55 protein-coding genes and 1 tRNA gene (1 of these 56 running past the window's edge) are annotated in these 57,671 nt (G+C 29.3%); 13 read left to right on the top strand and 43 right to left on the bottom strand.

Annotated features, from left to right (window positions below):
- The 5 genes from B5E92_RS15370 to B5E92_RS06435 form a co-directional block, all read right to left on the bottom strand.
- A partial coding sequence (locus B5E92_RS15370) for an RAMP superfamily CRISPR-associated protein (RefSeq protein ID WP_239406415.1) occupies nt 1–303 on the bottom strand: 303 nt, incomplete at its 3' end.
- A 17-nt stretch (nt 304–320) separates the two neighbouring features.
- On the bottom strand, nt 321–731 hold the full coding sequence (csm2, locus tag B5E92_RS06420; protein ID WP_158095199.1) for a type III-A CRISPR-associated protein Csm2: 411 nt from the start codon (nt 729–731) through the stop codon (nt 321–323).
- Nucleotides 731–3,082, bottom strand: coding sequence for a type III-A CRISPR-associated protein Cas10/Csm1 (gene cas10, locus B5E92_RS06425; RefSeq protein ID WP_087300355.1), 2,352 nt, complete (start codon nt 3,080–3,082; stop codon nt 731–733). The genes csm2 and cas10 overlap by 1 nt, the downstream gene beginning before the upstream one ends.
- A gap of 8 nt (nt 3,083–3,090) precedes the next feature.
- The gene (gene csm6 / locus B5E92_RS06430; protein WP_087300357.1) at nt 3,091–4,440 is read right to left on the bottom strand and encodes a type III-A CRISPR-associated CARF protein Csm6; all 1,350 of its coding nucleotides are present in this window, start codon (nt 4,438–4,440) and stop codon (nt 3,091–3,093) included.
- Between the two features lie 213 nt (nt 4,441–4,653).
- A complete protein-coding gene (locus B5E92_RS06435; protein ID WP_087300359.1) occupies nt 4,654–6,246 on the bottom strand; it encodes an ABC-F family ATP-binding cassette domain-containing protein in 1,593 nt (530 codons plus the stop codon).
- 157 nt (nt 6,247–6,403) lie between these two features.
- Between B5E92_RS06435 and B5E92_RS06440 the strand changes: the two genes are divergently transcribed.
- From B5E92_RS06440 to B5E92_RS06455, 4 genes are all read left to right on the top strand, one after another.
- On the top strand, nt 6,404–6,535 hold the full coding sequence (locus B5E92_RS06440; RefSeq protein ID WP_087300361.1) for a spore coat associated protein CotJA: 132 nt from the start codon (nt 6,404–6,406) through the stop codon (nt 6,533–6,535).
- On the top strand, nt 6,535–6,816 hold the full coding sequence (locus B5E92_RS06445; RefSeq protein ID WP_087300363.1) for a spore coat protein CotJB: 282 nt from the start codon (nt 6,535–6,537) through the stop codon (nt 6,814–6,816). Before B5E92_RS06440 ends, B5E92_RS06445 begins: the two co-directional genes overlap by 1 nt.
- Nucleotides 6,780–7,397 carry a manganese catalase family protein gene (locus tag B5E92_RS06450; RefSeq protein ID WP_087300365.1) on the top strand — a complete coding sequence of 206 codons (618 nt, stop codon included), beginning with the start codon at nt 6,780–6,782 and terminating at the stop codon, nt 7,395–7,397. The genes B5E92_RS06445 and B5E92_RS06450 overlap by 37 nt, the downstream gene beginning before the upstream one ends.
- 118 nt (nt 7,398–7,515) lie before the next feature.
- Nucleotides 7,516–7,589, top strand: a tRNA-Trp gene (locus tag B5E92_RS06455).
- A gap of 123 nt (nt 7,590–7,712) precedes the next feature.
- Here B5E92_RS06455 and B5E92_RS06460 read toward each other — a convergent pair.
- The 7 genes from B5E92_RS06460 to B5E92_RS06485 all read right to left on the bottom strand — a co-directional run bounded on the left by B5E92_RS06460 (nt 7,713) and on the right by B5E92_RS06485 (nt 13,067).
- Complete coding sequence (locus tag B5E92_RS06460) at nt 7,713–8,405, bottom strand: zinc ribbon domain-containing protein (RefSeq protein WP_087300367.1); 693 nt, start codon at nt 8,403–8,405, stop codon at nt 7,713–7,715.
- 15 nt (nt 8,406–8,420) lie between these two features.
- A complete protein-coding gene (locus B5E92_RS06465) occupies nt 8,421–8,747 on the bottom strand; it encodes a hypothetical protein (protein ID WP_087300369.1) in 327 nt (108 codons plus the stop codon).
- A 22-nt stretch (nt 8,748–8,769) separates the two neighbouring features.
- Nucleotides 8,770–8,904 (bottom strand): hypothetical protein, encoded by a 135-nt coding sequence (locus B5E92_RS15900; protein ID WP_255376199.1) that lies wholly within the window; start codon nt 8,902–8,904, stop codon nt 8,770–8,772.
- Complete coding sequence (locus B5E92_RS06470; protein WP_087300371.1) at nt 8,904–10,871, bottom strand: serine/threonine-protein kinase; 1,968 nt, start codon at nt 10,869–10,871, stop codon at nt 8,904–8,906. Before B5E92_RS06470 ends, B5E92_RS15900 begins: the two co-directional genes overlap by 1 nt.
- Before the next feature lies 1 nt (nt 10,872).
- Nucleotides 10,873–11,391 carry an FHA domain-containing protein gene (locus B5E92_RS06475; RefSeq protein ID WP_087300373.1) on the bottom strand — a complete coding sequence of 173 codons (519 nt, stop codon included), beginning with the start codon at nt 11,389–11,391 and terminating at the stop codon, nt 10,873–10,875.
- 160 nt (nt 11,392–11,551) lie between these two features.
- Nucleotides 11,552–12,247 carry a zinc ribbon domain-containing protein gene (locus B5E92_RS06480; RefSeq protein ID WP_158095200.1) on the bottom strand — a complete coding sequence of 232 codons (696 nt, stop codon included), beginning with the start codon at nt 12,245–12,247 and terminating at the stop codon, nt 11,552–11,554.
- Nucleotides 12,248–12,281: 34 nt separating this feature from the next.
- The gene (locus B5E92_RS06485) at nt 12,282–13,067 is read right to left on the bottom strand and encodes a YARHG domain-containing protein (RefSeq protein ID WP_087300377.1); all 786 of its coding nucleotides are present in this window, start codon (nt 13,065–13,067) and stop codon (nt 12,282–12,284) included.
- A 212-nt stretch (nt 13,068–13,279) separates the two neighbouring features.
- On the opposite strand from B5E92_RS06485, the gene B5E92_RS06490 reads away from it, so the two are divergent.
- Entirely contained in the window at nt 13,280–13,846 is a 567-nt protein-coding gene (locus B5E92_RS06490; protein WP_087300379.1) for a zinc ribbon domain-containing protein, read from the top strand.
- Nucleotides 13,847–14,014: 168 nt separating this feature from the next.
- Nucleotides 14,015–14,566: a zinc-ribbon domain-containing protein gene (locus B5E92_RS06495; RefSeq protein WP_087300381.1), complete on the top strand. Its 552-nt coding sequence runs from the start codon at nt 14,015–14,017 to the stop codon at nt 14,564–14,566.
- A gap of 40 nt (nt 14,567–14,606) precedes the next feature.
- Here B5E92_RS06495 and B5E92_RS06500 read toward each other — a convergent pair whose 3' ends face one another.
- A complete protein-coding gene (locus B5E92_RS06500; RefSeq protein WP_087300383.1) occupies nt 14,607–15,479 on the bottom strand; it encodes an NADase-type glycan-binding domain-containing protein in 873 nt (290 codons plus the stop codon).
- Between the two features lie 133 nt (nt 15,480–15,612).
- Between B5E92_RS06500 and B5E92_RS06505 the strand changes: the two genes are divergently transcribed.
- Nucleotides 15,613–17,388: an ABC-F family ATP-binding cassette domain-containing protein gene (locus tag B5E92_RS06505; protein WP_087300385.1), complete on the top strand. Its 1,776-nt coding sequence runs from the start codon at nt 15,613–15,615 to the stop codon at nt 17,386–17,388.
- Between the two features lie 17 nt (nt 17,389–17,405).
- Here B5E92_RS06505 and B5E92_RS06510 read toward each other — a convergent pair whose 3' ends face one another.
- From B5E92_RS06510 to ftsE, 3 genes are read right to left on the bottom strand one after another with little or no spacing between them, the layout of a single operon-like run.
- Nucleotides 17,406–18,092: a GNAT family N-acetyltransferase gene (locus tag B5E92_RS06510; RefSeq protein WP_087300387.1), complete on the bottom strand. Its 687-nt coding sequence runs from the start codon at nt 18,090–18,092 to the stop codon at nt 17,406–17,408.
- Nucleotides 18,093–18,150: 58 nt separating this feature from the next.
- Nucleotides 18,151–19,062, bottom strand: coding sequence for a permease-like cell division protein FtsX (gene ftsX, locus B5E92_RS06515; RefSeq protein WP_087300389.1), 912 nt, complete (start codon nt 19,060–19,062; stop codon nt 18,151–18,153).
- The gene (gene ftsE / locus B5E92_RS06520; RefSeq protein WP_087300391.1) at nt 19,062–19,745 is read right to left on the bottom strand and encodes a cell division ATP-binding protein FtsE; all 684 of its coding nucleotides are present in this window, start codon (nt 19,743–19,745) and stop codon (nt 19,062–19,064) included. The genes ftsX and ftsE overlap by 1 nt, the downstream gene beginning before the upstream one ends.
- A gap of 180 nt (nt 19,746–19,925) precedes the next feature.
- Here ftsE and B5E92_RS06525 point away from each other — a divergent pair, with 180 nt between their 5' ends.
- Entirely contained in the window at nt 19,926–20,129 is a 204-nt protein-coding gene (locus tag B5E92_RS06525; protein ID WP_087300393.1) for a hypothetical protein, read from the top strand.
- A gap of 108 nt (nt 20,130–20,237) precedes the next feature.
- On the opposite strand, the gene B5E92_RS06530 is transcribed toward B5E92_RS06525, so the two are convergent.
- The 4 genes from B5E92_RS06530 to B5E92_RS06545 all read right to left on the bottom strand — a co-directional run bounded on the left by B5E92_RS06530 (nt 20,238) and on the right by B5E92_RS06545 (nt 25,223).
- Nucleotides 20,238–21,095, bottom strand: coding sequence for a YitT family protein (locus B5E92_RS06530; RefSeq protein ID WP_087300395.1), 858 nt, complete (start codon nt 21,093–21,095; stop codon nt 20,238–20,240).
- Between the two features lie 10 nt (nt 21,096–21,105).
- Nucleotides 21,106–22,203: a peptide chain release factor 2 gene (gene prfB, locus B5E92_RS06535; protein ID WP_087300397.1), complete on the bottom strand. Its 1,098-nt coding sequence runs from the start codon at nt 22,201–22,203 to the stop codon at nt 21,106–21,108.
- Nucleotides 22,203–24,836: a preprotein translocase subunit SecA gene (gene secA / locus B5E92_RS06540; RefSeq protein WP_087300399.1), complete on the bottom strand. Its 2,634-nt coding sequence runs from the start codon at nt 24,834–24,836 to the stop codon at nt 22,203–22,205. The genes prfB and secA overlap by 1 nt, the downstream gene beginning before the upstream one ends.
- A gap of 189 nt (nt 24,837–25,025) precedes the next feature.
- On the bottom strand, nt 25,026–25,223 hold the full coding sequence (locus tag B5E92_RS06545; RefSeq protein WP_087300401.1) for a cold-shock protein: 198 nt from the start codon (nt 25,221–25,223) through the stop codon (nt 25,026–25,028).
- Nucleotides 25,224–25,492: 269 nt separating this feature from the next.
- On the opposite strand from B5E92_RS06545, the gene B5E92_RS06550 reads away from it, so the two are divergent.
- Together B5E92_RS06550 and B5E92_RS06555 are read left to right on the top strand one after the other, a co-directional pair.
- Nucleotides 25,493–26,596 (top strand): helicase-related protein, encoded by a 1,104-nt coding sequence (locus B5E92_RS06550; RefSeq protein ID WP_087300403.1) that lies wholly within the window; start codon nt 25,493–25,495, stop codon nt 26,594–26,596.
- The gene (locus B5E92_RS06555; RefSeq protein WP_087300405.1) at nt 26,563–27,192 is read left to right on the top strand and encodes a ComF family protein; all 630 of its coding nucleotides are present in this window, start codon (nt 26,563–26,565) and stop codon (nt 27,190–27,192) included. The genes B5E92_RS06550 and B5E92_RS06555 overlap by 34 nt, the downstream gene beginning before the upstream one ends.
- A 68-nt stretch (nt 27,193–27,260) precedes the next feature.
- Here the strand turns inward: B5E92_RS06555 and B5E92_RS06560 are convergent, their stop codons facing one another.
- Nucleotides 27,261–27,716 (bottom strand): MarR family winged helix-turn-helix transcriptional regulator, encoded by a 456-nt coding sequence (locus B5E92_RS06560; RefSeq protein ID WP_087300407.1) that lies wholly within the window; start codon nt 27,714–27,716, stop codon nt 27,261–27,263.
- A gap of 123 nt (nt 27,717–27,839) precedes the next feature.
- On the opposite strand from B5E92_RS06560, the gene B5E92_RS06565 reads away from it, so the two are divergent.
- A complete protein-coding gene (locus tag B5E92_RS06565) occupies nt 27,840–29,387 on the top strand; it encodes a ClC family H(+)/Cl(-) exchange transporter (RefSeq protein WP_087300409.1) in 1,548 nt (515 codons plus the stop codon).
- 74 nt (nt 29,388–29,461) lie between these two features.
- Here the strand turns inward: B5E92_RS06565 and B5E92_RS06570 are convergent, their stop codons facing one another.
- Nucleotides 29,462–29,908, bottom strand: coding sequence for an S-ribosylhomocysteine lyase (locus tag B5E92_RS06570; RefSeq protein WP_087300411.1), 447 nt, complete (start codon nt 29,906–29,908; stop codon nt 29,462–29,464).
- Complete coding sequence (locus B5E92_RS06575; RefSeq protein ID WP_087300413.1) at nt 29,896–30,777, bottom strand: DegV family protein; 882 nt, start codon at nt 30,775–30,777, stop codon at nt 29,896–29,898. Before B5E92_RS06575 ends, B5E92_RS06570 begins: the two co-directional genes overlap by 13 nt.
- A 93-nt stretch (nt 30,778–30,870) precedes the next feature.
- Between B5E92_RS06575 and B5E92_RS06580 the strand changes: the two genes are divergently transcribed.
- The gene (locus B5E92_RS06580; protein ID WP_087300415.1) at nt 30,871–31,473 is read left to right on the top strand and encodes a YigZ family protein; all 603 of its coding nucleotides are present in this window, start codon (nt 30,871–30,873) and stop codon (nt 31,471–31,473) included.
- 46 nt (nt 31,474–31,519) lie between these two features.
- A complete protein-coding gene (locus B5E92_RS06585; RefSeq protein ID WP_087300417.1) occupies nt 31,520–31,978 on the top strand; it encodes a dUTP diphosphatase in 459 nt (152 codons plus the stop codon).
- Nucleotides 31,979–32,031: 53 nt separating this feature from the next.
- Here the strand turns inward: B5E92_RS06585 and B5E92_RS06590 are convergent, their stop codons facing one another.
- From B5E92_RS06590 to B5E92_RS06680, 20 genes are all read right to left on the bottom strand, one after another.
- Entirely contained in the window at nt 32,032–33,426 is a 1,395-nt protein-coding gene (locus B5E92_RS06590; protein ID WP_087300419.1) for a CotH kinase family protein, read from the bottom strand.
- 3 nt (nt 33,427–33,429) lie between these two features.
- Complete coding sequence (locus B5E92_RS06595) at nt 33,430–34,101, bottom strand: DUF4956 domain-containing protein (protein WP_087300421.1); 672 nt, start codon at nt 34,099–34,101, stop codon at nt 33,430–33,432.
- Nucleotides 34,102–34,111: 10 nt separating this feature from the next.
- A complete protein-coding gene (locus B5E92_RS06600) occupies nt 34,112–34,807 on the bottom strand; it encodes a polyphosphate polymerase domain-containing protein (protein WP_204245244.1) in 696 nt (231 codons plus the stop codon).
- Nucleotides 34,808–34,852: 45 nt separating this feature from the next.
- On the bottom strand, nt 34,853–35,839 hold the full coding sequence (locus B5E92_RS06605; protein WP_087300423.1) for a PepSY domain-containing protein: 987 nt from the start codon (nt 35,837–35,839) through the stop codon (nt 34,853–34,855).
- A gap of 3 nt (nt 35,840–35,842) precedes the next feature.
- Nucleotides 35,843–36,364, bottom strand: a complete 522-nt coding sequence (locus tag B5E92_RS06610; protein ID WP_087300425.1) for an RNA polymerase sigma factor — start codon at nt 36,362–36,364, stop codon at nt 35,843–35,845.
- A gap of 275 nt (nt 36,365–36,639) precedes the next feature.
- Complete coding sequence (locus B5E92_RS06615; protein WP_087300427.1) at nt 36,640–37,782, bottom strand: PepSY domain-containing protein; 1,143 nt, start codon at nt 37,780–37,782, stop codon at nt 36,640–36,642.
- Nucleotides 37,783–38,021: 239 nt separating this feature from the next.
- Complete coding sequence (gene mfd, locus B5E92_RS06620) at nt 38,022–41,453, bottom strand: transcription-repair coupling factor (RefSeq protein ID WP_087300429.1); 3,432 nt, start codon at nt 41,451–41,453, stop codon at nt 38,022–38,024.
- An 8-nt stretch (nt 41,454–41,461) separates the two neighbouring features.
- Nucleotides 41,462–42,016 (bottom strand): aminoacyl-tRNA hydrolase, encoded by a 555-nt coding sequence (pth, locus tag B5E92_RS06625; protein WP_087300431.1) that lies wholly within the window; start codon nt 42,014–42,016, stop codon nt 41,462–41,464.
- 21 nt (nt 42,017–42,037) lie between these two features.
- Nucleotides 42,038–44,122, bottom strand: a complete 2,085-nt coding sequence (pulA, locus tag B5E92_RS06630; RefSeq protein WP_087300433.1) for a type I pullulanase — start codon at nt 44,120–44,122, stop codon at nt 42,038–42,040.
- Nucleotides 44,123–44,323: 201 nt separating this feature from the next.
- On the bottom strand, nt 44,324–46,720 hold the full coding sequence (locus B5E92_RS06635) for a glycogen/starch/alpha-glucan phosphorylase (protein ID WP_087300435.1): 2,397 nt from the start codon (nt 46,718–46,720) through the stop codon (nt 44,324–44,326).
- 24 nt (nt 46,721–46,744) lie between these two features.
- On the bottom strand, nt 46,745–48,607 hold the full coding sequence (gene glgB, locus B5E92_RS06640) for a 1,4-alpha-glucan branching protein GlgB (RefSeq protein WP_087300437.1): 1,863 nt from the start codon (nt 48,605–48,607) through the stop codon (nt 46,745–46,747).
- A 406-nt stretch (nt 48,608–49,013) separates the two neighbouring features.
- Nucleotides 49,014–49,901 (bottom strand): LysR family transcriptional regulator, encoded by an 888-nt coding sequence (locus B5E92_RS06645; RefSeq protein ID WP_087300439.1) that lies wholly within the window; start codon nt 49,899–49,901, stop codon nt 49,014–49,016.
- Nucleotides 49,902–50,108: 207 nt separating this feature from the next.
- On the bottom strand, nt 50,109–50,984 hold the full coding sequence (locus tag B5E92_RS06650; RefSeq protein ID WP_087300441.1) for a DUF3737 family protein: 876 nt from the start codon (nt 50,982–50,984) through the stop codon (nt 50,109–50,111).
- Between the two features lie 142 nt (nt 50,985–51,126).
- Nucleotides 51,127–52,110 carry an aldo/keto reductase gene (locus B5E92_RS06655; protein WP_087300443.1) on the bottom strand — a complete coding sequence of 328 codons (984 nt, stop codon included), beginning with the start codon at nt 52,108–52,110 and terminating at the stop codon, nt 51,127–51,129.
- A 119-nt stretch (nt 52,111–52,229) separates the two neighbouring features.
- Nucleotides 52,230–52,496 (bottom strand): hypothetical protein, encoded by a 267-nt coding sequence (locus B5E92_RS06660; protein ID WP_087300445.1) that lies wholly within the window; start codon nt 52,494–52,496, stop codon nt 52,230–52,232.
- Nucleotides 52,497–52,606: 110 nt separating this feature from the next.
- Nucleotides 52,607–52,771 carry a hypothetical protein gene (locus B5E92_RS15495; RefSeq protein ID WP_158095201.1) on the bottom strand — a complete coding sequence of 55 codons (165 nt, stop codon included), beginning with the start codon at nt 52,769–52,771 and terminating at the stop codon, nt 52,607–52,609.
- A gap of 148 nt (nt 52,772–52,919) precedes the next feature.
- The gene (locus B5E92_RS06665) at nt 52,920–53,600 is read right to left on the bottom strand and encodes a fructose-6-phosphate aldolase (RefSeq protein ID WP_087300447.1); all 681 of its coding nucleotides are present in this window, start codon (nt 53,598–53,600) and stop codon (nt 52,920–52,922) included.
- Nucleotides 53,601–53,609: 9 nt separating this feature from the next.
- Nucleotides 53,610–54,527, bottom strand: coding sequence for a glycyl-radical enzyme activating protein (locus tag B5E92_RS06670; protein ID WP_087300457.1), 918 nt, complete (start codon nt 54,525–54,527; stop codon nt 53,610–53,612).
- On the bottom strand, nt 54,514–56,868 hold the full coding sequence (locus tag B5E92_RS06675) for a formate C-acetyltransferase/glycerol dehydratase family glycyl radical enzyme (RefSeq protein ID WP_087300449.1): 2,355 nt from the start codon (nt 56,866–56,868) through the stop codon (nt 54,514–54,516). Before B5E92_RS06675 ends, B5E92_RS06670 begins: the two co-directional genes overlap by 14 nt.
- Nucleotides 56,869–56,991: 123 nt before the next feature.
- On the bottom strand, nt 56,992–57,671 hold the 3' portion of the coding sequence (locus B5E92_RS06680; RefSeq protein ID WP_087300451.1) for a DeoR/GlpR family DNA-binding transcription regulator. The gene runs 82 nt beyond the window's last position; the window shows 680 of its 762 coding nt (coding positions 83–762); the start codon falls outside the window, past its right edge — the gene reads right to left on this strand; its stop codon occupies nt 56,992–56,994.

The following is a 57,671-nucleotide window of genomic DNA, read 5'->3' on the forward strand; positions in this document are numbered from 1 at the left end:
AAAAATATTTCGTCTATAACTAAAATACCTGATGCTCAAACGATATTCGGGGCAGTTTGTAATATTACTGTCTTTAAAAATAATATCTTTTTCTTTTCTATCTACTTCTTTAATATGATATTTTAGTAATGACTTTAACTTTCCTTTTAATGAACTTCCTGGAATATATGGTTCATTTGTAAGTGGGTTTCTTATTACATCACTATCAGCTCCACCAATATCAAAACCACTATCATTACCACCAATATATAATCCAGACAATAATTCTAATTTAATATTCAATACATAAATTCCTTCTAACATAAATATTTCCCCCAATCTTAATTTCTACCGACAAGTTTATGATAAGCTACAACACTAGTAAAAAATTGGTCAAATACTTCAATATCTTTTTTTGACTTAATTGATTGTTCATTTATAGTATTTGATAAAAAGTAATATAATACTTTTAATTTATTAGGCATTCTACCAGCGTTATAAGCACTCATTGCAACAAGCATAAACATTTGTTTTTTAGCATTTTCAAAATCCTTATCACTTTGCTTTAATGCAATTTTTACAGTATCTAATATTTTTCTTATTTGATGATTAGGAATATTTTTAAATTTTTCAGCATATTGATATGCTAATTTATGTGGTAAATACAACTCAGCATAATTTACATATTCAAAATGTAGTGGTTGAGTAATTTTAGGAAACTCAATATAATTTTCTTTTTTATTATAATTCATCATTTATCCTCCTTATTATCTCTTGTAAACAACATAACTAATTTTAAAATCAAGACATAATATTTTACATCAATGTCGGTTTTAACCTTAGTTAATCGATAGCGCATACTTTCCAATAATTTTTGATCTTTAACATTTCTGTATAAAATATATTGAATACGTGGAATTAAACAAACAAATTCCATATATGATTTATCTCTTATATTACTCATAAGATTATATAGCATTGTTCTAGAAAGCTTTCCTTCTAATATAAATTTACATATCTCTTTAACTTCAACTAACAATCCTTCAAATTCAACAAAAGGAACTGTTGTATTTAATAGCGTTATTGCATTTTTATCGCCGTCTTTAGACATTGATAAGGCTTCTTCAGCCATTTGAACCCCAAAACGAATTGGTTTTTTATCGTTTTGGAAGTTTATTCCTCCTGAAATAGTAATATTTTTATTATTGGTAAATTTAGCAAAACGTTTATGAATTTCTAATGCTAATTCAACGATTGAATATGCTGAACCAATAATTACCAAATCATCTCCTCCTGCATAATTAATATAAAACATTGTTCCATTTTTTACTTTATCATCAATATTGTCATTGATTTTCAATGACACTTCTCGACAAATGTTTTTTATCTCATGTCCAAAGAAAAACTCCATTAATCTACTCATTGTAACATATTTTGAAATCGATCTCTGTACTCTAGGTTCGTCACTTGCTTTTAATCCAAATGCAAAAATTCCTCCTAAATTATCAACATCCATTTTTAATATAGCTAATTTTTCATCACCATATTTCGATGGTGTTAATTTTATTATTTGTTCAAAATTCAAAATATCTCCATAATTATTTAATGGTACTTGGCTAGATAACATTTTTTCATTTCCAAAGCCAAAATTATTAATACTATCTACATACCAACTAATTTCATCGTCAATTAAATATGATTTATCATTTATAAATAATAATTGAACAAATCCTAAATCTAATGTTTCTATATTTTTAATATCAATTGTTTTATTAAAATCATAAACAATTCCAAAACTTTCATTTTTAGTATATATTTGTGAGATTTTTTCAACCATCTTACAAATAAAACATTGTTCACTTTTTGATACTCTACCACAAGTATTACATTTACTATTAAAATCAATTTTATCAAAGAAAAAATCTGCACCATCAATAATATCTTGATATTTGCGCATTTTATTTCTTCCTAATAAACTCTTTAATTCAATTGCTTTATCTGTTTGAAATGTTTCTAATTCTTTTTTATTTACAGGTAACATTGCGTTTACAAAAGTAATATCAGCTTGAAAAAAATCAAACAACGATTTTCTAATTTTCTTAGATAAATCCATTACTCTTTTTTCAATTGATTGATTATAAGGTAGTAATATCATTGAACCGCCACCAGTATTAAATAAAATATTACTGACAGTTAACCCAAATTCATTTAAAAAAGCATATGATATGGCATTAGTAATTAATCCAACTAAAATCGATCTTCCCCTTAATGCTTTAGATAATCCAGGTTTTGTTCCACTACCTTCAACAACTTGATAAATAAAACTTTGTATTCCAGAAACATCAATTTCTAACATATAAAACATCTCTTTTTCATAACATGTTTCATCATATAAACAACTTGCAATTGCTGAACTTATTTTCAAATGATCAAAAAGACTTACCGCAGATTTAACACCTCCATAAGTCGATGCTGGTACAGTTACTAAATATTTATTCAATAAATTATACATGTAATTATAAGCAATGAAATTGACTCTTTTTTTCAAATAGATATTTTTCTCTATCTCATCAGCAAATTCATCAAACAATGTTTTGTATTCATCTACACTTTCTTTTAAACTTTTACGAACAAAATTAGCATCAGGTGTATTCATCTGATCTCTAGTTGATAATGAAAATATACTATTATCATTTTTTTCTTTACCAAAATGAACTTCACTTAAAACTGAATATAATCTAGCTGTAATAAAACTTCCTTTTTTATTTTCAGCTTCATTATCTTTAAGTTCATCTTGACGATCAATTGCAGAAGCAATCTGATCAGCTTTTTTGATAATGTTTAAAAAATGTTCACTTTCATCGATATGATGATGTTCACTCGTTAACTTTTCAAATTCATTATTCATTTCTAAATATTTATTTAAAAAGCGTGAAGTGTATCCACTATGTAAATAACTATAATAATTACCATTTTTATGATATCTGGTAGTTTCAAGTTCTCTTTTGGATAAATCTGATTTTTCATAAGTACGCTGATAAAATTTCCCAATATCATGCAATAAAGCTCCATAAGCAACATCAATTAACTTATAGTCTTCCATATTTCCACCTACCTTAATTCATTAATTTCTTCAATTATTTTTTTATTCATTAGATTATAGCTATCCCAATATTTACTAGTATTAAAATTCAAGCATGCTAATACAACCTTAATAATATTTACATAATCATCTACACTCTTACCCAATTTTTTTATTATATCCTCTTCTCTTACACATGTAATTTGATGACTTGCAATATTACGAATTTCTTCTCTTAAAGAATTGAGCATTTTTAAAGATAATCGTAATTTTGAATCATCACCTAATTTTGCATATAGTATGATTAACATTTGGTTTTCTGTTAAACATGTACTCGTATATTCCTCTTTTTTTCTTTTTAAAAATTCAGAATCTAATATTTTTAACAATTCTTTACCTTGGCTGTCTTTATCCATTAATTGTCTTGTTAAATACATTACTCCTCTTTTATCTTTCGAACAATATTTTAAAATATTGATCTTACAAATATTATTTAGAGTATATTTACATATTTCATATAAAAACGGATTTATTCCACGAACAAAATCTAAGATTTCTCCTTTTTCAATTTTTACTTTTAACCATAAACCATATTCAAATATTTTTGCTTGTTCTTCATCTAAATATGGTAATAAAGATTTATTAGGACTTTTTAATATTTCTTTTGTATCAAGGTTATAGCGATCTAATGAAAATTTAATTAAATCTATAACATTTTTATCAATACGATATTTATAACTATTAACTAAATCATATGCTGCTTCATAATCGTATGATTTAATCAAATTAACTAATAACTCCTTTTGAATCTTAAAATTAAATTTATCGTTTTTTGAAAAATATGTTCTATCTTCATTAATATCATTATCACTGTTCAATTCCCAATAAAAATCTAAATCATAATTTTTCAAATCAACATCTCTTTGCCATTTCCCTTTAGTTGGATCATCAACCTGGATTGGTGTGAGTTTATATTTAGATAAAGCTGCTAAAATTTGCAGTGTAGCTTTCATTGCTGGGGTACCTGAAGAAACATTACATAATATTTCTACATCTTTACCATTTTCTATAATTATTTCATTAATAATATTTTCAAAATCGTCATAAAATTCATCAAATCTCTGTACATCTATTAATTCTGGTCTTTTAATTTTATACGTTTCAATTTTAGCATTTAAATACTGATTTAATAACATAATTGATTTTTCATATCTATTATCTATTTCATCAAATTCACAAATTTCTTTTGACATATAAAAATAAATTTTATCAGGGCGATGATGTCTTGCAATTTGCATATACGATGCATCATAAATAACATCATTTTCAAAAATTGTTAGCGGGTCTGATTTGCCTATACAAGTAAATAATACCTTCATTATACATTAACTCCTTTTTAGTTACATTTTAGTTATATTTTAATCATATCACCTTATACTACTCTAGTCTAATAATTATCCATTATTCTTGTAAGCGTTTTCTATATACAACAATTATTTGTTATATATGCAAATTATATAAAAAAAGACAAAGTCCAGATTTAAATAATCTGACTTTGTCAACGTTTTGTAATCCTTTTTAATTATATTTTACTAATTATTTTCTTTATATTCTAAATACTCATCATAAGTTGATAGACGATCAATAATTCCTTCGCTATTAAATTCAATAATACGATTAGCGATTGTTTGAACAAATTGATGATCGTGGCTAGTAAATAAAATATTTTCTTTAAAGTTAATTAGCCCTTGGTTTAAAGCTTGAATTGTTTCCAAGTCTAAGTGGTTAGTTGGTTCATCAAAAATTAAAACATTAGCTTCTGACATCATCATTTTTGCAAGCATACAACGAACTTTTTCACCACCAGATAACACTTGAGCTTTTTTCAATGCTTCTTCACCTGAGAATAACATTCTTCCAAGCCAACCGCGTAAATCTTGTTCATATTCATCTTTTGTTGAAAACTGACGTAACCAGTCAACTAAAGTTAAATCACAATCATTAAAGAAACTTGAATTATCTTTAGGGAAATATGACTGACTTGTCGTAACACCCCATTGATAACTTCCTTCATCTGGTTCAATTTCACCAGTAATAATTTTAAAGAATGTTTCTGTTGCTTTACTATCACCTACAAATGCTACTTTTTCTTTAGGATTGATTGAAAAACTAACATTATTTAATAATTTAACACCATCTACAGTCTTTGATAATCCTTCAACTTTTAAAACGATATTTCCAACTTCACGTCCTGGTTTAAAACTAATAAATGGATAACGACGTAATGATGGTTTAAGATCTACCATTTCTAAGTTATCTAATAATTTTTTTCTAGATGTAGCTTGTTTAGCTTTTGAAGCATTAGCACTAAATCTTGCAATGAATTTTTCTAATTCTTTCTTTTTAGCTTCTGCTTTTTTATTTGTTTCTTTAGCTTGTTTTAATTGTAATTGGCTATATTCATACCAGAAATCATAGTTACCAACATACAATTGTACACGTGAATAATCAATATCGACAATATGTGTACAAACTTTATTTAAAAAATAACGGTCATGGCTTACAACAATAACAGTATTTTTAAAATTCATTAAGAAATTTTCTAACCAGCGAACACTATGCATATCAAGGTGGTTAGTCGGTTCGTCCAATAATAGTACATCAGGATTTCCAAATAAAGCCTGAGCTAATAGCACTTTTACTTTTTGGTTGGCTTCCAATTCTTTCATCTTTAAATGATGATATTCTTCACTAATACCTAAACCATTTAATAAAATTTCACCATCAACTTCAGCATTCCAGCCATCCATTTCAGCAAACTCACCTTCAAGTTCAGCTAACTTAATACCATCTTCATCATTAAAATCAGCTTTAGCATAAAGTTTTTCTTTTTCCTGCATTATTTCGTATAAACGAGCATTTCCCATAATAACAGTTTCTAAAACTTCATTTTCTTCATAAGCAAAATGGTCTTGTTTCAACATTGATAGACGCTTATTAGGCTCTAAAATAACTTCACCTTTGTTAGGTTCAATTTCACCAGATAAAATTTTTAAAAAAGTACTTTTACCAGCGCCATTAGCACCAATAACTCCATAACAATTTCCACTAGTAAATTTAATATTAACATTTTCAAATAAGGCTCTATCGCCATATTGCAAAGATACATTTTGTGTTGATATCATTTAATATAACTCCTTTTATTAAAGTTATACTATTATGTCATAAAGTATTGATTAAATCAACATAATTATCTAAAACAAAAAATAAATTTATATTTAATGATAAATACCCATATCAAGATATAGTTTTTTCATAATCTAAGGTAGAAGGAGGAATTAAATGAATAAATTAGAATTAGGTATTTCATCTATTAAATTTCAACAGTTTAGAAAGATTTATCCAATTATTAAAGCCTTTCATTCAGGAACAATCTTTGAAGAACTAGATTTACGCTGGGGTGAATTAAATTAATGAATACAGATGATTTATTAATGCAAATAATGATGTTGGACTTCGCTGTTCAAGACTCAGCATTATTTTTAGATACGCATCCAAACGATAAAGAAGCTTTAAATTATTTTAATGAAGCAACTACTCGTCTAAGAAACGCTAAAAGAGAATATCAAAGACGCGGTCATGCTTTAGTGAATCGAGAAATCGATGCTTATCAAAACGATTATTTAACAGCACCATGGCCATGGGTAGGTGATAACAAATGTGGTTGTATGAAAAACGTTTGCAATACCCAATAAATATAAAAAAACCTAATGCTAAAGCTGCTGCTGTAATTATTGATCAATTAGGTGGGCCAGATGGAGAATTAGGGGCTGCTTTAAGATATTTATCACAGCGCTATACTATGCCTTATCCAGAAATTCAGGCATTACTAACTGATATTGGTACTGAAGAATTAGCCCATGTTGAAATGATCAGTGCTATTTTATATCAGTTAACTACCAATCTCACTATTGATGAAATAAAAAAACAAGGTTTTGATAAATACTTTGTTGACCATACTTTAGGTATTTTCCCACAAGGTGCTAATGATATGCCATTTACATGTGCTTATTTCCAATCAAAAGGTGATCCAATCACTGATTTAACAGAGGACATGGCTGCTGAACAAAAAGCTCGTACAACTTATGATAATATCTTAGCATTAGTAGACGATGAAGAAGTTAGAAAACCAATTCGATTCTTGCGTGAAAGAGAAATTGTGCACTATCAACGTTTTGGAGAAGCATTAGAACTAGTTAAAAAACGCTTGAATAACGATAACTATTATGCATTCAATCCAGCTTTTAGTAATGGTAAGTGTAATAAAAATAAATAAACTGCAGAAAAGATTCTTTAGAATCTTTTCTTTTATTCTTACAACAATTTTAAACAAATATCATTTTTTTATTTACAACTTAAAAAAAATATGCTATTATATTAAGGCAGTTAGCAATAGAGGTATAGTTCAATGGTAGAATACCGGTCTCCAAAACCGTTGATGTGGGTTCGACTCCTACTACCTCTGCCATGCAGTAAATGTCCTTGATATTATATCAAGGTTTTTTATTTTCTATAAAAATCTTATCAGTAATAAAATAGCTGTAATAATTTGTAGTTTGAAACTACTGATTTATTACAGCTTTTATTTTACTTATCTTATTTTAGTGCCACATGAAGTACAGAAACGATCATTAGGATCTAATGGTTTACCACACTTTGGACATTGTGCTGGCATCACTGGTGGCACGTTTTGATTGTTGTTATTTTGTGGAATACTTGAACCACATTTAGTACAGAATTTTTGTCCAATTTTTACTGTTGCTCCACAATTTGGACATGTTGGAGTGACAGGATCAGGTTCAATTGGATCTTGTACTGGTTTAGGATCATCAAAAGAAAATCTTTCTACTGGATTTTCTAAACTCTTACCACATTGGATACAGAATTTTTGATTTGGATTAATTGGTGCTCCACAATATGGACAGCTTTCACTAACTTTTTCTTCTACTTTAATAGCTGGTTCTTCTTTAGCTGTTGCTAATTCTTTTAAATTAGTACCGCAGCTGATACAAAAAGCTTGTTTATCAGTAATTGCTGCTCCACAAACTGGACATTTTAATCCAGTATTATTATTTTCTTCTTTAGTTTCTACAGGTTCTTCTGGTTTTTCAACTTCTTCAACTACTGGTTCTTGTTCTTCTACAACATTTTTTTGATTTAAATGTTCAGTAATTTGATCAAATAAAGGTAATAACTGTGGTAGTGGATCTTCAAAAGCTCCTTCATAATAAGCTTTTCCTAATTCACGATATAACTCATCTAATACTTTATCATCTTCGTACATATAAACTCTCCTTAACTATCCTAATTTAAACATACAACTTTTTTCATTAATGTATATCGACATTCCTCTTGGTAAATAATAAACACGTTTACCTAAAGGCTGTCCGCTTTTTAAATAAATTGTTTTCGTTTGATATGGTTCTATACAGTATTCTTGATATTCAGGTATATAATATAAACAAGCTAGTGGTTCTTGACCTGAGTAATCTTCAAGCACTATTTGGTTATATTCACTGTTAAAATATACCGGCACTTTTTTATCTAATGGATAAGCTTTATCAAAATAATATTCACCAGTACCAATAACAACTCCATAAAACTCATTTTGATTATTTTCTGCCATAGCAAACTCCTTTCTAATATCTTTATTCATCTTCAATTTCTTTTAATAAATTTTTAATTCTTTTTTTATAACTTCTATGATTAACAATCAATGCAATTATACAAACAACAATTCCAATTCCACCAGCAATCGTTAATAATAAACCTGTTGAAATCATTATAACCACCCTCCTGATACAACTTGTTGATAGACACTATCTAATAAGGCCATTTCCGGGTCATTGGTTGAATTTTCTTGATATAAATCTTTTGCTTCCTGGTAATATTCTTCAAATTGCTGGTAATCACGTTGACTGTTTTCTTTTGCTTCCTGCAATGAAATTTCTAAAAAAGCATAACGTTTGTAAATATTATAATCTTCACCAAATGTTTTTAACATATAATCAAGATTTTCTTCTACTTTATCGTATTGATTTAGTTTTTGATATAAGATTACTAAGTTATCATAAGTATCATAGCTATCCCAGTTATTATCAATTACTTGTTGTAATTTTTCAATAGCTTCCTGTTGATAAACTGGTGTATTAATATCAATATCTACTTGAATTAATCTTTCTAAAACAATCATTTGATGTAATGCAGGTAATGTTTCAACCCCTTCTAATAAAACATCATGTGCTTCAATTAATTCTTCATTATTAATATAAATATCACCCATTAAAATATAAGAGCGTTCTTTTAACTCATCATTATCAGTTAATTGTAGACACTGTTCAAAATTTTCTATCGCCACACTATCATTACCTAATGATTTATTAATTTCACCTTTTGCAAAATACATCGAATCATCACCTAGACCATGTTCAATTGCTTCATCTAATTTTTCATTTGCTTTTTCTAATTCATCATTATAAGCAAGAGCAATCACATAATCGCGGTAATAATCTTCATCATAACCTAAATAATCAATTGCTTTTTCAAAGTAATCAACTGAATTTTGATAATCTTCTAATTCAAAATAACAATTAGCTCCAACGCCATAGAAATCCCCGATTCTTTCTTGATCAGTATCGATTCTTTCATTATTCAAAACATCATAATCAATAAAATCAATACATTCTTGATATTCTTGCTGTTGATATAAAGCTAATGCATTTTGATAATAACTTTCTAAAGATCCTGGTAATAAATCACGAGCTTCTTTAAACAATTCAGTTTGTTTATCATAGTTTTGATCCAAACGATATTCTTTTTGACTAGCAACAAGCTCATTGTATTTTTCCACTCGTTCTAATTTCATTGTATGAATTCCAAAACCACCTAAAGCAATACTTCCAGCTAATAACAAAGAAAGACCAATTTGCTGATAACGATGATTACGAACTAATTGTAAATATCGTTGATCGTGTTTAGGGATTGACTTCAATGCCTGAAACATTTCTAAAGCACTTTGATAACGTTCTTCTTTATAAAAGCTTAATGCTTTTTTTACTATTGCTGCAAAAGTTTCACTGGTTTGATTTTCTAATGCAACAAAGTCGGGATTTTGATCATCATATTTTTTCTTAAGTGCCAAATAATATAATGTTGCTCCAACACTGTAAATATCACTTTTTTCATCAAGAACAATTTTAGTTTTACCATGACTTAAGGCTATTGATTTTTGTTCTGGTGAAGAATAACCATTAGTATAACCTAGCATTGGTGTTCCATCTAAGAAAAAAGAGATATTAAAATCAATTAAACAAATATTACCTTCAGGTGTTAACATAATATTAGCCGGCTTAATATCGCTATGGATAATAGGCGGATTTTGGCTATGTAAATATGCCAAAGCCGAACATATTTGCATTGCCCAGCGAATCAATTGCTGATTGGTAAAATGATAATTTTGTTTACACAATTGAGCAAATGATTGCCCAGGAATATATGAAATAACCGTAAAGACTTTATCTTTAATTGCAAAAAAATCAAACACTTGTGGTAAATAGGTATGTTGTAAATTTTTTAAAATATCTACTTCACGTCGATTACTTTGTAAGTTATGGGAAACTCGTTTAATCTGCTTAATAACAACCATTTTTTGTAATCGTTTATGATAAGCTAGATAAACAATTCCACCACTTCCTTCACCGATTTTTTCTCTTATTTCATAAGTCTGGTTAAAAGCATCCATCTCATCCATTTTAAGCCTCTTCAATTAAAATGAATTTAAACATTTCATCTGCCATTTTAAATTCCATTCCGTCTTGTAATTTAACGTCACTTTGAACAAGTTGATCATTAATATAAGTATGGTTAGATGAATTTAAATCTTTTAGATAATACTCATCATTTTTTTGATAAATAAGAGCATGATTTCTAGAAATAGCAGAATTACCTGAAATAATATAATCGGCTTTAGTCCCTTTACCTAAAATAAATTCCTCTTGATCAATCATAATTAATTCATTTGTTTTTAATCTTTTTACATACGCATAAGAATTTTTCAATACCATTGTTGGTTCATCATCACCAGTTTTTAAAATAACTGTTTCATCATCTGCAGAATCAAAATTCATTTCATCTAACATTTCAAAACTTGTTTTGGGCTTTTCTTCAATAATTTCAGGAGCCACCGGTGTTCTAATTATTATATTTTCTTTAAATCCAGTATTTTCTACTGGTGGTATATCTACTTTACTAACTGGTACCCACTTGCTCATTTAATTACCTCCTATTTTTTAATAAATAAAACATTGTCCATTAAATCCATTTCTTTTTATCTTTAAACTAGTAATTATATTGGCTATAAAAGTTTTTATATTTTGAAATGAATTTTAGTTAGACAATGTTTATCATTTATAAAATCATTACTAGTATTAATTAGAAAATATTCATCGCAGTTGGATCAATATACCAACTACCATCAATTTCAATAACTGTAAGTGTTACTGAATTACTTTCTGTATCATCATTTGAAGTAGCTGTTAAAGTTACGTCTAAATTTTTAGCTGCTGTAATATCTAAATCTATATCATAATAGCTTTTATTTGCATCAATAATTTCTTCTACTTGTACACTACTACAATCTTCAACATTTTCAATCTCATAGCTTAAAGTCATTCCTTCAAATTCAGCAAACATTTGTTCTTCTAAACTACTAGATAATAGACCTGTCAATTGTTTAATATCAATACCATATTCTTCTTCATATTTTTCAAATATTTCATCAGGAATAACTGAAAAAATAGCATCAATATCTTTATCTTCAATTCCGGTAACTAGTGTTTCAATTGGAGCTTCGTAAGAAGAAGACGATCCTCCTAATAAAAATTTATATCCAAAAAAACCAATTACCGCAACAATAACAACTCCAATAATAATATTACGAATTGATTTATTATTGACTCCTTTTGTTTTAGTTACAACATTTTCTACTGGTGGAGTTGTATTGTCAACATATACTCCACTAACTCCTTCAATTGTATTTCCACTCTTTTGATTTTCTACTGTTGCCCCACATTCAGGACAAAACTTAGCACCCTCTTCTAATTTAGTTCCACATTTACTACAAAACATTTTTTCCCCTTCTTTCATGAATTTTAATTATTCATTAGCGATTTTCATGACTAGTAATAAAATCAGCATTTTTCTTTTCAATCTCGTTTAAAACTCCCTCATCAAAAGCATCAGCTTCAACAGTACCGCTATACCATGATTTAGAATTAAAGTAATTTTGTAATGCTTCATCATTAAATTTTCTGCCATGACGAGCGTAGATTTCATTTCTACCAATTCTTAACTGTTCAGCAGTTTTTCCTTGAAGATCAGCTTCTGTCAATAATTGAGTATTACTATTTGGAAAAACGTAATCCTCACTATTTTGTAAAGCTGCTGTTGCATCTTCCTTAACAACCACTTTACATGTTACTTTTTGATCACCATAAGTAACAGTTACTTCTGTTTCTCCCGCTTTTATCCCTTTAACACGTCCAGAATCAGATACTGTCGCTATATTACGATCCTTGCTTTTATAAGTTACATCATCTTGATTACAATCAAGAAACTGATTTTCACCAACTTCTATTTCTAATTCATCTGGTGAAACTTTTAATTTTGAACTCTTACTATCACTATCTTTGCTATCTTCTTCGCTTTCTTGGGCTATGTATTCTGGTTTATCATTTGCGATAAAATTTTGATAAATGAAAAATCCACCGCCACCAATTACAAGTAGCGCTATAACAGCAATGATAATGATCTTTACATCAATTCCTTTGCTTTGTTTATTTTGTGCATTTTTACCGCTTCTTGTAAGCTCTGGTTCAATTTTTGCCCCACAGTTTTCACAAAACAAATCACCTTGCTGTATTTCATGTCCACAGTTTTTACATTTCATATTTTACTCCTCAACCCTCATTTTTTTACCTTCTAACAATAAAGAAATTATAGCATAAATCATCATATTTGTATAGATTTGTCAAAACATGTAGGCTTCAAATACATGCAAACTTCAAATAATTAAAACACAAATATTATATTTTTTACCAACACTTAATATTGACATCCTGATAATACAAATAATAATATAGAAATAAGGAGGGATTAACTATGTTTTGCATTAATTGTGGTAAACAAATACCTGATGATGCCACTTTTTGTCCAAAATGCGGCACAAAAATATTTGTCGAATCAACTAATCAATCAAATACTACTTATACAAACAATCAAAAAACAAACAACAAAGTTAACTTAAACGAATCATTTAAATGGCATGCTGGAGCAATTATCTGGTTTATAATTTTAATCATAATATGCCTTTATACTATCTTTTTCCATTTACAATTGAATGCTTTATTAAATATGGATGAGCTATCTTTAAACATTAATGCATTCTATCCGATAAATCAGGTAATTAGTTTAACGATTGCAACATTACAAATTTTATCTATTATATTCCTATTAGTAAAAAGGCTTCGCTTTTGTGTCTATTCATTTTTCATTTTAGAAGCTGGCGCTATGGTTTATAACTTTTATCAAATTTATAATCTTAGTCAATTACACCCATATGCTAGTTATATAGCTCCATCTTTTATTTTTATAAACTTTGTTAAAATACTTATTTGTGCTACAATTACATATTTAGTGTTAAGAAATCATTGGCAAGATTTAAAATAATATAATATTAATAAAGTAAAAAATTGTTGTTTTTATTGTTGTAATAACTAATATTATGAAATATCAGTTATTTATATACTATTTATAATACATAAAATTGAAAAAATAATTTATATTTGACAATTTTTGTAATATTATTAATAATATATAAAAAGAGGAGGAATTAATATGTTTTGTACTAACTGTGGTAAACAAATACCTGATAATGCTCGTTTTTGTCCTGAATGTGGTGCTCAAACAGAACCACAAGCAAATACAGCATCCACTGCTAATCAAGCAAATACATATAGCCAGCAAAATCAAGGTTATAACAATTATCAGCAAATGAACCGTCAACAAAATATGAATGTATCAGGGGCTTTTAAATGGGGAGCTGGGCCTATTGTATGGTTTGTTATTTTGATTTTGGGATGTCTTGCTTCGATTGGAATCTATTCTCAAGAAGAAGTTTTGTACATGCAATTAGTTGGCTTTAATCCTAATATCGTTAAAATATTAGAAGGCTTAGCATTAGTTGCGATAGTTATTTTAATCATTAAAAGATTACGTCTTTGTATTTATGCATTTTATGGTTTAAAATTAGCTGAGGCTATTTATATTTTTATGACATTAGGTGCCTATATGCAATCTGAAATGTTAATAACAACAGTTGCTAGTTTACTAATTAATGTTGTAATTACATATTTAGTTTTAAAAAATTACTGGCATCAGTTAAGTTAAAAAAACCCAATAGAGCAGCAATGCTTTATTGGGTTTTTCACTATTTAACACTTATTTCACTTACGCAAGTATCACTATATTTATTTCCTGTATAAACCTCATCAATTCTTAAAACCATTTGTTTACTTTGATGTTGATTAGCTAACTTAAATGACTGACTTTGATTATAAATATCTTCAATATCAATTTGTTCTTCACCATCATCAAAAATCAATGTTACCTTTTTAATACGACTATTTTTATAATATAAATCTTCACTTTTACAATAACCGTTTAAAATATTAATCTCATTAATTGAACTTTCTTGTTCAAAAATAAATGTCACTGTTTCTCCAATACCATCGCCATCAATACCGTCACTCCAAGCCGTTGAATTATTTTGATCTATTAAATTATTAGCTGAATAATCATAATTTTCCTGCATTAATGTTGATGAAGCATTAATAGCGGTGATTACAGCCTGGCTAGATTTAACCGTAACCTGACATGTCTTTTTTTGATTACCTGCAGTAACTGTTATTGTCGTTGTACCGTTTTTAATCCCTTTAACTCGACCGGAATCAGATACTGTTGCAATATTATGATCATCACTTTTAAAAGTTACATCTTTTAAATTAGTTTCAATAAATTGATTTTCCCCAACATCAATTTCCATTTTTTCTGGTGTTATTTCTAAACTTGTTGTTTGCTCTTTAGTAACTTGTTTATTTGTATCATATTCCGGTTTATCATTTTTAAAAACATTCTGGTATAAAAAATAGCCACCACTTCCCACAACAATTACTATAATCAACGTTATAATAATTATCTTAATCTTTTTATTATCAATTCTATTTTTTTCTAGTTTAGTACCACAGTTTTCACAAAAAAAACTAGCTTTTTCATTTTCAAAACCACATTTTGGACATTTCATCACTAATACTCCCTTCTTTTAGTTTTATCTTATCATGGTTTTAAAATAAAATATATAAATTTTTTTATCAACAATTAAAGTATCATGTTATAATACAATAACATAGAAAATAAAAGCAAAGGACGGAAAGAAAATGTTAATAACTGTTAATAATTTATCAAAAACTAATGGTATTAAAAAAATAGTTGATAATGTTTCTTTTACAATTGAAGAAAATGATAAAATCGCTTTAGTAGGTGTTAATGGTACCGGGAAAAGTACTGTTTTAAAAATATTAGCTGGTAAGGAAAACTATGAAGGTACATTATTGCAAAAAAAGGATATCTCGATTTCATATTTACCACAAAATCCTGATTTCAATCCTAATAATACAGTCCTTGAACAAGTCCATCATGATTTAAAAGATCATAAGGTAAATGAATATGAAATAAAGGCTATTTTAAATCGTTTTAACATTACTAATCATCAAGCCAAAATCAGCGAACTATCTGGTGGCCAACAAAAAAGAATTGCCTTAGCAATAACTTTATTACATCCCGGTGATTTATTAATTCTTGATGAACCTACTAACCATCTTGATAATGAGATGATTGAATATTTAGAAAAATTTTTAATTAAGTTCAATAAAGCAATTTTCATGGTTACCCATGATCGTTATTTTCTAGAACGGGTAACTAATAAAATAATGGAAATTGATCGTACTAAAATTTATGAATATGAAGCTAATTACACTAAGTTTTTAGAATTAAAAGCAATTAGAGAAGAAAATGATTTAGCTTTACAGCATAAACGAAAACAATTTTTGAAAAAAGAATTAGAGTGGGTTCGAGCTGGGGTCCAAGCTAGAACAACTAAAAGCAAAGACCGGCTTCAGCGTTTTTATCAGCTAAGCAATATTGCTGATATCGAAACTGTTAATCAAGTAGAAATGATTAATATCGCTTCGCGACTAGGACGAAAAACCATTGAATTAGTTGATTTACAAATGCGTTATGAAAACAATATTTTATTTGATCATTTTTCATACTTGTTTAATCCCAATACTAGAATTGGTATTTTAGGTAATAATGGTTGTGGAAAAAGTACCTTATTAAAAATAATCGCTAAAGAATTGCCACCTACTCATGGTGAAGTAATTCATGGCCAAACAGTAAAAATTGGTTTTTTTAAACAAATGAGTGATGATCTTGACGAGTCACTTACTGTCATCGATTGTATTAAAAAAACTAGTAACTATTTGCAAACCAGCGAAGGAAGTTTTAGCGCTAAACAAATGTGTGAACGCTTTTTATTTGATACTACTTTACAACATACTCAAATCTCACGTTTATCCGGTGGCGAAAAAAGACGTCTGTATTTATTAAATATATTAATGCAGGCTCCTAATGTTTTATTACTTGACGAACCAACCAATGATCTCGATATTACAACTTTAACTATTTTAGAAGATTATTTAGATAGCTTTAATGGGTTAGTAATTACTGTATCCCATGATAGATATTTCTTAGATCGAGTTTGTGATGGCCTTTTCGTCTTTAAAAATCAACAAATAACTTATCATAACGGCGGTTATAGCAGTTATATTGATTTAAAAGAAGAAAATAAAGTTAAAGAAAAAAGTGATGGTGCTAAACGTTATCAAGAACAAAAGCAAAAACAGCGCGAAGCAAGAGTCCGCTTAACTTCTAAAGAACAAAAAGAATTAGAAACAATGGAAGATACTATTTTAGATTTAGAAAATCAAATTAATGAATTAAATCAACAAATGAGTTTATATCAAAATGATTACGATAAATTAGTTGAAATCTCAAATCTTGCCAACAAACTAAACAGTGAATTGGAAGCAAAAAATGAACGCTGGTTAGAATTATTAGAAAAACAAGAACAAAGTCAAAACAATTCCCGATAATTTTAATCGGGAATTGTTTATTCATACCAGCTAATAATATCATCAGCCTTTTTAAAACCTAATTTTTCATGAAATTTCATTGATCCAAAATTATTACACTCAACTTGAAGATAAACAATCTCTTTATTTTTTAATAAATTTGCAATCAATGTCGTTTCTAACATCGTACCGATTTTCATGCGCCGATATTGTTCAAGAACCTCAACAAAACCAATCGTTCCTTCACTATGAATACCAGCAAAACCAACAATTTCATCTTCAATAAAAGCCCCAATAAAAACATTAGCTTCTAGTCGCGTAATTAAATACTCTTTAGTAACCGGTGCTTTATAATTAACAATAATAAAATCTAAATAGTTTTTATCAAGCAATTTAATTTTAACTTTAGGATTATTTATTGGGAAAATATCGTCTTTTAAATAACTATATTGATAAGCACTAATAACTTTATCTAATTTAAATTTATCTTTTATTAGTGAATCAAAAATACTATTATGAATGACTAATGACTTGCAATTTGGTAGTTGATTTAAATATTTGGCTATTTGCTGATTAGTTCCTTTAATAAAATAAGTACCATTAAAATACATAACAATTAAATTTTCATTACAACAAATAACTTTTGCCCCATGAAAATAAACATAAATAAAATCAACATTATTCAAATAATCTTTTTTCAATTGTTTAGATATTAATTCATCCATTTTATCTCCTTAAAAAAACAGGATTGATTTCAATCTATCCTGTCTTTAATAAATAATATTACATCTTCAAGAAACGTCTAATTGATACAAAACTTCCAATTAAACCTACTCCTGCACCAATAGCAGCAAGAATTAATGAGAAATCACGAATAAAAGGCATTGGTTCTTTTAATGCTAACATCGCCGATAATAAAGCACCGCCAGCATAATCATAAATCGTTTGATATCCATATATTAATACAATAATCGGGATAATAGAACCAATCAATCCAATTAACATTCCCTCTAGCATAAATGGAATTCTAATATACCAGTTACTAGCACCAACCATACGCATGATACTAATTTCTGTTTGTCTTGCAGTAATAGTAATCTTAATTGTATTTGCAATCATGAATAGGGCAACTACAGATAATCCAACAATGAAAACAGTTCCACCAGTTTGAATTGTTTGTAATGTTTGAACCATGTTTTCAGTTGACTCCCCACCATAAGTAGCACTATTTACATTAGGAATTTCTTCGATTTTTTTAGAAATAGCTTCAATTTGACTAGCATCTTTAACTTCTACTTCATAAGCTGCTCCTAATGGATTTTCATCACGATATGATTCAAATAACTCTGCTCCATCTTCACCTTGTTTTTCGATTAATTTATCCAATTCCTGATCTTTAGTATAATAAGTACTCTTAGTTACTCCATTAATCGCATTAATTTGATCACCAACAGCTAATTCAGCTTCACTATCAATATTTCGTTCAAGTTTAACATAAATACTAACACCTTCTTCAATATTAGCACTAATATCTTGAACATTTAACGCTAAAACACCAATTACCCCAATTAACAATAATGTAATTGTAACAGCAAAAATTGATGAAAATGACATAACTCCATTACGCCAGATATTTTGAACGGCAGTTACAAAATGTCTCGGTAAGTTTTTTATACAGCTAACAAATTCTTTCATTAAATTTCATAACCTCCTAAACTAGTATCAGCATTAATACATCCATTTTCAATTAAAATGGTTCTCTTTTTATGTTCTTGAACAATTTTACTATCATGAGTAACAACTAGAATAGTGGTATTTTGTTTTTCATTAATTCGCTCTAAGATCTTAATAATTTCTTCAGATGTTTCTGGATCTAGATTCCCTGTTGGTTCATCAGCAATTAATACTTTAGGACGATTAACGATCGCACGAGCAATTGCTACCCGTTGTTGTTGTCCCCCTGATAATTCATGAGGAAAAGAATTTACTTTATCCTCTAAACCAACTAATTCTAATGTAGCTCTAACACGTTGACGAATCTCAGCTCTTGGTGTATCAATTACTTCCAAGGCAAAAGCAACATTTTCAAATACAGTCTTTTTAGGTAATAATCTAAAATTTTGGAAAACTACACCGATATTACGACGGAAATAAGGAATCTTACTATTACGTAATTTAGATACATCCTGCCCGACTACTTCTACTTTCCCTGAAGTAACCTTTTCTTCCCGATATAATAATTTGATAAAAGTAGACTTTCCTGATCCAGTAGAACCGATGACATAAACAAATTCACCAGGTTCAATGGTAAGATTTATGTTATTAAGTGCTCTTACACCAGTTTTGTAAATTTTTGTAACGTTTGTAAGTTTTATCATATTGTTGTCGTTTAGACTATCTCCTTTCTTATTTTTATTTATATATATTTAGTTTTCAAATATTCAATTTTCCAAGAGCCCTTTTGCTCCACGGTTATTATAGCACACTTTGTCAAATAAGGGCATAAATACTGTCATTATCACTTAATTTTTGATACAATAAAATAAAGAGGTGACAATATGAAAAGAATATGTCCAATATGCCAAACAGAACTAAAAAATAATTGTTTTATCAAAGACAATGGCATGTCAAGTCTAAGTTATCTTGAGTTAATTATTAAAAATGATGATTTGAAAAAAACTAACTACGAACTAAAAAGCTGCTATTGTCCTAACTGTGGCCACGTTGATTTTTACATCGACTTAAATAGTCATAATAAATAAATCAACGGTAAAAAAGAAATCGCGAGATTTCTTTTTTATTTAAAGAAACCAAATATTTTTGATAATGATTTAAAAGTGTTGACTTTTTAAATCAACACTTTAATTAATTTATAAATCAATTGATGGTAGCGTAAAGCCACGTCCTTTTACACTATGAGTAGCATTACTAATGATAAAAGCCGTTGGATCGATTTCTAGAACCATATCATTTAATAAATGCAATTCCCGTTTAGATACTACTGACATTACTGCATATTGATCTTTTTGCTGGTAGCCAGTAGTAATATTCAATAAAGTACAGCCGCGATTAATATTATCGAAAACAACTTTACGAATCTCTTTCCATTTTGGTGAAATAATCGTTACTTGAACTTTTGTTTCACCAAGCATCATTACTTGATCCATTACAATTGTTAAGATAATAACAACAGCTATGGCGTATAAAACTTCTTCGATTGTAATTGGACAAAAGATTACCTGAATTACTAAAACTAAACAATCAAATATATTTATTAACCAGGCTAATGAAATCCCAGTTTTTTTACTAATGATCATTGGTGGAATATCCATTCCCCCAGTACTACCACCGACTCTAAAAACCAGCCCGGCTCCAATTCCCATACAAAGTCCCGCATAAATTGTCGCTAAGATTGGGTCATTAGTAATAGTTGAAAATGCATCAACTCGTTCTAATAACGCTAAAAAAGTCGGATAAATAAAAGTACTCAATAATGTTCCATAAGCAAACTTTTTACCTAAGTAAAAATACCCAATAATAAACATAATGATGTTAATTGCATAAACAGTATAAGAAATGTTGATTCCTGTTACTGCTTTAACTGCAATCCCAATACCAGAAGCACCACCAGTAATAAATCCTGCCGGTGTAATAAATGCACAAATACCTAGTGCTAAAATAAAGTTACCTAAAATAATAATTAATGTTTCTTTTAATATCTTCTTCATTACACCCTCCTTATAAACTTGTTTTTAAATATGCATAAATAAAATCATCTAAATCACCATCTAAAACTGCTTTTGGGTTATTAGATTCATAATTACTACGATTATCCTTTACTAAAGAATATGGATGTAATACATATGATCTAATTTGCGAACCCCAGGCAATCTCTTTTTGTTCACCTTTTAATTCTTGTAACTGACTAGCTTGTTTTTCTAACATCAATTGATATAATTTACTCTTTAACATGATCATTGCCTGCTCACGGTTTTGAATTTGACTACGCTGACTTTGACAAGTAACAACAATATTTGTCGGTAAGTGCGTTATTCTAACAGCAGAATCAGTTTTATTAATATGCTGTCCTCCAGCACCACTAGCACGATAAGTATCAATTTTTAAATCACTACTTTGAATTTCAATTTCGATTTCATTATTAAACTCCGGCATAACATCAACAGAAGCAAATGATGTATGACGCCGTTTAGCTGAATCAAATGGTGATAACCGCACTAATCGATGAACACCTTTTTCTGCTTTTAAATGACCATATGCCATGTCGCCTTTAATTAGCATAGTTACTGACTTAATACCAGCAACATCACCATCTAAATAATCAAGAACTTCAACTTTCCAGCCTTTATTGGTTGCATAACGCTGATACATTCTAAATAACATATCGGCCCAATCCTGGCTTTCAGTACCACCAGCACCAGGATGAATTTCTACGATAGCATTTAAATCATCATGTTCACCTGATAGTAACATTGTTTTTTCAAACTCACCTAAATCATGTTGAAAAGTTAAAAAATCGCTTTCAAGAATTTCCATGAACTCTTTATCTTCAGTATTTTTTACTAATTCATAAGTTTCATTTAATTCATCAAGTTTTTGTTTAAGTGAATCATATTGTTCAACTGTTTTTTTCATTCGATTTAACTTATCGTAAATCCCTTTAGCTTTATTAGCATCATTCCAAAATCCCTCTTGTAATGTAATAACAGTTAGTCCTTCAATCTCTCGACGATATGCTTCAATATCGATTGATTGATAAAACTCATCTATTAATAAATGGGCTTTAGAAAGCCCATTTTTAATTTCATATAATTCCATTATTTAAACGTTAATTCCATTTTTAAATGAGGAATTTTTTGCTCAGTTTCACTACCTGGACGCACTCCCATATGAACAATATTACGAGAAATCGTATCAGCAATACTGCTAGTCATTTGTTCAAACATATAGAATGCTTCTTCAGTATACTCAGCTAAAGGATCTTTTTGGGCATAAGCTCTCAAATAAATACCATTACGTAACTTAGTCATGGCATCAATATGATTGATCCAAGTATAATCAATTACTCCTAAAAGAATACTTCTTTCATATTGTAATTTCTTTTCTGGTGGTAAATCTTTATTAAAACGACTAGTATATTGATTGAATACTAAATCTGTTAAGGTATCAGTTAATTTTTTAGGATCATGTTGTAAAGATTCACAGTTATTAGCATGAATTTCTACTAATAACATGTAGTTTTTAGCAACAAAATCAACAACTCCAGCAACATCAATCGTATCATGTTTACCATCATGTTTAGTATATTGACGCACTGTCATTTCAATAGCTTGATTGAACATTCCTTTAACAATATCATCTAAACTATCTTCAGACATGATATCATCACGTTCTTTATACATAATTTCACGTTGTTGACGCATAACATCATCGTATTCCAAAATATGTTTACGAGCATCAAAGTTTTGTCCTTCAACTCGTTTTTGGGCACTTTCAATGGCTTTAGTAACCATTTTATTTTCAATTGCCTGATCATCATCTAAATAATCTTTAAATGAACTTAATCTTTCACCAGCGAAACGTTCCATTAATTCATCTTCAAAAGATACATAGAATACTGAATACCCAGGATCTCCTTGACGACCAGAACGTCCTCTTAACTGATTATCAATACGTCTAGATTCATGACGTTCAGAACCGATAACTGCTAAACCACCAATTTCGGCAACACCTTCACCTAATTTGATGTCAGTACCACGACCAGCCATGTTAGTAGCAATTGTAACTGCTCCACGTTGACCAGCTTTTTCAATAATTTCAGCTTCTTTAGCATGATTTTTAGCATTTAAAACGTTATGTTTAATTTTACGACGATTTAACATTTTTGATAAAACTTCTGATGTTTCAACAGATACTGTACCAATCAAAATTGGCTGTCCATAAGAATTACGGGCAACAACTTCATCACATAAAGCTTTAAATTTATTTGCTTTAGTTGAATAAATTTTATCATTGCGGTCATCTCTAATAACTGGTCGATTAGTTGGAATTTCAATAACACGCATGTTGTAAATTAATCTAAATTCTTCTTCTTCAGTTTTAGCAGTACCAGTCATCCCTGCTAATTTATTAAATAATCTAAAGAAGTTTTGATAAGTAATTGTGGCACGAGTTTCAGTTTCTTCTTTGATTGGAACTCCTTCTTTTGCTTCGATTGCTTGATGTAATCCATCTGAATATGCACGTCCTGGCATAACACGACCAGTGAATTGGTCAATGATCATGATCTTAGCATTTTTAATATCATGACTACCATCATCAGTAGCAATCATATATTCAACATCACGAGTCATAACATAATTAGCTTTTAAGGCTTGATTGATACGATGTACTAATGATGTATGTTGTGGATCATATAAGTTATTTAATTTAAATCCTTTTTCTGCTTTAGCAATACCACTAGCAGTTAAAGCAACTGTTTTACTTTCAATATCAACTTCATAATCTTTATCTGCCTGTAATGATTTAACAAACTTATCAGCTTGTAAATAAAGGGCAGCAGTATTCTTTCTACCACCAGAAATAATTAATGGTGTTCTTGATTCATCAATTAAAATTGAGTCAACCTCATCAATTAATGCATAATTTAACCCTTTTACTAACACTTTATCTTCTAAACGAGTTACCATGTTATCACGTAAATAGTCAAAACCTAATTCTGCATTAGTAGTATAAGTAATGTCACATCCGTGAGCCTGTTGTTTTTGTAATGGGGTTAATTCACGTTTATTTAAACCAACTGTAAGTCCTAAAAAATTAAATACTAAACCGTTATTTTGGGCATCACGTCCAGCTAAATAATCATTAACTGTTACAACATGTACCCCTTTATTAGTTAAAGCATTTAAATAAACTGGAAAGATTGATGTTAATGTTTTACCTTCACCAGTTTTCATTTCTGCAATATCACCTTCGTGTAAAGTAATAGCCCCCATAATCTGTACCTTAAATGCTTTAAGGCCAAGTTTACGATAAGCCGCTTCACGAACTACTGCATAAGCATCAATAATAATATCATCTAGAGTTTTTCCACTGGCTAAAGCTTCTTTAAAAACATTAGTTTGATTAGCTAATTCATCATCACTCATTGCTTGATATTTAGGTTCTAAGCTTAAAACTTCATCAGCCATCTTATCTAATTTTTTTAATTGCTTTCTTTCATCATCAAAGACTCCTTTGATCTTAGCAACTAATCCTTTTTTTGTTGAATGAGGCGTAGTACTAAAAGGAATTACTTCTCCGTTATATTCACCATGGAAATCTTCTACTTTTATATCTTCCCCAGTATCATCTTTTAAATCAACGATATCTTTTACAGCATCTGGGTTAAGTCCTTCTTTTTCTTGTTTCTTTTTCAATTCTCTACGAATTTGCTCTTTTCTACTTGCCATGAAATACGCTCCTTATTCTTTGTCTATCGTATTATAACATTTAAAGTTATTAATTTAAACCCCTTAAGTGAATTAGTAAATTATATTCTAATTACGATGTAAAATCAAGATTAAATTATTGTTTATAAATTGTAAAATAAAAGCCAATATTCCTTGAATCACTTCAAGTCTATTGGCTTTTAAATATTTTTAAACTTTTACTACATGTTTGGCCTGCATCCCACGATCACTTTTATAAAGCTCAAATTCAACTAATTCGCCTTCATTTAAAGTTTTATATCCATCTTGTAAGATTTGACTATAATGTACAAATACATCTTTTCCATCACCACGGTCAATAAATCCAAAACCTTTTTCCGCATTAAACCATTTTACTTTTCCTTGCATTTCATTCACCCCTTTAATCATTTGGTCAACTTTAGTATATTACTATTATTTTTTAAGATAAATTAATTTCACTCGACAAAAAATGCATCGTTACCTTTTTTAGCTTATTTTGGCTTATTCATTGTCAAAATAACAATCAATAACTAAAAAAACAAATAAAATTATCATATTTTAACTAAACAAAAATAAAACATCAACGAGACAAATTTATCACCAATTTAAGACAAAAATCACTACAATTTGCGTTATAATATAGTCAGGTGATAAAGATGATTTGTCCACGATGTAAAAATCAAGATCCAAAATATTTTTATACTTTTAACCAAATAACATATTGCCGTAAATGCATTAATGTTGGTAGCAAACAAATAGTCAAAAACAGCTTTAATCTGCCAAAAGCCAAGATAGATTATCATTTAGACTATCAGCTAACCCCCTTACAACAAAAGATTTCTAAAGATCTTTTAAACCGCTATATTAACAACAAAAATACTAATTTAAAAGCGGTATGCGGCGCCGGTAAAACAGAAATAACCTATGAAGTAATCAAATATGCCCTTAACAATAATCATTGTGTTTGTTTTACGACCCCACGTAAGGAATTAGTAATTGAATTAGCTAATCGAATTCAAAGTCAATTTTCAAACATCGACATTACATGTGTTTATGGTGGTCATACCAAAATCACCTCAGGTCAATTTATTATTTGTACAACTCATCAGCTTTACCGATATCCCAATACTTTTGATTTATTGATTTTAGACGAACTAGATGCTTTCCCATATGCCAACAATGACGTTCTTCAAAGTATTTTAGAAAATAGTATTAAAGGTAACTATATTTATATGTCAGCAACAATGAATGATAACCCGGATTTATTAATGACTAAACGTTATCACGGTCACTTATTAGACATCCCTAAATGTTATATCACACCTAACTGGCTCGCTTACATAATTGCTGTTTTTAAAATAAAAGCAAATGTAAAAAACAGCAAGCCTACAATAGTTTTTGTTCCCAGTATTAAACAAACTTACAAATGCACTAAAATCTTTAAATTATTTAAGCTGAAGTGTTTAGAATGTAGTTCTAAAACTACTAAAATTGAAAAAAGATTAGCTGCTTTAAAAAACGGAAAACTTGATGTTATCGTTGCAACAACAATATTAGAGCGCGGAATTACCGTTGATAATGTTCAAGTAATTGTTTTACAAGGCAATAATCGTATTTTCAATCAAAGCACCTTGATTCAAATATGTGGACGAGTGGGACGAAATATAAATCACCCAAATGGCTCGATAAGTATTTTTACCCCATATAAAACTAAGGCGATAAAAAAATGCATATCTACAATAAAGCAAGACAATGCTTAATTTGTTTTCACGAAATTGAAAGCCAGCCTAGTTTATATCATTTTTGTCACCAGTCATCACTATGTTTAGATTGCCTTAACAAATTTGATATCTATAATCAACAACACTACTTTCACAATTATCCTTTGACTATTTTATATTATTACAATAGCTTTTTTAAAAAAATATTATTTCAATACAAAGGACAAGATGATTATGCTTTAAAAGATGCCTTTTTAAATCCTTTCTATGATTTTAAAACCCGATATCGGCGTCACTTAATTGCCATTGTTCCTAGTAGCGATGAAGATAATAAGCGACGGGGTTTTAATCCTAATGAAATGATCGTTCAAAGTTTTAGTAATAATATTTTTACTGGTTTATATAAAACTTCTTCATATAAACAAGCTAGTCAAAATGATCGTAGTTTAATTAAACAGCATATCAAAATTAAAGATGGTCATCGATTATTTAATCAAGATGTAATTATTTTTGATGATGTTATTACCTCTGGTAATACTATCATGGCTTGTGCAAATCTAATTGCTTCTTTTCACCCCAAATCGATTTCAATCATTGTTTTGGCAAGTAATCAAATTGATAATTTGTTTACATGATATCACACACCAGATATTTCACTAATGATATGTAATATAGTGATAAAGAAAATAGTGGCATCACGCCACTATTTTGCTTCTAATTCTTTTTTGAAACTTTCAAGATCAATTTTAATTTTTTTTAAAGTATCAAAAACCCAGTCAAGTCGTTCGTCTGGAATTGCTGATTTATAAATATTAGCTAATTCACGATGAAAATTTTCATGAACTACTAAAGCTTCATGCCCTTTTTTGGTTAATTTCAATAAAAAAACTCGTTGATCTTTTGTAGAACGTTCTTTAACTAAAAATCCCTTTTCAGCTATCTTTTTTACAGCAGTTGTTAAAGTACCTACAGTGATATGCAATTCTTTAGCAACATTTGTCATTGAAGGAAAATCGACTTTATCAATGGCATCAAGAACATGGGTTTCACTCATCGACAATTCTTTAAACTTACCTTTTTTTAAATATATTTCTTGAATTGCCATTGCTTCGTTAAAAACTGCTACTACGGTTTCAATTGCATCTAAACGTCTACTCACTTCTATCACCACTTTAATTGTACCTTATTTTTTTGAGAAATAAAACAATTATTCACCAAATAAAAAACAGCCTTTACTAATTCACACATTTCGATTTATAATAATTTTGAAATGGGGAATTTTATGAAAAACAGATTAACAAAAATATTAGATTCAAAAAGATTTAAGTTAGTTTTATTATTGGAGGGATTAATTGTTGGTATTGCCAGCGGTTTTATTATTGTTGGCTATCGAGTTTGTTTAAGCCAGGGTGCCCTGTGGCTTAATAAGATTTTAACTTTTTGTAAAGAATCAATTTTTACAATTGCATTATGGTTTGTAATTTTAATAATACTTGCTAAGATCGTCTCTAAACTAGTGACTTTTGAACCCTTAATATCAGGAAGTGGTATTCCACAGCTTGAAGGTGAACTTAGTGGTAAAATTGATGCTAACTGGTGGCGAGTTTTAATATGTAAATTTGCTGGTGGCTTTTTATCAAACATTGCCGGTCTAGCATTAGGACGTGAAGGTCCTTCTATCCAGTTAGGGGCAATGACTGGTAAAGGAATTGGTCATATTTTAAAAAGAAATAAAACTGAAGAACGATATCTATTGACCTGTGGAGCTAGTGCTGGTTTGGCTGCCGCCTTTCATGCTCCATTAGCTGGAGTAATGTTTGCTTTAGAAGAAGTTCATAAACATTTTTCCGCACCATTATTAGTATCGGTAATGACTTCATCAATTGCTGCAGATTATGTAATGAGCCAGCTTTTAGGAATGGATCCTGTTTTTAATTTTAATGTAGTTAGCACCATCCCAACTAATTATTACTGGATGTTATTAATTTTAGGAGCTGTTTTAGGATTATTAGGCGCTTTTTATAATAAATCATTGCTTTACATCCAAAATCTCTATAGTCATTTTAATCTGACTCCTTTTAAAAAATTATTAATTCCTTTTATTTTAGCAGGAGTTTTAGGATTTACTATTCCAGAATTAATCGGCAATGGTGATACATTAGTTGACTTATTAACAAAAGGTAAACTTACAGTTTCCTTGATCTTATTTTTTCTAATTGGCAAATTTCTATTTGCTCAAATTAGTTTTGGTTCCGGCGCTCCAGGCGGAATTTTCTTCCCGTTATTAGTTATTGGCTGTATGATTGGGGGACTAATGGGTAATCTTGCTCATATTTATCTTGGTTTAGAAGCCCAATATATCAATAATTTTGTTTTACTAGCTATGGCTGGTTATTTTACCGCAATCGTTAGAGCCCCAGTGACTGGAATAATTTTAATCTTTGAAATGACCGGTTCACTAAATCATCTTCTTTCAATTGCTTTAGTTACAATCGTTGCTTATATCGTAGCTGATTTATTAAAAGCTGAACCAATTTATGAAAGTTTATTGACAAATTTATTGAAAAAACGGAATTTCCCTATCCCACAAGGAGTTGGTGAAAAAGTACTTTTAGATTTTATGATTGTTCCTAATTGTAAGCTTGAAAACTGTCTTTTAAAAGAAGTTGATTGGCCTAGTCAATGTTTAATTGTATCTTTACAACGTGATGGAAAAGAATTTATTCCTCGTGGCGATACATATTTAAAAAGCGGTGATAGTATTATCGTTATGTGTGATAAAGCACAAGAAAGCTTGATCTATGATCAAGTATCTGAATTGATTAGTTAAACGTGAGATTAAAACTCACGTTTTATTATATAAAAAATCACTGACAAACAATGCCAGTGATTATAAGATTTCTATTATAAATAATGGTACTGATGTTCCCATTTGCTTTCAAGAAAATTGGTTGCCACATTTTTAGCTGTCTTTAAATCCATAAATGTATAATTACCACATTCTTCTTTTTTAGCTCCCGGAATTTCTTGATCCCAGTTGGCAATTTGAATAAAAGTTTCTTTAACAAGTTCAATAACTGTATCAAAATCTAAATCTTTAGTAATTAAATAAAACCCTGTCATACAACCCATTGGCCCGAAATAAATTATTTTATCACGGTACTTACCATTTCTTAATAACGTTGCCCCAATATGTTCAATTGTATGAGCTGCTTCTGGTTTTAAAGCCGGTTCGATATTTGGTGAAGTCATACGAATATCATAAGTAGTTAAATTATCATCAACTCGAGAAATATAAACTCCCTTAGTTAATTTAGTATGGTCAACACTAAAACTTGTTATTCGTTCCATGATAACCCTTGATATTTACGTATATATTGATATCCAATACCGCCAACACCCATATGTGCACCAACTACAGCTGGTAACTCACGAACTGTAATATAACAATCTCCAATTCTTTTAATTAATTCTTCTTTCATTTGATTTGCAAGATCATTAACTAAAACATGTTCAATGGCAATAACATAATCTTTATTATTAACTCCACAATCATTAACTAAATGATCAATAATTCTTAAATTTGCTTTTTTTACTGTTCTTACTTTATCAAAAGTATCAATCTTACCACCAAGTTTATAATTCAGTTTCATAACTGGAACAATTTTTAATAAATTTCCTAAAATAGCAACCGCTGGAGTAATACGTCCGCCTTTTTTTAGATGATCAAGATTAGGAACCATGATCAATGTTCCGGAATCTTCAACCAATGAAGTTAAAATAGATTCAATCTCAGCAACACTTTTACCATCATCAATCAATTTTTTAGCTACTCTAATTAAATAACGCTGAATACAAGCTGTTGCCTTAGTATCAATCAAAGTGATTGGAATTCCAACCATATCACAAGCTAACTTCATCCCATTTAAGGTAGAAGATAAACCAGTAGCAATTGGTAAACCAATAATATGGTCATAACCTGCATCTTTGATTCTACGAACTGTTCCTTGGATTGAACCAGTTGATGGTTGTGATGTTAATACCATCTCATTAGTTCTTTCCATACGCCGAAAAACTTCCTCGGCACTTATTTCTTCTAAATCTAAATATGACTGTTCTCCCATTGTTATTGTAAGAGGAACAATATAAATTCCCTCAGCTTCTAATGATCCGATTGGAAATTGACAACCACTATCAGCTAAAACTGCTATCTTTTTCATAGTATGCCTCCTATAATTACGTTTCTAATATACCAAATTTATTAACTTTTTGCTAGTAATATGTGTTATGATAATAAAGAAATGAGGGATTAGATGAAATCAGTACGTGAAATTACCGTTTATCGCTGGACGATTAAAAAATCAGAATTTATTTGTACTTTAATACCTTGCAATAATGAAGCACAAATTAATGATATAATTGATGAATATAAACAAAAATATCATGATGCTACTCATAATTGTGTTGCATACATCGTTCAAAATGCTAAAAGAGCTAATGATGATGGTGAACCTAGCGGTACTGCCGGCTTACCAATGTTGGATGTTTTAGAAAAAAATGACTTATCTAATGTTATTGCAATTGTAACCCGTTATTTTGGTGGAATCAAACTAGGGGCTGGCGGTCTAACTAGGGCATATCGTCAAAGTGTTGCCGATGCTTTAAAAGAAGCAGACATCGTTGAAAAACATCTGGTACCACTATATAAAATTACAATTGATTATTCTTATACTAAAAAATTTGATCATCTTTTAAAAGTTCATCAAATAAAATGTATAAATAAAGAATATTTAGATCGTGTTAATTATTATTGTTATCTAGAAAATCTGGATTTTTTAGATGTTATTCAAGATTTAACTAATAACACCTACAAAAAAGAATATCTTCATGATGACTATATTGAACAAAATTCATGAAAAGGTCATAAAAAAGAGTATAATACTTAATAAGAGGTGAAAATCAATGAATGAGATTAATAAAATTTATCAACAACACGTTACTCATGAACTAAAATTAGTCAGTAATCCTGACCATGCCATTTTAAACAAGGATAAAGTAGAAGCTAAAGTTTTAGCATTCTTATGTGAACTTGGTAAATTTGGTGAAGAAGCACATATTTTTAGTTTCTGGGATAATTCTTCAACTAATAGTAAGGATTTAATTGATTATTATATTGATGGACTGCATATGTTAATGTCAATTGGTTTTGAATTGCATGTTGATAATTTAAAAAATTATCAGGAAATAAATGACCAGATTAGTATCGCTAATCAATTAATCAAAGTTTATCAAAATGCTTTAAAAATCAATGAAACATATACTTTTGAAGCTTTCCAAAATTGTGTTGATGATTATTTTACGTTAGGATTTAAAGCTGGTATTGATTTTGATACTATTTTAGAAAACTATATCAAAGAATAAAAATAAGGCCTGTAAAACTGTATTAATTACAATTTTATCTGGCCTTTTATTAACTAATCCTTCAAATCAGCAATTTCTCCCATATCTGGCAACCAAATATGATCAGCATTTATTTTAGTAGTATTTGTTTCTTGTTCTTTCCAGGTTGAAGCAATCTTGCCTTCTAATTGACCACGAACACTTTGAAAGCGTAAACTGCAAAATTCTTTAAAAGTTTCTACTCCTAGTAAATAATCTTCATAACTACAAAAAGCAGTTGGATCTTTTTTTACATAAGGAGCAATCATTTTAGTTGTTTTAGCTATTTTCTTTTCAAAATAACCATTTTCATAATACTCTTTTACAAAATAATCAAAATATTCATGATACTTTTTATAATAATCATCATTTTTCATTACATGATGGTATAAAGGACGATTTTTCATAATTGTTCCTGAAGCTGGCGTATTAATTGGATAATTAACATATAACGTTGCATCATTAATAGGATTAGGCATTCCAAGTGAATAAGTAGCAAAAGCTAAATTATAATCCCAAGGAATCATTGTCATAATACCTTCTTCTTCATACAAAAAATAATTATGACCAGTTCGTCCTAAATAACTATCCATATTTACAACAAACACTTGAACCACAAAATATGCTAACACTTCATCAATATTAACTGCTGTTTCTAAGTTTTTGCCACTATCAAGTATTTTAATTGCTTCAATCAATCTTTTTTTATCTTCCAATGTAATATCAAATCGAGCATTATTAAAAATATTATTATAATTTTCAACATCATCACCAATATATTTAAGGGCAATATCAGCATTTTCATCATCTAAGCTTCGATAACTTGGTTTATATAATTTACCATAATTTTTGCCAAAGTTTCTTTTTACAAATGCTTCTTCTACTTCTTCAATCGCTAAAAAAAGCCCCCAATCCTTATCATTAATAGTTACCCAGGTATAACTACACAACGATGATGGTACTTCCATAAAACTCATCATCTGATAAGTCATATAGTTTTTTAGATAACTATTATCCTGAAACGAACAATCTAATGACATTTTATCCAAACCATAGTAATTTAAATCCTTATTATAATGATCAAATTCAATTTTCATACTATATCTTGTCAAACCATAACGTTCAACTAAACGTAATGAATTATTTCCTTTTACTCGTAAACCTACATTTTCAAATACTTCACCATCGATCGTAATTGTTGCTTCAACATATTTTTCCTCTTTGGCATTTGCAAAAAAACTTTCCGGATCATTAAACTGCAAATCAATTTGATGAACATAACTATCATCAAATAATTTATTTGCATATGGTGGCATAGAATCAGTTGACTGTAATCCCCATTGTCCTTTAAAAAGTAGTCCAGTTGCAAAAATCAATGCTAAAACTGTTGTTACAATAACAATTTTATCAAAATGTTTATGCCTAATCATAACTTATCCCATATAATCACCATTATAAGAAACTAAAACCGCATATGTGATTCCTTCCATATTTGATAATTCATTTATAAATAAAGCACTTTGATCTTTTATTCTTACTTCATAGTTTAATTCAATTGATTGTTTTTTTATACTTTTACTCTTCAAAGAAAAAGCATCTACCTGTTCTTTAACAAACTGACTTGCTTTTTTTTCAATCTCATCATCTTGACAATGAACAACTAAAATATATGGTCGTAAGACATTTTTCCGATTAGAAAAAATTATCAAAACTAACCCAACCATAATACTGCCAATTACCGCTAAAGGAATTAAACCCGCTGCTAAAACAATACCAGCAGCTATGCTCCAAAACAAAAATGCAATATCCATTGGTTCTTTAATTGCCGTTCTAAATCTGACTATTGATAACGCCCCTACCATCCCTAGTGATAAAACAATATTACTAGTTACAGCTAAGATTACTAAAGTTGTAATCATCGTTAAAGCTATCAAAGTAGTACCAAAACTCGCTGAATACATTAAACCACTATAACTTTTTTTATACACAAAAAAGATAAACAAACCAATACTAAATGCCAATAATAAGGCCACTAGCATATCAAACAAAGAAATTGCCGTTGCATTTTCTAAAAAACTTGATTTAAAAATATCACTAAAATTCATTTTTCCTCTCCTACCAATGTTTCAATCGACATTGAGCAAATTTTGAATATGCTCCTGTTTTTTGAGAAATGCCTTGAACCATTTTTAATACAATATCTGGTAAAAATTCATCATATTTAACTTCTAAAATAGAAACACCTAGATCAGCTGCAATTCCATTTGATAAATCAAAGAAATTCAAAACATTTGTTTCCGTATGTAAATCACGATCAATTGTGATCCTTACATTTCCTGGTAAATAACGATAAGCTTCCCGTCTGTAAAAAACTATTACTGAAGGCTGTAACATTTCCCCTTTGATCTTACTATAAAATTCAATTAATAACGGATTTTCACTAGCCAATAGAAAATCAATATCTCCAGCTAATATTTTTTCAACTTCTTCTTTACTAAGTTGCGCACTTCTTTTAGCACATAATCCATTATTTTTTATCTTTTTTTCTAATCTTATAAAACTAAAATCATTATTATAATAACGTATTCTAAACTTCTCACGTTTTTTAACACCATTCAATTTTTCAAATAACGCTTTATCTTCAGAGGTATCAAAATATAAACTATTAACCTGATACATCCCATCTTCATTGCTATGATCATCTAAGTCAAATAATAATTTTAATCGATTTGAAATCCAAAAATCCTCACCACTATTCATCCGATGTTTTAATTCATGGCGATAAGAAATTGGCTCTTTTTCAAGCAGCATAACTGTTCTCCTTATATTAAATTAGGAGTTTATTTTAATAAACTCCTATACATTTACTTCAACATTAAAAGTGATAATTTCACCACTAATAGCATTTAACTGATAATTATAAATAGCATAAGAATCTTGCATTTGAACATTAAAAATCAAACGATTATCATCACAATCCATATTTGATTGATAGCTAATAACTTCATTTTCAGCTACTTTTGCATGTTCTAAAACCTTTTCTTTTACTTCTTCATCACTTAAATATCCATCATGACTTTCAACGCCATCAATTGTAATAGTTTTAAACTGAATATTTTTATAATGAACAAGTGTATTTAAATCATTGATCGTTAAATTAGTTAAATCACTAAACTCATAACTAGGATTGGCATTGATCAACTCTTGAATTAATGTTGCTTTACCAACAGAAATCTGATATTCATCAGCTAATTTTTCTACTTTACTAGAGTATTCAATATCCTGGGAAACTACTGATGCTTGAATTGAATATCCATCTAATACTTCTTTTACATCATTAGCAACCCGTTTTTTCAATTCTTCACGAGTATTACGATCATCCCCTTGAACAGTAACTAAAACAGAGTTTTTAATTTCATCGATATACCCATTTTTAAACATACTACCGATAATAGCATTAACAGCAACATCAATATCAGTATCAATTAGATCCATATCTTTAAGAACTAATTTACCTTCTTCATTATGATAATCAAAATCCGTTACTCGATTTTCATCATTAACTTCTAATTCAATATTAGGATTTACATCAAAAGAAACAATACAACCATCATGTGATCTTTGATTAAAATTAACAGTTACAAAACTTAATATAATTATCATTGATAAACATATCGCACTCATTTTCCAATGACTAACCAGTTTACGATGAGTCTTTTTACTACTAGAAGCCTCTACTTGTTTAACATATTTAATTTCATCTAGTAATTCCTTTTTTATATCATTCATCTGGAGTTGTCGAAATTCTTTTTTTAATTGATCTTTAATTTCACGATTTTTCAATTTTTACACCTCCATGCTATTTCTTAATTTTTTTAATGAGCGATGATATTTACTAAGAACTGTTGATAAGCCAATATCCATGATGCTAGATATTTCTCGAAAGGCAAATCCTTCAATGATATGTAAAACAATAATCTCCCTTTCTTCATTATTTAATAATGTCATCATTTTTTCGATTAAGATTTTATCATGAATTGTTTCTTTCATTCCTTGATCTGGATGATCAATTTCATAATCAACAAGCAGTTCCCGATTGGATTTACGTAAAGACATATAAGTTATATTTCGAGATATCGTTATCATCCATGCTTTAGCATGACTTTTTTGATTATAACGTCCTGCGTTTTTATATATTTGAATAAAAGTATCATGAGTCAAATCTTGAGCATATTCTTTATTACGAACTATACTGTAAATATATCGAAAGATTTCATCATGCATGATATCATATAATTCTGCAAAAACTTCTTGATTTTTTTCTTTTAATAAATTTAATAATTCATCTAATCGTTTATCCTTAACCATCCAACTTCTTTCCTTCCCATTTCAAAAAAATTATAGCAAATTTACAATATTGCTATGTTAAGCTCATGTAAATTTTGTATTAATTATGTTAAGAAAACGTTGGATTTTACTACGTTTTTCCAATAAATATCTTTACATTACCAAAATTTTACGATCATGATTTTCCACTATTTTTAACCTATAATTTACAATCTTTTTTAAATCATAAATTAATCACTAATTAATCTCAACTTTATAAAAATATCAGGAAAAGTGAATCATATGATTCACTTTTTTTAATCATCGTAATCAGTATCGTCGTAGTTAGTATCCCCATCATCATCGTTATCATCATAATCAGTCACACCATCATTATTTGGTCCATAATCAGTATCATCATAGTTTGTTACACCATCATTATTTGGTCCATAATCAGTATCATCATAGTTTGTCACACCATCGTTATTTGGTCCATAATCAGTATCATCATAATTTGTTACACCATCATTATTTGGTCCATAGTCACTATCATCATAGTTACCGCCACCAGAATTAGAGCTGGTATTTGGTGTTACTGCTGGTGTTGCTGGTGATGAAGAAGCACTTTCTATTTCTCTTTCGATAACTCCTTTAAAAGCATTGATTTCATATTCGTATTCTTTACCATTACCTTTAAATTCAATTTCATATGTTAAAACACCATTTTCAATATCATAATCAATTTCTAAATCAGCAATTTGATTTTGAGCTAAACCAGCATCACTTAATGCTACTGCTAAAGCTTCATCACTAGTAATGTATTTTGATGTACTGACACTACCTAATAATATATCATCATCATCTTTTCTTTCCATTGACTGATAAATCATGATCAATTCCTGAGCATTTAATTTTACTAAATCTTCAACTTTATAAGCTTTTTGATTATCATCATTTTCATCTAAGATCTTTTCAATTAAAGTTGCTTTACCATAAGAAATATCATATTTTTTAATTAAACTTTCAACATCGTCATCAATATCCATATCTTGTGAAAAGATTGCGCCATCAATTGAATTTTCTTTTAATGATGATTGAATTGTTTCACCTAATTTTTGTTCTAATTCAATTCTTTTATCATCATCATCGTTATCAACTGATAATAAAACAGTATTATTTTCTGTTGATAAATGCCCCTCATCTACTAAAGAATCAACAATTTTATCAACTGCCTTATTAGCATCATCATCTTCAACATCAACTTTTTCTAAAATCTTTTTAGCATCTTCATTTCCAGCACTAATTCCAACTACTTCATCATCCTGATTTAATTCAAATTGGATGCTTGGATTAACATCCATTGTAACTATTGTTTCTGTCTTTGATGCTGTATTGCTACCACAGCCACTCAAGATAACCATTAACATCGCTCCACAAATTAATAAACTAACCTTTTTCATTTTATTTTCCCCTTTCAATTTTCTTTTGTTTTGCTTTTCACTATATCAATGCTTTAATATCCTGCTTTATTGCATAAATTTTAAAATTTTTTATAAAAAATTAAATATAGTAAAAAAATAATTATATACATCAAATATTTGATGTATTTATTGTTTAAAATTATAAAATAAAAACAGAAGCTTAAAATCATTTAAAAATGATATCCACTTCTGTTTTCATCAATTTAATTTTTAATATCCTAAGAAGCACTTAATGTTGATATTAATTGATTAATTCGTTCTAACCATTGATCAGATTTAGGCAATAATAACATAACCTGTCCACCACTTTGTTTAAAGCCAGGTCGTGTAAATAAACGATTAACTAATTCAAATAATTGATCACCTTTTAATTCTTTACTATATTGTTTTGTAAAAGTAACCTGCATTTTTCCTTTAACTTCAACAATATCTTCTATTATTTCACTATTAGCTAAAATATCTAACTTTCTCTTTTCAATTAATACGGCAACCTCTTTAGGTAATTTACCATAATAATCAATAAATTCTGATTTTAAATGATCGATAGCTACAATTGTCTTAGCCTGATCAAGGCGTTGATATAATTCTAATTTTTCAATATCACTTGAAACATAGTCATGAGGAATATAACCGTCAACATTAACATTAACTGACTTAATTTCTTTTTCCTCATTAACTTTACCCATTTTTTCATTAACAGCTTCTTGAAGAATTTTCATATACATGTCAAAACCAATCGAATCAATAAATCCAGATTGAGTACCACCTAAAATATCACCAGCACCACGAATCGCTAAATCACGCATTGCAATTTTATAACCGCTACCCAATTCTGTAAATTCTTTAATCGCTTTTAAACGTTTACTAGCTTCTTCATTTAAAATCTTGCCTGGATTATATAATAAATAAGCATAAGCACCACGATTACTACGGCCAACGCGTCCTTTAATCTGGTATAACTGGCTTAAACCAAAACGATCAGCATCTTCAACAATTATAGTATTCGCATTAGGAATATCAATTCCAGTTTCAATAATTGTTGTACAAACCAAAACATTAAACTCTTTATTTACAAAGCGCATCATAACATCTTCAAGTTCATTTTTATCCATTTGACCATGCCCAATCGCCACTTTAGCTTGAGGTACTGCCAAAGAAATATTATATGCAACATTAGCAATTTGGTTAGTTCGATTATATAAATAGAAAACCTGACCATCACGTGCTAATTCACGTTCAATAATCTGTTTAATTAAAACATTACTTTTACCAACCACATATGTTTGTACTGGTTGACGGTTTTTAGGTGGCGTTTCAATTTGTGATAGTCCCCTAATTCCCATCAATGACATTTGTAAAGTACGTGGAATTGGTGTTGCTGTCAATGTTAAAACATCAATTGTTTTTCGATATTCTTTGATACGTTCTTTTTGACGTACTCCAAAACGCTGTTCCTCATCGATACATAATAAACCAATATCTTTAAAAATAACATCTTTAGATAAAATCCGATGTGTTCCCACTAATAAATCGATATTACCTTGTTTTAAATCAGATAAAATCTGTTTTTTATTTTTTGAAGAAGTAAAACGATTCAATAAAGCAATCCTTACTGGAAAATCTTTAAATCTAGCTTCCATGGTTTTATAATGCTGCATCGATAAAATTGTCGTTGGACATAAGAAAGCTACCTGCTTATTAGCTAAGATTGCTTTAAAAGCAGCCCGTAAAGCTACCTCCGTTTTTCCAAAACCAACATCCCCACATAACAAGCGATCCATTGGAGTTGGCTTTTCCATATCAGCCTTTATTTCATCAACTGAACGCTGTTGATCAGGCGTTAATTCATAACCAAATGCCTGTTCAAATTCTAATTGAATTTGATCATCTGGTGGAAAAGCAAAACCAGGCTGGTTAATTCTCGCTGAATAAATTTCGATTAATTTATCAGCAATATCATCAACTTTATTACGGGCCTTAGCCTTAGTCTTTTGCCAATTAGAGCTTCCTAATTTATTAACTTTAGGGATTTTTCCCTCACTGCTTGAATATTTTCTAATTAATTTAAATTGTTCTACTGGGATATATAAAGTATCATTATTAGCATAAGCCACATACAAATAATCTTTATGAAAACCTTGAACCTCTAAAGTTTTGATTCCTAAATACTGACCGATTCCATAGTTGTCATGAACTACATAATCACCAACATTTAACTCTTGATAATCTTTAATTATCTTAGCGTTCTTATATTTTAAATACTTAGGTTTATTTAAATTACGAGTTTTAAATAACTCATTAGCACTGATGATTACTAGTTTTTCATCAACTAACTCAATCCCCGCATTTAATCGATAAATACCAATATTTAATCCTGGATATAATTCATCCTTGATACCAACTAATGTATATAACATTTCATGACGATCAAATAATTCACACATAAGTTTTATTTGATGTTCATCATCTAATGCAATTAATACTTTAGAAACTTTTAGATAATCCCTAATTTCTTTGACCAACAGATTTTCATCATTATTATCTAACATGATACCCCGAGCATTAAAGAAGACATCTTTGTCATCTTTAGCAAACGGATTAAAGAATACTGCATCCTGATCTAAAATTTGATACAAATCACTAAATAAATTTAATCCTTTAACACTTTTACCAATACTAGCTAGTTCTTGATAATAATAAAAGTTTTCTTCTAAGTAATTCTTATATGCTATTTCAATATCATGACGATTTACTTGAATAATTAATGGATCATTAACATACTCCAACAAATTAGCAGTTTGATTAAACAAATTATAATAGCTATACATATTAAAGCTAGTATCATGATTACGTAAATTTTCCTGGTCAATAGCAACCTTGTTTAAATATTCATCCTGATACATTTCTTCTAATTCTTCAAACTGCTGATCACGTAAATCATTTATTTTTCCTAATACTGCTCGTACTTCTTTTTCTTCATATAAAATATCACTAGCAGGTATAATTGTAATTTGATTTACATGTTCAATTGTTCGCTGGCTGTTTTGATCATAGAAACGAATATTATCAATTTCATCATCAAAAAACTCAATTCTAACTGGATTTTCATATTGAATCGAAAAAACGTCAATAACTCCACCACGCTTAGAAAAATAAAATGGCTGATCGACTCGCATCGCATTTTGATATCCCGCATTAATTAATTTTGTTTGTAACTGATAGATATCGATATGATCGCCAACTTTAATATCCAAACAATTATCACAAAATAATTGTTTTGTTGGTAAATATCGAACCAGTGCCTGACCGTGAGTAATTAAAATTTTAGGCTTATTTTGACTCAATTGATATAATGCATCAATTCTTTGTCCTAATAATTCTGGTGATGAAGCCAATGTTTCAATTCGATATGACTCATCAACTGGAAAAAATAAACAATCCTGTTCATTGATCAAAGCTAATTGCTGATACAATAGATTAGCTTCATATTGATTCGGCTTAATAACAACAATATCTTTTTTCAAGTGCAAAAAGGCACTAGCTATTAATAGTGCCTCATCATTTACATTGTTTACAACGATACTTCCCTGGCCATTAAGCAGAGTCTTAAAAGCCAGATTTTTCTTTAAAATCTCATCTATTTTTTTCATAATTACCTCTAATTATAATGATTCATAACATAATCAAAATCATGATCCAGACAATCTATAACAGCATCACAAGCTCGATCAATACCTTCCTTAATAGCCGCTGTTTCTTCTTTAGTAAATTTTGATAATACATAATCTACTACTTTTATATAGGGATGACGGTCAATTCCAACACGAATTCGTTTAAAATTCTGTGATGATACATGTGAGATAATATTTTTTATTCCATTATGACCCCCGGCACTTCCACTTTTACGTAAACGTAATTTACCAACCGGCATATCTAAATCATCATAAATAACTAGAATATCATCGATATCAATTTTGAAAAAATTCATTGCAGCAATAACTGCTTCCCCTGATAAATTCATATATGTTTGCGGCTTTAATAAAATAACATCTTCACCATGATATTTAAATTTAGTATATAAACTTTTAAATTTCTTTTGATCAACTGTTACATTTAATTTATCGGCAAGCGCATCAATAACCATAAAACCACAATTATGACGTGTTGCTTCATATTCCTTACCAGGATTTCCTAGTCCAACAATTAATTTCAATTTAATTCTCCTTATCTAATATTATTTAGCTAATACAACGACTGTTTTAGCTCCAATTTGACTATCAGTAATCAATCCATAAAGCAGCTGATAATCAGTTTCGTCATAATCAAACGTAAAATTAGACGGATTAATATAGATTACAAATTTCTGATATTCTCCCTCATCTTGTTTGAGAGTATATTTTAACATCTTAAAGTCAATATTTTCAACTATTATATTTTTTTCTATATCTTCTACCGTAGAATAACGGAAGCATTTATTATTTTTCCTTAATTGAATAATCTTTTTAATGTCTTCAACATCATCTTTATATATATCTCGAAAATCCCAATTTATAGAATTGATATTATCTGGAGAATTATAACTATTACCAATTCCTCCTTTGGTACGATAAAATTCTTGACCAGCATGAATAAAAGGAATACCTTGTGATAGTAATGTTACAATAGTTAAATTTTTCTGCCGTTCTAAAATTCCATTTAACCCTTCTTCAACATTAGAAATATATAATTTATCAAAGATAGTTGCATTATCATGACATTCTACATAATTTATAGATTGATCTGGTGATGTATAACGATTACATGCCATAATACAATTACGTGCTCGTTCAGTTTCATAAAGATTTCCAGTAATAAATCCCTTATTAACCAAAACACCATCACTGCTGCCACCTTTAATAACTTCACGAAATTCATCATTGAAAAAACTAATATTTGGCATTTTATAATGATTAAACTGCATCGCCTTTTGATCATCAGGTAAACTAGTTGGCATATTCCATCCTTCACCATAGACCATAAATGATTTATCATATGAATGGCAAATTTGATATACTTGATTTATTGTTTCAATATCAATGATTCCCATTAAATCAAAACGATAACCATCAATACCATAAAAACTTTGCCATCTTCTTGACATATCAATAATATACTTACGAACCATATAATTACAGCTTTCTAAATCATTACCACACCAAGAACCATTTGACAAAGTACCATCCATATTTTTTCTAAAATAATAACCAGGCACAATTCGTTCAAATGGACTAGCATTTACATCATACATATGATTATAAACCACATCCATAATAACTCTTAAACCATGACGATGTAATCGAGCAATCATTTCTTTACACTCTAAAACACGGCTATAACCATCATTAGGATCACTGCAATAACTTCCTTCAGGAACATTATACTGCGCTGGATCATATCCCCAGTTATATAATAGATGAGGCTGATTTTCATCAACCGTTGCAAAATCAAAAATCGGCATTAGCTGAACATGCGTAATCCCTAAATTTACTAAGTAATCTAATCCAGCGTTATTTCCATGTTTAGTAATTAAGCCAGCTTCACTAACACCTAAAAACTTCCCCTTATGTTTACTTGGGCTATTTTCATACATCGTAAAATCACGGACACTAAGTTCATATAAAATGGCATCCGTTTTTTGTTTCAATGGTTTTAAATATTGACGATTCAAATCGATCATACATTTATTCAAGTCAATTATTATACTACTTCTACCATTTGCTGAAGAACTATATGCATATGGATCTAATGCATTAATAAAACTATCATGATGCCTTACTTGATAAAGATATTCACAATTATCATAATCTCCTGATAAATATAAACTAAAAACGCCATTTTCTACTCTTTTCATGTCATAGCTAATGAACTCATGGTTTTTCTTTACCATTACCTTAACCTCTAAAGCAGTTGGCGCCCAAACTTTAAAAACAGTATAATCAGGATAGTAAGTACTTCCTAAATCATGTCCGTCATAATAATTAACTTTCATAAACTCGGGATCATTAATAAGTGGGGTATACTGTAATGTCTCACTTAAACCATAAGCATCTAAAACTTGATAAACTTGTGTAAAATCAATATTGACATCATCAAAAAAATAATGCGTATACTTCTCTTCAACATATTTAGCTGAAATCATAATTTTTTGTAAATCACCAGTCAATACATTGCGTAAATAAAATCTATCTGAATTTCCATCATAATATTGTCTAACTAGTAATACTTCCATTTTGTTCGCTAAAATCATTTTAGCAATCATTCTTACAGCACTATTTTCCATGACATTCATCCTTTCATCTCGAACTCATTATATCTTATCATTTACAATAAGGCAATGAAATGAGTGAAGTTAACAAGCCATTTATTAAGATTTTATTAATATAATTTAAATAACTTTTTTATAAAAAATAATTTAGTTATTTTCAATAAAACAAGGATAAATCCCCAATCGATTTATCCTTGTTAGTATTTAGCTTTAAAACTAGAATTTAAGTTTTTCTAAATGCCAGATATCATCAACATATTGTTGAATTGTACGATCTGATGAGAAGAATCCACTTTTAGCAATATTTACAAGACATGCTCTAGCCCAGCGATTACGATCTTGATATAAATCACGTACTTTTCTTTGTGTTTCACAATAAGATTCATAATCAGCTAAAACAAAGTATTCATCATTTTTGTTCATTAATTCTTCAAAAATAACTCTGAATTCTTCACGATTATCGATGAATGTTCCATCCATCAAACTATCAATAACACGTTTTAATCTTGGATTATTGTTGTAGTAATCCCATGCCCGATAAGTTCCGCTATCACGTAATTCTTTTACTTCGAAATCTTTCAAACCAAAGATTAAGCAGTTATCTTCACCAACAAGTTCAGAAATTTCAACATTAGCACCATCTAAAGTACCTAAAGTAATTGCACCGTTCATCATGAATTTCATATTTCCAGTACCACTAGCTTCTTTACCTGCTGTTGAAATTTGTTCTGAAACATCAGCTGCTGGCATAATTTTTTCTGCCAATGTTACTCCATAGTTTTCTAAGAAAACAACTTTTAAGTATTTATTAGTTTCTGGATCGTTATTTACCACTTCTCCAACGCTATTGATTAATTTGATAACTTTTTTAGCAAAATAGTATCCGCTTGCTGCTTTTGCTCCAAAAATGAATGTTCTTGGTTCAATACGATAATCAGGATTATCTTTCATTCTAAAATATAAATCAATAATGTGTAATACATTTAATAATTGACGTTTATATGCATGTAGACGTTTTACTTGAATGTCAAAGATACTATCAACATCTACTGTAATACCATTATGTTCTTTGATATAGTCAGCAAGAATTTGTTTTCTTTCTCTTTTAACATCTAAGAAACGTTCTTGAAGTACCGGATCATCAACATGATCTAGTAAATCTTCTAATTTTTCTGGATGTTTGATCCAGCTATCACCAATATATTCAGTGATTAATGATGATAATTCAGGGTTACAATATGCTAACCAGCGACGATGAGTTACCCCATTTGTTTTATTGTTGAATTTATTTGGGTATAAAACGGCAAAATCTCTTAATTCACGTTCAGCTAAAATATCTGAGTGTAATTTAGCAACACCGTTAACACTAAAGCTTCCAACAATTGCAAGTTTTGCCATATATACAGTACCATCGCGTAAAATCATTACTCGATCTACTAATTCATCATCGTGTCCACTAACCATTTTAGCATACCCAACAAAACGACGATGAATTTCTTCAATAATCTGATAAACTCTTGGCAATAATGATTGCATTACATCAATTGGCCAAGTTTCCATTGCTTCAGCTAAGATAGTGTGGTTTGTATAAGCAAATGTTTGAGTAGTAATATCCCAAGCTTCTTCCCATTCATAATCATGTTCATCAATTAAGATTCTCATCAATTCTGGAATTGCTAAAACTGGATGAGTATCGTTTAATTGAATAACATTTTTTTCATGGAAATTACTTAAACTAGGATATTGTCTTAAATGTGCTTTAACAATAGAAGCTAATCCTGCACATGTAAAGAAATATTCTTGTTTTAAACGCAACACTTTTCCTGCTGGTGTTGAATCATCAGGATAAAGCATTTGACAAATATCGCGAACATTTTGAACGTATTGTCTAAAATCCTGATTTGCAGGAATATTATCACTAGCTTCTGCAGACCACAAACGTAATGTGTTTGTTGTTACTGTATCATTACCAACGATAGGTACATCATAAGGAACTGCAAATACTTCTTCAGCATCTACATGTTCATATTTTCCTGTTTCTTCATTGAAAACAATTTTTCCAAAGAATTTTACTGGTACACGATGTTTTGGTTTTCTTACTTCCCAGTTAAATCCTACCTGCATCCATTGATCAGGTAATTCAATTTGATAACCATTTTCGATCTTTTGTTTAAATAAACCATATTCATAACGAATAGTATGTCCATGACCTGGATATTTTAATGAAGCTAAAGAATCCATAAAGCAAGCTGCTAAACGACCTAAACCACCGTTTCCAAGTCCAGCATCGCTTTCTAATTCTTCTAAATCATGAATGTTAATACCATATTCAGCTAATCCTTCTTTAGCAATTTGATAAATACCAAGATTCATCATATTATTTACTAGAAGACGTCCCATTAAAAATTCCATTGAAAAATAATGCATTTGTTTTTGACAATTGTTACGAATCATAGCTTTACTAGTTGCCCAGTTAACTGAAGCATAGTCACGAACCATTGTTTCTAATACTAAGAAACGTTCAGTAATATGACTTTCTTCAACAGTACGTCCATATGATTCAATAATTCTACGTGAAAACTCAAATTTAAATTCTTCTTTGTTCTTAAACATATTATCTCCTTTTTGATACCAGTTTTATTTTGGTGCTTTATATTCGAAAATCATGCTGCCAAAAGGAGCAATATTAACTGGTATATAATATTCTTTATTTAAAGTTTGACCTTTTTTAGCTCTAATAGCACGTTTGTTAGTATAGTTACTTCCACTATAAATATCAGTATCGCTATTAAGAATTTCTTTATAAGATCCTGGTTTGTTTACTGGAATCTTATAACCTTCATGCTTATTAGCAGTAAAGTTCATTACTGCAATCAATGAACTACCATCAGTTCCTTTTCTTTCTATTGCAAAGACGCTTTGAGCCCGATCATCAACAACAAGCCATTCAAAACCGTCCATGCCATAGTCTTGTTCATACATACATTGATAATTTTTATAGATTTCATTTAATCTAATCATGAAATGATGGAAAGAATCATGAATTGGGTATTTTAAAATATTCCATCCCAATGCCACTTTTTCGTCCCATTCCTTATATTCACCTAATTCATTTCCCATAAAGTTTAATTTCTTACCTGGATGAATCATCATATAAGTATATAGCGTTTTTAATTGCGCAAATTTTTGTTCATGAGTACCCCAGATTTTATCAACAATGGTACCTTTACTATGAACAACTTCATCATGTGAAAATGGCAATATAAAGTTTTCGCTATAAAAATATGCCATTGAAAAAGTAATTAAATTGTGGTCACTTTGACGATATACTGGATCCAATTTCATGTACTTCAAAGTATCATTCATCCAACCTAAATCCCATTTGTAGTCAAATCCTAGACCACCAACGTCTGGTGATTTAGTAACGCCATTAAAATCACTAGAATCTTCTGCAATTAACATAACCCCAGGGAAATATCCTTTCATGTGGTTATTCATTCTACGCATAAATTCTACTGCTCCGTCGTTTAGACCAGCTTCTTTATTTCCCTTCCAATAAATTAAATTGCTTACTGCATCAAATCTAATTCCATCAACGTGGAAATATTTAGCAAAAAAGCCAACGCTACTCATCAAAAAGCTACGTACTTCTTCGCGCCCAACATCAAAATAAACACTATCCCATTCTGTATAACGGCGATTAATATCTGGATAATCATAAACAAAACCGCCATCAAATTGATATAAACCATGTCCATCTTTTACAAAATGAGCTGGAACAAAATCCATGATAACACCTATTCCAGCTTTATGACAAGCATTTATGAATTTCATCAATCCCTTTGGTTCACCATAACGGCTTGTTACACTAAAGTAACCAGTTGCCTGATATCCCCAAGAACCATCGAATGGAAACTCAGTTAATGGCATTAATTCAAGATGAGTATAATGATTTTCAACTAAATAAGGAATGATTAAATCTATCATTTCTTCATAAGTATAAAATTCACCATCTTCTTCATCTGTAAAATCTTTTTTCATTTTCCAAGAACCAATATTTGCTTCATAAATATTCATTGGTTTATCAAAGTTTTTAGTTCTGGCATTTAACCAGCGTTTATCCGACCAGCGGAAATTTTCAATATTGTATACTCTTGATGCAGTTCCAGGCCGTAATTCACTATAAAAAGCGTATGGATCTGCACGATCAACAGTCGCAAAATTTTGGGTTTCAATTCGATATTTATACAATGCTTTTTCCTTAACTCCAGGAATAAACAAAGTCCAAATACCACCATCGGTATATTTTTCCATATAGTGATTGCTTCCATCCCAATCATTAAAATCACCTACGACTTGTACACTACGTGCATTAGGTGCATAAACGGTGAAGCGGACACCTTTTTTATGGTTGTTTGTCTCCAAATGAGCACCAAAAATTTTATACGCCTCTAAAGTATTTCCTTTATGAAATACGTGAATCAAAAAATCATCGAGCATGTGTCACTCCCCCTTTTCTAAGATAAAATCATTATATCATAATTAAAGGTGCATTTCATCAAAAAATGATAACGCTTTCAGAGTGCTGATAAAAATATATAGTAATCAAAACAAGTATTCTTTTACTATGATCGACTACTTATCTTGATTAAATCAGTAAAACTTAAAAAATTGTTGGATTGGACCCGCTCCCTATTCTAACAAAATATCAAAAAAATGAAAAGCAATTTTTTTACTTTCAAACCTAATTAATAGTCATTCTATCAATAAAAATCATATTTTTACTTAATATTTAGTCTTGTTAACTTATCAAAAAACCATATTTTTATTAAATTCATCTTTTTGTATCAATCTTTAAAAGTGTAAAAAAACAAGTAGATATTATTTGATAATATCAAACTTGTTTTTATTTACCATCTTTAATCTCTTTAGAAATAAAATCAATAAATCTAGAAATTGTATAACTAAAAGACTGATATTTTTTCCAGATAACTAATGAAGCTGTTGTCATTTTAGGATAAAGCGGTCTAAAACATAACTGGTCACTAATAACATTGCTTGTAGACCCTTCAATAACGATTGCATAACCTACATCATTTTCTACTAAAGTAGCTGCAGTAGATGATAATTCAGAGACTGCAACAAAATTAAGTTTTTCATAATCGTTACCCATCCAGTTTTTCAACTGATTTTGTGTTTCAATTCTTGCGGTATTTATTAATGGTATATTTATTAAATCTGATGCTTCTAAATAATCTTTACTAGCTAGCGGTGAATCGGCTTTCATCAATATTCCCCATGTTTCTAATTGATTCATTTTCAAAAAATTTAATTTTTCCAAATCAATTGGTTCAATAACAAAACCCAGATCAACTAAACCATTATCGATTGCTTCCATGATAAAATCAGAATTTCCGTTTTTTACTTTAAAAACCACATCTGGATATATTTCCTTAAATTCTTTAATATATCTTCCCATGGTTTGAGTTGCTTCAGTTAAACCACAAGCTAAAACAATTTCACCACTCACATCATTATCTTGATTACTAATTTCCAGCTCGGTTTTTTCAGCTAAACTAACAATTTCTTCAGCTCTTCTTTTTAATAACATTCCAACATCTGTTAAGATCATTTTTCTTTTGCCACGAATAAATAACGCTACACCTAATTCATCTTCTAACTGCATTAACTGACGACTAAGGGTTGGCTGGGTAATATGTAATACTTCTGCAGCTCTAGTAATATTTCCTTCTCTAGCTACAGCTAAAAAATATTTTAAAACTCGTATTTCCATCATGATCACCTCAATTTTTATTTAATTTTATCATTGATGTTAGCTTGTTGTAAACAAAAACGGCTAACTATAATAATCTAGTTTTCATCAAATAAACAGAGTAAATATTACTCAATATAATATAGAAAAATCCCACTAAAGCAGATACATTTATTTTATATATCTACTTTAGCGGGAACCTATCATAAGTCAGTTTTTAAGTCCTATTTAATTTGTGATAGTACATTCTTTGCATTCTTGATTAAAATTCATAACATTGCAGCAACGAATTTGACATTTTGTTGGTGCATCTAATACGATTTGATCAATGCTATCAGCACAAATATAACCTGATTCAGGATTTTTTACACTAACAATATTTCCTTTAATTGTTGCTTGAATATCACTTTTTTCAAAACTCAAATCAGTATCGATCATTTCACAATCTTCTAAAATTAATCCTTTAGCATAACATAGCGGCTGAGTACCAATGATTTTACAACGTACTAATTTTAAATTCTCACTATACCAGGCTAAATATTCTCCTTTTAAAACACTATCATAAACAGTAACATTTTTACTATGCCAAAAAGCATCTTTAGTATCTAAATATGAATTTTTAATGACCATATTTTCTACATATTGAAAAGAATATTTACCACTTAACTCAAAATGATCCAACTCAATATCATTACTGTGTAAAAATGGATACTCACCAGTTAATTTACAATTGCTCAATTTTAAATTAGCACTCATCCAGCCAAATTCTGGTGAAATAATATCACAATTATTCAATGAAACATTGTGACATTCACGGACTGCTTTAATACCATGTAATTTACTATTTTCAATAGTAACATCATTATCATACCATAAAGCTGCCCGGCATAAATCAGTCATTTCAGTATTTATAATCTTAGCATGATTAACATGCCAAAATGGATATCTTAATGCAAAATAACAACTATCTACAAGAATATCATGGGTTTCTTTAAATGGTGATTCACCATCTTGAGGACCTTGAAAATTACAACTAATTACTTCACTATCATGAAGCCCATATAAAGCTCTTTCTTCATCGAAATTTTGATTTACTATTTTCATAATCTCACTTCTTTCTAATTGTATTCTTTTGACAATATTATCTTAAACCTGTTTTTTATATATGTCTAATACTTATTAATTATCCTTTCTATACCTTAAAGGTATACCAAAACAAGAGCGGTTACGCTCTTGTTTGAAATATTTAATTACCAGTTCTTCTTTTTTCTGATTCTGGATAACGATCACCAACAATTTCAATTTTACTTAAAGCATCATTGATCGTCTTCATTTCTTCATCACTGAACTTAATATTAGCTGCTTTAATATTTTCATGAATTCTAGAAATTTTAGTAGTTCCTGGAATTGGAACGATCCATGGTTTTTGAGCCATGACCCATGCTAAAGCAATCTGAGCGGCAGTAGCATTTTTAGTTGTTGCAAGCTCATTGATATAATCAATAACTACTTGATTGGCAGCCATAGCTTCTTTTGTAAATCTTGGTAAATCTGCACGATTATCATTTTCACCAAAAGTAGTATTTTTATCTAATTTACCAGTTAAAAAACCTCTACCTAAAGGACTATATGCAACTAAACCAATTCCTAATTCTTCTAACACTGGTAAAACATCTTTTTCAATTTCACGCCACCACATTGAATATTCATATTCAACAGCTGCTAATGGCTCGACTTTATGAGCACGACGAATAGTTTCGACACCAGCTTCAGATAATCCCCAATGTTTAATTAATCCTTCTTTTTTAAATTGTTTCATAGCCATTGCAACATCTTCAATTGGCACATTAGGATCAACACGATGAATATAATATAAATCAATATAATCTGTTTTTAATCTTTTTAATGAATCCTCTAATTGTTTTCTAAGTGATTCAGGACGACTATCTAATTCATTATTTAAGCCATCAATTTTAAAACCACCTTTAGTAGCAATCTGCACTTTATCACGGTATCCAACTAAAGCATCACCTACTAATTCTTCATTTGTATATGGTCCATAAACTGCTGCTGTATCAAACATTGTAATACCTGCATCGATTGCTTCATGGACAACTTTAATCATTTCATTACGATCTTTAGCGACACCACGATGATAATTTAAACCCATGCAGCCAAAGCCCATTTTAGAAGTAACTAAACCGCTTTTACCTAATTCTCTTTTTTCCATAACTTATCTTCCTTTCTAAGTATCTTTTTTCTTGACACTTATATTTTAACTAGCACAATTTAAAATATCTAATACCTATAGTAAATATATACAATGCTTATAAGCTATGATTTTTAGAATTACTTTTCATATTTAAAAATAATTTTTAAAGCATGATATAGATATTCTTCACATGTAGCAATATTATGGCAACCATTTTTTCTAATAGCATAACAACAATTATTTTTATTAAAAGTTTGACTTTGCATCATTTCTAACATCTGGCTATTGACCTGATTAAATACTTGAATTTCTGCTACAGAGCGCATAAAACTTTGGGGCTGATTTAAAGCATCAAAAGTAGCACTAACAACAATTAGTGGTTGAATGTCTTTATTTTCAATCATTCGATCTAATAAATTAACTAGATTTCCTTTTTTACGGTCAAAAAATCACCTGCATGCTCCAGCCATGCATCAAATACAAAATATTATATTTAATGTGATGATGATTTTTATTATAACCAAATGGTAAATACACATAAGCTGGTTGGGTTATTTTTAACTGTATAATCAACCGAATCATAAAATACTTGAATAACTGTTCCTTTATTATTAGCTTTTTTAAAATACAAATCAGAAATTTTATTTATAAATTCAATTTCTCTTATTTTATTAATCATTATTTTATCGCCATCCTTTTATCATATTTTGATATATCAAAATATAAAAGTACAATATCAATAATTAATAAAACTATTACTATAACGCATAATAAAAACCCTAGTATTTAAATACCTAAATACCAGAGCTTATATCAATCATAATTTTTTATAAATCACAAATTTCTTTACCCTCACCATACATTGCATACCAGTCATTATTAAAATCTGCTACTGCTTTTTCAATGTTTGGATTTTTGAAGATTTGATTTAATACGGCTACTGGTGCTGTTATTGCATGTGAGCCACTATTAAAAGCATCTCGAACTTGTTGTACCCCTTTAAAGCTGGCTGCTAATATTTTACAATCATATCCATCTACTTCAATTCTTGATGATAGTTCATGAATCAATTCAAATGGATCACTTCCTAGATTACCGATACGATTTACATATGGAGCAATATAATCAGCTCCGGCTTCTAATGCCATATAGGCTTGCATTAAATCATAAACAGCTGTCGCCGTTACATTCATGCCACGATTTTTTAATTCTTTAATAGCTTTGATTCCTTCATATGAAACAGGCACTTTAATATATACTAAATCATCGATTTCCTTTACAATTCGTTTAGCTTCTTTAACCATAGTTTCACAATCCAGACCAGTTACCTGGATATGCAAACTGTTTTCCATTCCAATCATTTCTCTGATTTTACGCATATGATCAAAGAAATTTTCAGGACTAGTTGCTTTTACTATTGAAGGATTACTAGTAACTCCTGAAATCGGTAAATACTCTACTGCTTCTTCAATTTCTTTTAAATCTACTGTATCAATTATAAATTCCATAACTATCTCCTATTCTTTAATTATATTTTTTAATCCATTTTGATTAACCAGCTGATAAAAATGTTCCATTTGTTCATTATTAAACATTTTTAATTTACTATCTAATGTATATTGCTCATTTATTAATTCATATTTAGACGCTGCTAGTGGATTATAATTTAATAATTCATATTTAACATCTGGATATATATTTACTAAAAACTGCACAATTTGACTAATATTACTATCTGTTGCCGTCATTGATGGTATCAATGGTGTTCTAATAATTACTTTATCTTTATAAGGACTCGTTAAAACAAAAGTAATATTTTCTTTAATCAGTTTTGGTAAAACACCTGTATATTGTTGATGCAACTTTTCATCAAATAGCTTTAGATCAATATATATTAAGTCTAAATACGGTAAAATACTTTTAATTAAATCTAAAGATGCATACATAGTCGTTTCAATTGCCGTATGAATTTTTTCATCTTTACAACGTTTCAATATTTCTAATAAAAACGACCCTTGTAATAATGGTTCACCTCCAGAAAAAGTAACCCCACCATCATCACGATAAAAAACCTGATCATCTTTAATTTTTTCAATTAAAGTTTCAACATCATATTCAATACTATCATAACGAATCGCCCCACTAGGACAAGCATCAATTAAATTGTCAAAACTTCCTATATAATCATAATTAAAATATGGTCGTTGCTTTAAATATTCCATTTGACCAGGTTTACTAAATTCAAGGCATCTTTGACAATGAATACAATCATTTTTAAAATATAGTGGTTGTCTTTTAGGTGATAATCCTTCGGGATTTTGACACCATTTACATCTAAGAGGACATCCTTTAAAAAATATCGTTGTTCTAAGTCCAGTACCATCATGAACCGCAAACCTTTTAATATCAAACACTAATGCTTTAGATGTCACTATAAGTCGTCCTTTCAATAATTTCATTTTGTAATTTATCGGCTAACTCAACAAAATATGCAGTATACCCAGCAACCCGAATCGTTAAAGAACGATGTCTTTCAGGATGAATTTTAGCATCTAATAAATCTTCACGATTAACAACATTAAATTGAATATGAGGTACTTTTAAATCAACAAATGCCCGCAAGAAGTTTTCAAATTTTTGCATTCCAGTTTTAGTAGCAAAAAATTCTGGTAAAAACTTCATATTCAAAAGACCACCATTTGTAGTATATGAGTTTTTCATCCGTGATACTGATTTTAATACTGCTGTTGGCCCCGCTAAATCGCGACCATAAACCGGTGACATCCCACCATCAGCTAAAGGTGTCAAAGCATTTCTACCATCTGGTGATGCCCCAAGATTTTCTCCCATTGGTACATGGGCAGAAACAGTATACATACCAGTATGATATAGACCACCTCGATAATTAGTATAGTCATTCATTCGACTTCTAAAATATCCAGCCCACTTACTACCTAATTCATCAACCCATTTAACATCATTTCCATACTTAGGAACTTTACGCAATAGCATTGTTTGAATAATTTCATAACCTTTAAAGTCAGCTTGTAAAGCTTCTAGTAACTGAGATCTTGAAATCATTTTTTTATCATAAACTAATTGTTTTATAGCGGCTAATGAATCAGCTAAATTGGCAACTTGAATCATTTGAATACCTGATAAATTATATTTAGCACCGCCTCTTGTAACATCAATACCATTTTCTAAACAATCATCGATTACAGTAGATAAAAAGGCTGTTGGTAAACATTCTTGATGAATTCTTTCAACTACTTCTTCAGCTTTCATCATTTCATCAATAAAATAATCAATTTGTTTTTTAAATGCTGCTTCTAATTCTTCAAAATTATTATATGTTTCTAAACTGCCTAAATCCAAACCAATTTGTTTTCCAGTAAGCAAACACTTACCATGATTTAATGTCAATTCTAATGCTTTATTCAAATTAAACATTGCTGCATCTGACCAGCCTAAATTATTACCATGAGTTGTTAGTTCTACACATCCAACAATAGCATAGTTACGAGCGTCTTTTTCTTCAATTTTTAAATCATTGATCATCGCTGGAATAATTGCTTCATCATTGAAAAACTGTGGCATGCCACTACCTTTAGCGACTACTTTAATTGCTTCTTGCATTAATTCATGTGATGTATTTTTGTTTAATCGCACTGATAAATTAGGTTGTGGTAATCCTAGATGATATTGTGCTTTTAAACATAACAATGATAATTCATTGTACGTATCATTACCATCTTCATCTTGTCCCCCAATAGCTACATTAAAACCAATTGGAAAACCGGCAAAATATTTAGCACTGTTTTGATTTCTTAAATAGACAATCTGATTAAATTTTAACCATAAGCATTCTAATATTTCTAAAGCCTGTTGTTTAGTAATTATATTATTAGTAATATCATGATAATAATATGGATATAAATATTGATCAATTCGTCCTGGTGAAAACGAAGAAGCATTAGATTCCATATGCAAGATTACAAATAAAAACCATAGTGACTGAATAGCTTCATGAAAAGTCTCGGGCGGTCTTTTAGCTAAGTTATAACAATTATTAGCAACCTGCTTTAATGATTCTTGATATTTAAAATCAACATCATCAATAATCTCCATAATATAATCATGATAGCGAATCATAAAGTTACAAGCGCCCTGTAAAACCAATATAGTACATTGATAAAATTCTTGATGTTCTTTACAACAAGTTTTCAATTTTTCTTGGGCTTTTTCCATCAAACCCTGAGGTCCTAAACGTAGCCATAAAGCAGTATCAGGACAAATATGGCCTTGAGCATGATCTTTTTGATTAATTTTTACAACTTTACTAATTGCATTAATTTTATCACCATACTCTTGTTTAATTTTATCTTCTAATGATTTACCTTGCCAATAAGGATAAATCTTTTCTTTAAATTCCTTAATATCTTCATCATTAACTAAAAATTTATCCTGAGGTCTAGTTGGTAAAGTTTCAAACTCTTTTATTACCCAGGAACTACCACTTTCAGGAAATACAACTCCTGCTCTAACTCCTTTAGTTCGATTCCCTACAATTAGTTCTTCTGGTTCTACTGCTATTTCCATTTGTTCTAAAGCTGCTTTTAAAGATAATGCTCTTTTTTTACTAATTGATAACCCTTCGTTTTCTTGATAAACCTTTGTAATAATTCTAGCTTGTTCAATCGAAGCATAACGCGGTGCCTTTAGCATCTTATCTTTTAAAATTCCAATTCTTTCACTTTGGTACAAATCATCCATCTAAGAAACCTCCTTTTTTTATCGTTTTTTATTGATTGTATCTTAATTATACATTGTTTTTTATTAAATTCAATAAAAAACAATAAATTTCACTATTTTTTCAATAAAAAAAAGAAATCATCGCTAAATGATTTCAATTCCAATATCTTTTAATTTATTTTCTATTCTACTATCCAGTCCACCTTCGCAAATATAACCACTAAAATCACTAATATCACCAAACAAATAATTACCATCTAATTCAAACTTAATCGTTTCACCTGCCATATAACATTTTCGACTGGCATTAAGAACTTCTTTTTTAGTTAAACCATCATTAATATCATAAGTAGCTACTTTATTATTAAAAACATCAATTCCAACTACCCCTAAAAAAGAAAGATCAAACTTATATTTCTTTATTTGTTCAATAGTAATAGCACCAATAAATCCATCACGAGCCCGATTCAATTCACCACCAATAAAAATCAAATTAGTATTACAATCACGGGTAAAAATTTCCATAATATCGATCATATTTGTAACAACAGTTATTTTTAAATTGCGCTGATAAATTAATTTAGCGATTTCTAAAGTAACTGTAGAAATATCTAAAAAAATCATCATCCCTGGTTTAATTAACTCAATCGCTTTTAAAGCAATTGCCTTTTTTTCTTCTACCCGAACATCTCGTCGTTGACTTACATTTACTGTATGTAAATTTGAACGCATGCAGGTTGCCCCACCATGAATTCTTTTTAATTTATTAGCTTTTTCTAAAATATTTAAATCTTTTCTAATACAGTCTTCAGTAACATTAAAAT

Origin of the sequence: Erysipelatoclostridium sp. An15 (assembly GCF_002160675.1) — a bacterium.
Classification (GTDB): Bacteria; Bacillota_I; Bacilli_A; order Erysipelotrichales; family Coprobacillaceae; genus Thomasclavelia; species Thomasclavelia merdavium.

Bases quoted from the DNA above. Each gene is read 5' to 3' on its own strand.
- csm2 (WP_158095199.1), bottom strand. From the start codon at position 731: ATGAATTATAATAAAAAAGAAAATTATATTGAGTTTCCTAAAATTACT.
- cas10 (WP_087300355.1), bottom strand. From the start codon at position 3,082: ATGGAAGACTATAAGTTAATTGATGTTGCTTATGGAGCTTTATTGCAT.
- csm6 (WP_087300357.1), bottom strand. From the start codon at position 4,440: ATGAAGGTATTATTTACTTGTATAGGCAAATCAGACCCGCTAACAATT.
- B5E92_RS06435 (WP_087300359.1), bottom strand. From the start codon at position 6,246: ATGATATCAACACAAAATGTATCTTTGCAATATGGCGATAGAGCCTTA.
- B5E92_RS06440 (WP_087300361.1), top strand. From the start codon at position 6,404: ATGAATAAATTAGAATTAGGTATTTCATCTATTAAATTTCAACAGTTT.
- B5E92_RS06445 (WP_087300363.1), top strand. From the start codon at position 6,535: ATGAATACAGATGATTTATTAATGCAAATAATGATGTTGGACTTCGCT.
- B5E92_RS06450 (WP_087300365.1), top strand. From the start codon at position 6,780: ATGTGGTTGTATGAAAAACGTTTGCAATACCCAATAAATATAAAAAAA.
- B5E92_RS06460 (WP_087300367.1), bottom strand. From the start codon at position 8,405: ATGTACGAAGATGATAAAGTATTAGATGAGTTATATCGTGAATTAGGA.
- B5E92_RS06465 (WP_087300369.1), bottom strand. From the start codon at position 8,747: ATGGCAGAAAATAATCAAAATGAGTTTTATGGAGTTGTTATTGGTACT.
- B5E92_RS15900 (WP_255376199.1), bottom strand. From the start codon at position 8,904: ATGATTTCAACAGGTTTATTATTAACGATTGCTGGTGGAATTGGAATT.
- B5E92_RS06470 (WP_087300371.1), bottom strand. From the start codon at position 10,871: ATGGATGAGATGGATGCTTTTAACCAGACTTATGAAATAAGAGAAAAA.
- B5E92_RS06475 (WP_087300373.1), bottom strand. From the start codon at position 11,391: ATGAGCAAGTGGGTACCAGTTAGTAAAGTAGATATACCACCAGTAGAA.
- B5E92_RS06480 (WP_158095200.1), bottom strand. From the start codon at position 12,247: ATGTTTTGTAGTAAATGTGGAACTAAATTAGAAGAGGGTGCTAAGTTT.
- B5E92_RS06485 (WP_087300377.1), bottom strand. From the start codon at position 13,067: ATGAAATGTAAAAACTGTGGACATGAAATACAGCAAGGTGATTTGTTT.
- B5E92_RS06490 (WP_087300379.1), top strand. From the start codon at position 13,280: ATGTTTTGCATTAATTGTGGTAAACAAATACCTGATGATGCCACTTTT.
- B5E92_RS06495 (WP_087300381.1), top strand. From the start codon at position 14,015: ATGTTTTGTACTAACTGTGGTAAACAAATACCTGATAATGCTCGTTTT.
- B5E92_RS06500 (WP_087300383.1), bottom strand. From the start codon at position 15,479: ATGAAATGTCCAAAATGTGGTTTTGAAAATGAAAAAGCTAGTTTTTTT.
- B5E92_RS06505 (WP_087300385.1), top strand. From the start codon at position 15,613: ATGTTAATAACTGTTAATAATTTATCAAAAACTAATGGTATTAAAAAA.
- B5E92_RS06510 (WP_087300387.1), bottom strand. From the start codon at position 18,092: ATGGATGAATTAATATCTAAACAATTGAAAAAAGATTATTTGAATAAT.
- ftsX (WP_087300389.1), bottom strand. From the start codon at position 19,062: ATGAAAGAATTTGTTAGCTGTATAAAAAACTTACCGAGACATTTTGTA.
- ftsE (WP_087300391.1), bottom strand. From the start codon at position 19,745: ATGATAAAACTTACAAACGTTACAAAAATTTACAAAACTGGTGTAAGA.
- B5E92_RS06525 (WP_087300393.1), top strand. From the start codon at position 19,926: ATGAAAAGAATATGTCCAATATGCCAAACAGAACTAAAAAATAATTGT.
- B5E92_RS06530 (WP_087300395.1), bottom strand. From the start codon at position 21,095: ATGAAGAAGATATTAAAAGAAACATTAATTATTATTTTAGGTAACTTT.
- prfB (WP_087300397.1), bottom strand. From the start codon at position 22,203: ATGGAATTATATGAAATTAAAAATGGGCTTTCTAAAGCCCATTTATTA.
- secA (WP_087300399.1), bottom strand. From the start codon at position 24,836: ATGGCAAGTAGAAAAGAGCAAATTCGTAGAGAATTGAAAAAGAAACAA.
- B5E92_RS06545 (WP_087300401.1), bottom strand. From the start codon at position 25,223: ATGCAAGGAAAAGTAAAATGGTTTAATGCGGAAAAAGGTTTTGGATTT.
- B5E92_RS06550 (WP_087300403.1), top strand. From the start codon at position 25,493: ATGATTTGTCCACGATGTAAAAATCAAGATCCAAAATATTTTTATACT.
- B5E92_RS06555 (WP_087300405.1), top strand. From the start codon at position 26,563: ATGCATATCTACAATAAAGCAAGACAATGCTTAATTTGTTTTCACGAA.
- B5E92_RS06565 (WP_087300409.1), top strand. From the start codon at position 27,840: ATGAAAAACAGATTAACAAAAATATTAGATTCAAAAAGATTTAAGTTA.
- B5E92_RS06570 (WP_087300411.1), bottom strand. From the start codon at position 29,908: ATGGAACGAATAACAAGTTTTAGTGTTGACCATACTAAATTAACTAAG.
- B5E92_RS06575 (WP_087300413.1), bottom strand. From the start codon at position 30,777: ATGAAAAAGATAGCAGTTTTAGCTGATAGTGGTTGTCAATTTCCAATC.
- B5E92_RS06580 (WP_087300415.1), top strand. From the start codon at position 30,871: ATGAAATCAGTACGTGAAATTACCGTTTATCGCTGGACGATTAAAAAA.
- B5E92_RS06585 (WP_087300417.1), top strand. From the start codon at position 31,520: ATGAATGAGATTAATAAAATTTATCAACAACACGTTACTCATGAACTA.
- B5E92_RS06590 (WP_087300419.1), bottom strand. From the start codon at position 33,426: ATGATTAGGCATAAACATTTTGATAAAATTGTTATTGTAACAACAGTT.
- B5E92_RS06595 (WP_087300421.1), bottom strand. From the start codon at position 34,101: ATGAATTTTAGTGATATTTTTAAATCAAGTTTTTTAGAAAATGCAACG.
- B5E92_RS06600 (WP_204245244.1), bottom strand. From the start codon at position 34,807: ATGCTGCTTGAAAAAGAGCCAATTTCTTATCGCCATGAATTAAAACAT.
- B5E92_RS06610 (WP_087300425.1), bottom strand. From the start codon at position 36,364: ATGGTTAAGGATAAACGATTAGATGAATTATTAAATTTATTAAAAGAA.
- B5E92_RS06615 (WP_087300427.1), bottom strand. From the start codon at position 37,782: ATGAAAAAGGTTAGTTTATTAATTTGTGGAGCGATGTTAATGGTTATC.
- mfd (WP_087300429.1), bottom strand. From the start codon at position 41,453: ATGAAAAAAATAGATGAGATTTTAAAGAAAAATCTGGCTTTTAAGACT.
- pulA (WP_087300433.1), bottom strand. From the start codon at position 44,122: ATGGAAAATAGTGCTGTAAGAATGATTGCTAAAATGATTTTAGCGAAC.
- B5E92_RS06635 (WP_087300435.1), bottom strand. From the start codon at position 46,720: ATGTTTAAGAACAAAGAAGAATTTAAATTTGAGTTTTCACGTAGAATT.
- glgB (WP_087300437.1), bottom strand. From the start codon at position 48,607: ATGCTCGATGATTTTTTGATTCACGTATTTCATAAAGGAAATACTTTA.
- B5E92_RS06645 (WP_087300439.1), bottom strand. From the start codon at position 49,901: ATGGAAATACGAGTTTTAAAATATTTTTTAGCTGTAGCTAGAGAAGGA.
- B5E92_RS06650 (WP_087300441.1), bottom strand. From the start codon at position 50,984: ATGAAAATAGTAAATCAAAATTTCGATGAAGAAAGAGCTTTATATGGG.
- B5E92_RS06655 (WP_087300443.1), bottom strand. From the start codon at position 52,110: ATGGAAAAAAGAGAATTAGGTAAAAGCGGTTTAGTTACTTCTAAAATG.
- B5E92_RS06660 (WP_087300445.1), bottom strand. From the start codon at position 52,496: ATGATTGAAAATAAAGACATTCAACCACTAATTGTTGTTAGTGCTACT.
- B5E92_RS15495 (WP_158095201.1), bottom strand. From the start codon at position 52,771: ATGATTAATAAAATAAGAGAAATTGAATTTATAAATAAAATTTCTGAT.
- B5E92_RS06665 (WP_087300447.1), bottom strand. From the start codon at position 53,600: ATGGAATTTATAATTGATACAGTAGATTTAAAAGAAATTGAAGAAGCA.
- B5E92_RS06675 (WP_087300449.1), bottom strand. From the start codon at position 56,868: ATGGATGATTTGTACCAAAGTGAAAGAATTGGAATTTTAAAAGATAAG.